The sequence below is a fragment of the Bacteroides sp. 14(A) genome, from assembly GCF_000526555.1.
Classification (GTDB): Bacteria; Bacteroidota; Bacteroidia; order Bacteroidales; family Bacteroidaceae; genus Bacteroides; species Bacteroides cellulosilyticus.
Map to the genome: position 1 here is coordinate 1211103 of NZ_JAGH01000001.1, position 57671 is coordinate 1268773.

The following is a 57671-nucleotide window of genomic DNA, read 5'->3' on the forward strand; positions in this document are numbered from 1 at the left end:
CCGATTCCTGGTAGGGAGTTTCCTTATTTGGAAACAGTTCCTGCTCATAGACCTCACGCACATAGTGGTTGCTAAGCTGGTTTAGGTCGTTTTTGATGTGTGTAGGTGTCAATGAAGAGTTACGGCGGGTGAAAAGTCCGTCAATATGGTACCACGCCAGCAGTGCCCGGTTCTTTCCGTAACTGATATCATTGCTGCAGGTTGCTTCGGGAAAGAGGGGTGAGGGGGTGCTTGCCAACATCCAGTATGAGGGCTGACGAAGGTCAATGCCATTTTGTGTACTTTCGAAATCGTCGATGTACGAAGCATTTTGTTGTAGTCCTTTGGCATGTCCCGGAATGAGATGGGCGAATTCCACACCGAGATTGATGCTGCTGGGGGCGGTTGCGGTGACAAACGGTAGTTTGTCCAGCATGTTTGTCAGCCACTGGCTTTCTTTTTTCCATGAAGCATTCACTCCCCACAACGTGTTGGAGAGTGGTTCGTCACCCATTGCAACTTTGCTTGTCAGTGGTTTCTCGCTGAGGTGCATGATGCTTCCTCCGAAAGAGAAGTTCTGTGAGAAATCGTAGGTGAAGTTTAGTCCCATCATCGTTTTGCGTTGCATGCTGTAGAGCGTATTGCTCTCCAGATTTACGCTGATGGCTGTACCGGCATCAATGATGCTTTGGTTGAGAATGGTAACTACTCCCAATGTGTAATCTACTGTATAGTCAGAGTTTTCTACCAGTGTCATACCGCCCGCCGTCACACGTACTGAACCTTGTGGAATATTCATAGCCCCTAACCGTATTTCATTGGCATTGGAGGCACGGTATTCACCTGTTAGTCGGAATTTATTCTTTTCTGCTGTTTGTTGCGCTACGGTGCGAGTGGAGTCGTACAGTTCTTGAAACACATATTTGTCTGCCAGCGCATCGTTTCCGATGGCTTTGCGCAGGTGGCTGCCGAAAGGTTCTACTACGGGAAAATAGATACGTCCGTCCGAAGCTGTCACCGTATAGCCTTCGACAAAGTCGAAGAAACCGTCCGCACCTGTTTGGTTCTGGCTATTAAGGCGGTCGAGGTTCATGACACGCAACAGGGGTGTTTTGGCAATCTTTCCTTCTGGAATGTAGCGTAGATATACACCTGTTGTATCGCTTTGGTAAGTGATGTTCAACTGGAATTTTTCTTTTTGCACAGAGTAGGCATTGAGACTGTAGACATTCTTCATCATTAGACCCCAGCAGGCTGCGTCCGGGGAATTTGCCGTATTCTTCAATAATTTTACGAACAAACTTTGCCCGGTTTCCTTGATGTCTGAAGAAAACTCACCTACTTGATAACTTCGTCCACCGAGTGTGTACTCAAAAGCGACTGCCAGTACTTCGTCCGGTTGAAGGGTTTGCTTCAGTGAGATATAACCGAGTTTGCTGTTTAGTGTGTATTCTGAGGAAGTGAGCAGACGGGCACTTTCTATTTTTTCGTAATCCATGCCGGGTTCGGATCCGGGGATTGTACTCATGATATTACTTACCTGGCTGATATCGCGTGCGGCTGCATAGCGGCTGAGCATTTCCGCATAGAGGTTATTGGCACTATTGGCGGGAGCGTTGACGTTTGAACTGGGGTTGGTCGGGTTTCCCACTCCGCTCCAGGCGGTAGTGTTGCCTATGTGAAAGGCCTCTCCAAGATCAGTTAGTGCTACGATGTTTCGCGGATTATCATAGTTATTTCGTTTGTTGGTTACCCATACTTCGATCCGGTTAATTGTGATTCCTGAAAGGATATTCGGAAGCTGTGCCAGATTTTTATCATAGACATCCCGAAAATAATGGGCAAGGAAGAAGTGGCGGTTTCCTTCGTAATTATCTGCGGAGAAGTCGAACGTAGTGGTTTGTGCACCACCGCGGCTTGTCACTGTTTTTGCTTCACTCTCTTGCTGACTGATAACAGCTTGTAGCTTTAGTTTGCCGAATTGCAGGTCTGTGCGAATACCGAACAGTGCGGATGCTCCGCGTATTAGTGAGTTATTGGTGGACATGCTCACATTACCAGCTTCAATCAGTTTGATGATTTCATCTTCTTTTCCCTCATATTTCAGTTTCAGCCGTTTGGTGTCAAAATCAAAGGTAGCATCGGTGTTGTAGTTCATATTCATATTCACCTTGTCACCTACTTTTCCATTGACGTTGATATTAATTTTCTCGTCAAAGTCAAAACCGAGTGTTTTGCGTTGACTTTCCGGAAGTGAGGGGTTCTTCACATTTTTGTACGTCATGCCGAAGCTGAGTTCTGCATTACCTTGTGTACGTATCTGTACCCCACCGGGACCAAACAACTTCTCTGCCGGACCAAGGTTGAACTTCATATCCATAAAGTCGAAAGCCTCTTTTCCTTTGCCGATTTGTTCTCCGTTCTTTTGGCGGTAATAAGATTGCATGGATTGTTTCAACGTCCAATCCAGATATTCTTCGGGGGGCAGTACCATCGGTACACCGATTTCGGTATTCCCTAATTTTGTGCGTATGTAGTATTTGTCTGTTTTTGCATCATATTCTGCCTCGGTTCGCAGGTTCATGGGCGATTGCAGGTCGGCAGGGTGGGGAGAAAGGTCTTTTAGTGTGCCCGGCACGGTCTTGCGAACGGAATATCGCGGAGCTATTGTATCCTGTACATTTTCTGCTTCTTGTGCACTCTTCCCATTTACATTCTGTCCCATAACGACAAAGCTGCCAGGCATGAGCCATAGCAGCAATAACCAGATGATATGTCGTATACGGGGAGACTTCATATGTGTTTAATTAATTTATGAATGATAATTCATCGTATATTTCATCGGTTAGTAATTATACTTACAAAAAATGCGTAAATTTCTTCCTTTCCCGTAGCTACTCCTCCGACTCGTTGAGTGAACCTGATTCAGTCAGGGACTGAATGCTTTTCACTCCCTGACTGAATGCCTTTCAGTTCCTGACTCATTGTATCCCCATTCAGAAGGTATCTGAGAGGGGGTGGGGAAAGTGACAAGACAAGAAAGAAAGGAAGTAAAAATTACATATAAAAAATATAGGTTATTCTCCCCTAAATCATCATTTACTAAAGTCTTTTCAGCGCCAACTTAATAACCTGCTCCACCGGTGCATCCGGTTCTTCTTTCAATATTGCCAAAACTACCTTTTGTGATGGTGCTTGTGCAAATCCCAACATTGTCAATGCAGCAATGGCTTCTTCCTGCACCTGTGCATTAGCAGCAGATAACATTCCGCCGAGACTTCCTATCGTACTTCCTGCGCTTGCAGCACCTGTCTTGATTTTATCTTTCAAATCCACAATCACCCGTTGGGCTGTTTTTAATCCGATACCTTTCACTGTCTTCAGTAAATTGGCATTTTCAGTACTGATAACATTCACCAGTTCTGCCGGTGAAAGTGCTGAAAGTATCATTCGTGCAGTATTACCGCCAATGCCCGAAACGGAAATCAGCAACAAGAATAATTCACGCTCTTGTTTATCTACAAAGCCGTAGAGTACATATGCATCCTCACGTATAGCCTCATAGATATACAGTTTACACTCTTTTTTGCCTTGGATGGCAGCATACGTATTTAATGAAATATTAACGGCATATCCCAATCCGTTACAGTCGATAACTGCGGTTGCCGGGCTGAGCTCGGCAAGTCCGCCTCTGATGTATTCTATCATAATACTTACTATAACGCGCGCGAGCGAGGAATATTGTGTTTCTTCATTACAGACTCAGAAGAGTTTCAGGGAACTTTTTCCTTTGGAAATTGTTTTAGAGTGATAAGTCATTGAAGGTACATAAGTTTGAAAGAAGTCTTAATAAAGAAAAAACTCTGTGGAACACTGAATCGTTTTGTGGTTAAATTGAATGAAAATGATTACTTTTGTGCCGATAAAATAGAAAACTGATAAATAAATTCAATAAAAGAATGAAAAAAGTAAGAGCAGCCATTGTTGGCTATGGCAATATCGGGCAATACGTGCTCGAAGCGTTGCAAGCGGCTCCCGACTTTGAAATTGTCGGTGTAGTACGCCGAGCTGGAGCTGAAAACCGTCCCGCAGAACTGAGTGAATACCCTGTTGTAAAGAATATCAAGGAATTGGAAGGCGTTGATGTTGCAATTCTTTGTACACCGACCCGCAGTGTAGAGACTTATGCCAAAGAAATCCTTGCACTTGGCATCAATACGGTTGACAGCTTCGATATTCATACCGGTATTGTAGATTTGCGTCGCACACTGTCTGCTTCTGCAAAAGAACATAATGCAGTTTCTATTATTTCTGCAGGTTGGGATCCAGGAAGCGATTCTATCGTACGTACCCTGTTGGAAGCTATTGCTCCGAAAGGAATTACTTATACAAACTTTGGTCCTGGAATGAGTATGGGACATACAGTAGCTGTAAAAGCTATTGATGGTGTAAAGGCTGCTCTTTCCATGACTATTCCTACCGGAACAGGTATTCACCGCCGTATGGTTTATATCGAATTGAAAGACGGTTATGAGTTTGATAAAGTATCTGCTGCCATCAAGGCAGATCCATACTTTGTAAATGACGAGACACATGTGAAATTAGTTCCCAGCGTAGATACTTTGCTTGATATGGGACATGGTGTAAACCTCACTCGTAAAGGTGTTTCCGGTAAAACTCAGAATCAATTGTTTGAGTTCAATATGCGCATTAATAATCCTGCACTTACTGCTCAGGTATTGGTTTGTGTAGCTCGCGCTTCCATGCGTCAACAACCAGGTTGTTACACCATGGTAGAGGTTCCGGTTATTGATCTTTTGCCGGGAGATCGTGAAGAGTGGATCGGACACTTAGTGTAAGAAAATACGATAGATATTTCATATGATAAATAGACCATCTACTCACTTCGAATAGATGGTCTATTTGTTTTTATAAAGTAGAACCTGCGTTAGAACAGGAACCGCAGAATATCATTAAAGTTTGCCCAAAGCAGCAATCCAAATAACAGGAACATACCCACCATTTGCGCACGTTCCATAAACTTATCACTTGGTTTGCGACGAGCCACAATCTCATAAATAAGGAATAGTACATGCCCGCCATCCAGTGCCGGAATAGGCAGAATATTCATGAAGGCGAGGATAATAGAAAGGAATGCTGTCATGTACCAGAACTGATGCCAATCCCATGTAGCAGGGAAGATGCTTCCGATAGTTCCGAAGCCACCCAATTGCTTGGCGCCTTCTTTAGAGAAGAGATATTTCATCTGTCCTACATAGCCTTTCAGAGTTTGTACTCCCAATGCTGCACCAGCGGGGAAAGAGGCCAGAAAACTATATTCTTTCTTTACAACCGGCAGTAACTGATTGGTTGCCGTACGTACTACTACACCTATCTCATAGATTGAATCTGTAGCAAAAGTTATAGTATCTATCACTCCGGCACGTGCATAAGTCAATGTGATATAATGAGAAGCTGAATCCGCTTTCTGACGGCGTAACATCTCTTCTTTAAAATCGAAATAAGCAATGTTCTTTCCGTCCAATTGCATAATACTGTCACCCGCTTGCAGGCCGGCAAGGGCAGCAGGACGGTTGGCACAAATACTATCAATAACATACGGATAGCGGAATGAGGCAAAACGTACGCTATCTGCCAGCAGACGCTCCATAAAATTCTCAGGAATATAAACGGATACATCTTCTCCATCGCGGCGTACTGTTACCTGGCGGGCATCGACAACGCTTGTCAGCATGTCACCACCGTAACGTTCAAAGGGTACACCATCAGCAGATATCAGTACGTCACCGTCACGGAAACCGATAGCTTTTGCCGTTTCGTTGAATTCCATACCCAACGGGGCTTTTTGTACCGGTACGTATTCATCTCCCCAAGTAAAAAGTATCATAGAATAGATGAATAATGCCAATATGAAATTGAACAATACACCACCTACCATGATTAACAACCGTTGCCATGCCGGTTTGGCCCGGAACTCCCACGGTTGCATTGGCTGTTGCATCTGTTCGGTATCCATAGACTCATCTATCATACCTGCTATCTTTACATAACCACCTAACGGCAGCCAACCAATACCATATTCCGTATCACTATTTTTCGGCTTGAACTTGAACAGGGTAAACCAAGGGTCGAAGAACAAACAAAACTTTTCTACCCGTGTCTTGAAAAGACGGGCGAAGAGGAAGTGCCCTCCCTCATGAACGATAACGAGCAACGAAAGGCTCATAATGAGTTGCAGGGCACGAATCAAAAATGTTTCCATCTAATAATTTTTCTATTTTACTATTAACTACTATTTACTATTCTTATTCTCCTCCGAGGAAGAAGGGAGTTGAGATACTCTAATACCTGTACTATTTTTATTTTATCAACTCTTGTGCAATACGGCGTGTCATCGCATCCGTAGCTGCATAGTCTTCATATTCCGGTTTTGCCACAAACGATACGATAGACATTGCTTTCTCTATCACATCACTCATGCCGAGGAATGAAATCTCATCCCGTAGGAAAGCGGCAACTACCACTTCATTGGCTGCATTCACGATACAAGGCATATTTCCACCTTTATGCAAAGCTTCGTAAGCCAAAGCCAGATTACGGAAACGGGTAGTATCCGGTTGTTCGAATGTCAGGTTTGTGCACATTTTGAAATCCAACCGGGGAAATGAAGCCTTCAGGCGTTGCGGATAAGAGAATGCATACTGAATAGGCAGACGCATATCCGGCATACCCAATTGTGCCTTAACTGCACCGTCTTCAAACTGCACCATCGAATGTATAATAGATTGCGGATGTACTACCACTTCAATCTGATCCGGACGTACACCGAATAACCATTTTGCTTCTATTACCTCGAACCCTTTGTTCATCATTGAAGCGGAATCAATCGTGATCTTCGCCCCCATATCCCAATTAGGATGTTTCAGGGCTTGGGCTTTGGTTACCGTAGCCAGTTGTTCCATTGTGCAATTGCGGAACGGACCACCGGATGCCGTAAGGATCACCTTCTCTATCGGATTGCCGAGTTCCCCCGCTAAACATTGGAAAACGGCTGAATGTTCGGAATCTACCGGTAATATAGGTGTACCGGATAGGCGTGCCATATCGTTAATCAGCTCACCTGCCACAACAAGCGTCTCCTTGTTGGCAAGAGCGATGGGTTTACGGGCACGAATAGCATTCATGGTTGGTTTCAGTCCGGCATAACCTACCATCGCAGTCAGTACGATGTCAATTTCCGAGTCTTCCACAATCTGGCAGATAGCATCCGTTCCTGCATATACTTTGATAGGCAGGTCGGCGAGGGCTTCTTTCAGTTGGGCATATTTCGTTTCATTGGCTATAACTACCGCTTCAGGCTTGAATTTCCGAGCCTGGGCAATGAGTTCTTCTACACGGTTGTTGGCGGTCAGCACATACGCTTCGTACTGGTCGGATTGTTCTTCAATCACCTGTAATGCCTGCGTACCTATGGAGCCGGTAGAACCGAGTATAGCAATTTGTTTTTTCATTTATCTATCACTTAAAATACAATATATTGTTCCGGATTCACCGCCCGTCCTTTGTGCCATAACTCAAAGTGCAGGTGAGGACCGGTTGTCAGTTGTCCGCTGTTTCCTACCAAAGCAATAGCCTCTCCGGCCTGTACAGTGTCTCCTTCACGTTTCAATAAGGAACTGCAATGCTTATATACGGATATAAAGTCTTGATTATGTTGTACTTCTATCACATATCCTGTTTCGGCCGTATAAGTACTCAAGATAACTGTACCATCCAGCGTAGCAAGTACGCTCTCTCCGGGATTGGCGGCGATATCCGTACCGTAATGTTTTCTGTCAGCATCAAATTTTTCTGTAATCATGCCTCGCGTGGGACGATAAAATATCAATCCTTCTATGTCCGGGCGGGCTGTAATGCTTGTCAGATTATATTTTTCTGTTTCTTCATATTGTTTCCGGAACTCCGCTTCCCGCTGTGTGCGTTCCATCAACGAATCTTCGCGTACAGTAGTCAGTGAGTCCATATTGTGCACAGTATCTACACGTATGGTTCCACTGAAAATATCCTGTATATTCATGATATACAAATTCTGGCGATCTACCAACTGTTGAAGTGAATCTACTCGTAAAGCATTCTCTACCACTTGGGCACGGATCTCACTGTTCATATATCCCGGCAAGTAGTTACGCAACGGAGTGAAAGCAATGATAACTGAGGCAACCAGAAACAAAACAGTCAGCACAGAAAGTAATACCGAGATGCCGTTTAACTTGGATACACGGAGACCGACTACTTCTTCGAGTGTATTCTCGTTGATGATAGTCAGCTTATATTTGAATTTGATATTACTCCAGAATGCTTTATGTCGTTTCTTTTTCACCATACGCGCTAATCACTTATCACTCTATCACTAATCACTTGTTTACACTTCCTCTGTTTCATCCAAAGCCAGCAATCCTTCGGGTAAATCCATAGTAATTACTTTGTGCTTTTGGTCAATGTTCTGGATGAATTCTTCTTGTGCAGGAATCAGTAACTCTTCTCCCTGATGATCAACTACAAACAAGGTGTTGATGGTTGTAGTATCCACCTCTGTCACTTCTCCCAAGTCTCCGTGGTTAACTTCTTCCACGCGGAAACCTACGAAGAAATCCCAGGTCAGTTCTCCCGGTCCGGCATCTTCGGCATGTTTGGCGGGAAAATAAACTTCCACGTTGGTGAACATCCGCGCACGTTCTGCCGTGTCTACCCCTTCCAGCTTTACTAATGCAGTGGAGTCGGAACGGAAACGGTATTCTTCCAGGAAGAAAGGTACGAAAATACCATCCAACAGGCAGATTAGGTATTCAGCTTCCACCCGGTCAAAAATGTCATCGGTAAATGTGAATGACAACTCGCCGTGAATGCCGTGCGGTTTGTTGAATACTCCTATCTTATATACATCTTCTCTTTTTATCATCTTATCATCCTACCATTCTTAATCATCTTCCACCATCCCATATCATATTCTCGTAATTCTTGCTCCGATAGCATTCAGGCGTCTTTCAATATCCTGATACCCCCGGTCGATTTGTTCAATGTTGTGGATACGACTGCTTCCTTCCGCACTCATGGCGGCAATCAGCAATGCAATACCGGCACGAATATCAGGTGAAGTCATATTTCCGCCTCGCAGACGCATGGCATGGTTATGACCAATGACAACGGCACGGTGAGGGTCACAAAGAATAATCTGTGCTCCCATATCTATCAGTTTGTCCACGAAGAACAGGCGGCTCTCGAACATCTTCTGATGGATAAGCACGCTGCCTTTTGCCTGAGTGGCAACTACGAGCATTACACTCAGCAAGTCCGGCGTCAGTCCCGGCCAGGGAGCATCGGCAATAGTCATGATAGAACCATCTATGAACGACTCTATCTGATATGTTTCCTGTGCAGGAACATAGATATCATCTCCCCGTTGTTCCAGTTTGATGCCCAGACGGCGGAAACTTTCAGGGATGATGCCCAGGTTTTCATAAGAAACATTCTTGATGGTGAGCTCACTTTGCGTCATGGCTGCCATACCGATAAAACTGCCGACTTCGATCATATCGGGAAGTATCGTATGTTCGGTACCGTGCAGTTCGTCCACTCCTTCAATGGTCAGCAGATTGGAGGCAATGCCTTGTATCTTGGCGCCCATACGGTTCAGCATCTTGCAAAGTTGTTGCAGATACGGTTCGCAGGCAGCATTGTAAATAGTGGTTGTTCCTTTGGCCAGTACCGCCGCCATCACGATGTTGGCAGTTCCGGTTACTGAAGCTTCGTCCAGCAACATGTAGGTGCCTTTCAGTTCGCAAGCTGAAATCTCATACGCTTCGCGTTCTGCGTTGTACGAAAAATCTGCACCCAGATTCTGTATACCGATAAAGTGAGTATCCAGACGTCTGCGTCCTATCTTGTCACCACCCGGTTTTGATATCATCGCTTTATGAAAGCGTGCCACCATCGGGCCGATTAACATAACCGAACCTCGCAGACTGGAACATTTCTTCAGGAATTCATCACTTTCCAGATAACTCAAATCCAGCTTTTCAGCTTTGAAACAATACGTATCAAGCCCTTTTCTGGATACCGTAACGCCCATATCACGCATCAGTTGAATGAGATTGTTGACGTCCAGTATGTCCGGAATATTATGTACGGTCACCTCTTCGGCTGTCAGCAGCGTGGCGCAGATAATCTGCAATACCTCGTTTTTTGCGCCTTGCGGATGGATCTCGCCGGATAATCTGTGTCCTCCTTCAATTACGAATGATGCCATAAATTGGGATTTATGACTTATGATTTATAATTTATGATTTATGAACGGATCTGCCGCTTATAAATCATAAATCTGAAATCATAAATCTATTAGTACTTTCTCTTATTATTCCGGTTATCTCTCCGGTTATTCTGATTGTTTACTTTCGGACGGTAGTTCTGATTGATACGTTCAGCCATCAGTTTGATGATGTCATCCGTCATCTGCAATTTGCCACCCGAATATTCATTAAGATCTTCTGCAATTTTGCGGTCGTCTACCGTATCCTTGTTCCAGGTCATGTAGTCTTTCTTCATGTGGTTGCAGATCAGGGCTATCAGGTTTTGCTTTTCATCTCCTTCGGGGAAGTCAATTGCTTTCTTTATCAATACTTCCAGTGTACGGCCGTAGTGGCGGTAACGAATTTTTGTACTGGGATAGGGGATCACTTCCGGACGGGTATTCAAATTATCTTTGCGGATAATTTCATAAGGATAATCAATGTCCAGTTTGAAGTCAGACATGATAGCCAGATGATCCCATAATTTATGTTTAAAATCGGGTACATCACGCAGATGTGGGAACATATTACCCATGATGTTGATAATGGTGTTTGCGCAACGTTGGCGTTCAGCGCGGTCTTCGATTGTCAACGCGTGGTCAACCATGTTTTGGATGCTGCGTCCGTATTCCGGCAAAGGCATCCGTTTTTGTTGAGTGTTATATTGCATATATTATAAAAGTTTTTTCGGTTGGGAAGCTACAAACTCTTTCAGGTAGAATGGTTCAAAATAAGCTACATCCTTAAAGTCGTTTTCGGCTATTGCTTTTTCAGCAAGTGGGAACATCATTTTTGCCAATGGACGAATATCGTCAATGAAGTGCGCATTGGGATGAGTTATTTTATCTTTGCACTTGGCTGCCCCGTCTCCAAAGAAATAAACGGGATGTTGATCCAGAAATTCCGTATAAGAGTTTTCGTCTACAATGTCAGCGGCTATGTCGCGCACAGGTTTCAGGGCGCGGTCGTAGATGGCAGCATATACCTCCATGCGGCGTGCATCGATCATTGGGCATAGCAATGCGTCTTCGGGCAATTCATCATGATAAAGCAATACCGGCACGCATTGTACCTTCAATGTCGGAAGACCGATCAGCGGAATATTACGTCCGTAGCAAACTCCTTTCGCCATAGATACACCGATACGTAGCCCTGTGTAAGAACCCGGTCCACAACTCACTGCTACTGCATCAATCGGCATGGCATGACTGTCGGCAAACGACAGAGCTTCGTCTATAAATACTCCTAGCAGAGCGGCATGAGACGGGCCGTTCAGATCTTCTTTGTTAAATACATTTTGTCCATCTTCACTCACAGCAACGGAGCATGCCGAGGTGGACGTTTCAATATGCAAGATACACGACATAGTCTTTTGTTAGTTTAATTGTGGCAAATTTACAGGTTTATTTTCAGATACACAAGCGAATCCCAAAAGGGTTCGGTATCTTTCTTACGGCATTATTGGCAGGTTTTTAGATTATTTCTATCTTTGCTATCTGATTTTAGGAATAAATACTGAATTCGTTAACATAAAATAACCGGCACAAGGAGGTCGTTGTATCTGTAATTATGATCGTAGCTATTATTATTGTACTTTTTATTTTGGTGGTGATTTCGATGTACAACTCATTGGTGAGAAAGAGAAATCAGATAGAAAATGCTTTTTCCACTATCGATGTCATGTTGAAACGCCGCTTCGATTTGATCCCCAATCTGGTTGCAACCGTTCAGCAATATGCCAAGCATGAAGCTGATACATTTGCTGCAATAACGGAAATGCGCAACAAGACTTATGCTTCTCTTAATGACAGCGAAAAGGCGGACTTTGACAAAATGTTTTCTAAAGTGCGTACTCAATTCTTTGCAGTGGCGGAGAACTATCCCGAACTAAAAGCTTCTGAAAATTTCCTGCAATTGCAGCGTTCGCTCAATGAAACGGAAGAACAGTTGGCTGCTGCCCGCCGCACTTACAATGCCTCTGTAACCGATTACAATAATGCCGTCCAGACTTTCCCTACAAACCTGTTGGCTGGTATGTTTGGCTTTACAAGAAAAGCGGTACTGACAATTCCGGAAGCAGAACGTGCAACTCCGGATGTAAAGAACTTATTCAATTCATAAAATAGCTGGCAATGGATTATGTAGATTTTGACTCTCTGGCGCAGAAGCTGGCCCCCACATTGCAAGTTCTGGAAAATAAACGTAAGGAACTTCTGAGGAAAGGGCGTTCGGAGGGTTTGATTTATGCTGCTATTTTTCTGGTAGTAGGAGTGATCGCTTTGTTAATACTTAAATTGGAAGGGATCTTTGGTCCGATTGTTATTGTTGTTATTTCTGTAATCATTTTTATTACTTGTATCAATAATAAATCGAAAATATTCTCCTCTTTTTATAAAGAAGAAGTGGTAGATGAAATAATCCATGCCTTTTGTCCGAATGCGACCTATTCTCCGAATGACGGAGTGAGTGAGGATCTTTTTAGAAATAGCGGACTGTTTACTTCTCCCGACCGTTATCATGCCGAAGATTTGATAGAAGGATGTCTGGATAAAACCAGCTTTATCTGTTCCGAGGTACATGCTGAAGAGCGCAGAGCTCGTTCTACCAAGAATGGAGTGCAGTATTATTGGGAAGATATTTTCAAAGGATTTCTTTTCATTGCTGACTTTCATAAAGAATTTCAGGGAGAAACGACCGTTTTGCGGGACAGCTTTTTCAAAATTAAGATGGGAGCTTCAAGAGTGAAAATGGAAAATCCCGATTTTGAAAAAGTCTTTGATGTCTTTTCCACGAACCAGATTGAAGCCCGCTATCTGATTACCCCTTCCATGATGGAAAGAATGTTGAAGTTGGACAGCAATTTTAAGAAAGGAATTACCATCAGTTTCCGGAATTCTACGATTCTGGTCGCCATTCCGGATTCAAAGAACCGGTTTGAAGCAGATGTGTGGAGTTCTTTGAACGATATGAGCATCCTTAGATCGGACTTTGCAGTGCTTCAATCCTTGCTGGAAATTGTAGATGAACTAAACTTGAACACACGTATTTGGAGTAAAGAGTAAGCGATAAACACATCACTTATTTCTTGAATAATTTTCACTAATGAAAATATTCATGTAATTTTGCGGAAAACTAAAGAATCTTATGATACAATCCATGACCGGATACGGTAAAGCGACCGCTGAACTGTCCGATAAGAAAATCAATGTAGAAATCAAATCGCTCAATAGTAAAGCGATGGATCTGTCAACCCGCATCGCTCCCCTCTACCGGGAAAAAGAAATAGAAATCCGTAACGAAATTGCTAAGGCACTGGAACGTGGTAAAGTGGATTTCAGTCTGTGGATTGATAAAAAAGATGCCTGTGAACTTATTACTCCCATTAACCAGGATGTGGTAGTGGCGTATTACGAACGGATTCGCACCATCTCCGAAACTACCGGTATCCCTGCACCCGAAGACTGGTTCTCTACTTTGCTCCGCATGCCGGACGTGATGACCAAGAACGATATTCAGGAACTGAGCGAGGAAGAATGGAAAGCTGTTCATGCCACTGTGCTTCAGGCTATCCAAAATCTGGTTGATTTCCGTATCCAGGAAGGCGCGGCTTTAGAGAAGAAGTTCCGCGAAAAGATTTCTAATATTGCCAAGTTGCTGACTTCTGTTGATCCGTACGAAAAAGAGCGTGTAGAGAAAATCAAAGAACGCATCACGGATGCTTTGGAAAAGACCATCAGTGTGGACTATGACAAGAACCGTCTGGAGCAGGAACTCATCTATTACATTGAGAAACTGGATATCAACGAAGAAAAACAACGTCTGAGCAACCACTTGAAATACTTCATCAATACTATGGAGGATGGAAGCGGACAAGGTAAGAAGTTGGGTTTCATTGCCCAAGAAATGGGACGTGAAATCAATACGTTGGGAAGCAAGTCCAATCATGCTGAGATGCAGAAGATTGTAGTGCAGATGAAGGATGAGCTGGAACAAATCAAAGAACAGGTATTGAACGTGATGTAATTACTATTTCAATATGGCTAAACTTATTATATTCTCAGCCCCTTCAGGGGCAGGGAAATCAACCATTATCAACTATTTGCTGGAGCAGAACCTGAATCTGGCTTTTTCTTGTTCTGCTACCAGTCGTCCGCCACGCGGAACAGAACAACATGGAGTGGAGTACTTCTTTCTTTCTCCCGAAGAATTCCGTACCCGCATTGCCAATGACGAGTTTCTGGAATATGAAGAAGTGTACAAAGACCGTTACTATGGTACATTGAAGTCTCAGGTAGAAGCTCAGTTGGCTGCCGGACAAAATGTGGTTTTTGATGTGGACGTTGTAGGTGGTTGCAATATAAAGAAGTTTTATGGCGATCGTGCTCTGTCTGTGTTCATTCAGCCTCCTTCGGTAGAGGAACTTCGTAAACGTCTGGTAGGACGTGGAACGGATGCCTTCGAAGTGATAGAAGCCCGCGTTGCCAAGGCGGAATACGAACTGACGTTTGCCCCTAAGTTCGACAAAGTCATTGTAAATGATGATTTGGAGAAGGCAAAGGCAGAAGCTTTGCAGGTAATTACAGAGTTTTTATCTAAATAATAAGGTCTGTCATGTATCAGCCGAAACCTGTTTCTCCTAAACAGAACAAGTCATTGTTGATTCTCAACACACTCCTGGCACTTATATCTTTAGTGTCAGGTCTGATGGCGTTGTATTATAGCCAATGGACAATCGTTCTTGGTATGACATTGGTGGTACTTTCAAGTTGCATCAATGTTTATACTTGCTGGAAACGTATAAAAACAAAAGAATGAAAACGGGTATCTTCAGCGGCTCCTTCAATCCGGTTCACATCGGACATCTTGCCCTTGCCAATTATCTTTGCGAATATGAAGGGCTGGATGAAGTGTGGTTTCTCGTAACCCCTCATAATCCGTTGAAGGAAGAAGATGAATTGATGGATGATACCTTCCGTTTGAAGTTGGTTCAACTTGCCATTGCGGGGTATCCCAAGTTTAAAGCTTCTGATATTGAGTTTAATCTGTCCCGTCCGTCCTATACCATCCATACATTGGATAAACTGAAAGAAACCTATCCTGACCGGGAATTTCATTTGATTATCGGTTCAGACAACTGGACGCTTTTTCCCCGCTGGTATCAGTCGGAACGTATTCTTGCCGAAAACCATATTCTTGTATATCCCCGTCCCGGTTATCCGGTTTCTTTCGATTCCCTTTCGGAGAATGTAAAAGTAGCTTCTTCTCCTACTTTTGAAATCAGTTCTACCTTTATTCGCCGGGCGATGGAGGAAGGGAAAGATGTTCGTTACTTCCTCCATTCGGCGGTCTACGAGGCACTTTCATCCAAGTTTCCTCGCTAAGCAATGCTACTGTTTGGCATGGAATAGTCCTTTGGAATCGATATCCACATCCAACATGTATGAACAGGTTGCCTCTTCTTTTGGCATAATCCGTTTTATTCTGTCCAAATCCTCTTTCGTTAGTTTCACATTCAATGCTTGAATCGTGTCTTTGATTTGTGAGGCTGTTCTTGAACCTACCAGTGCTATGATATCTTCACCTTGCGCCAACACCCAGGCTATGGCAAGTTGTGCCAGGGTAGCTCCTTTTTCAACTGCAATCTGTTTCAGCGCATCGGTGCGGGCAAGATTTGCTTTCATCGTTGCCAATGCTTCCGGAGAAATTCTCTGACCGATAGATTTTAATTTTTCTTCTTGTGAACTTCCGCCAATCAGTCCCGAAAGGAGTACGCCGAAGGCTACAATGCCGACACCTAATTCTCTTGCTGTCGGTAAAAGGTCATCTTCTATATGCCGGTCTGCCAACGAATATCTTACTTCGACCAGACTGATCGGGTGTACTGCATTTGCTCTGCGAAGTATCTCTCCATTCACTTCGGAGATTCCTATATTTTTCACATATCCTTTTGTTGCCAGATCGGATATAGCGCCGATGGTGTCTTCTACGGGTATATGTGGATTGATGCGGGCGGGTTGGTATAAATCCACATAGTCAGTACCTAAACGGCTTAGTGTATAACGCAGGTAGTTTTCCACAGCTTCCGGGCGGGCATCCATTCCGTACATTCTGCCATCCACACCCTGCATGGCTCCAAACTTTACAGAGATAAAGACATCTTCCCGCTTGCGGGTCTTCAATGCCTTTTTTATCAGCATTTCACTTTGTCCGTTTCCGTAGAAGTCTGCGGTATTCAGGAAATTAACTCCTCCGTCCAAAGCTGTATGTATCGTGTTGATACCTTCACTTACGTCTCCCATTCTCATACTTCCCAAGCCTATGCGCGAAAGCATGAAGTTGCTTGTTTTCTCTTTCGATAAGTTTAAATATTCCATATTCCTTAAATATTAAGTTTTTTCTGTGATGCAAAGGTCGGACAGAATAGATGAATTGACAAGGTCATTTTACTACTATAATTAGTCATAATCCGAAACGTATCTGTTTGTAATAAGAATAATTATTAAATTTGCATTTTAAAATTAGTCATTTATCAGAATTGTGATGAAAGATACAGTACTTGATTTAAGTTTTCAGGATTATCTTGAAAGAATGAATCCTCAATCCTCCTTTCAGGAGCAGTTGGTGGTTATCTATTTGGACGATTCGGTGACAAAAAAAGATAAGGTTGGGAGGTATCCCATGCAGCTTGAAGCCTCCTCATTAATATTGGTCGTGTCAGGTGAAATGCAAATTGAAGTGGATTATCTGCCTTATACTCTTAAAAGAAGTACCGTGATGCAGCTACTGGCTGATAATATAATAGGAAATGTATCGCATACTCCCGGTTTCAGAGGATACTTGCTTTTGTTTTCACCGGAACTGAAGCAGGAAATCATGTCATTAACTTCCAGCATACGTTTGCCGGAAGCAGGAAACTTGAAACGTCTATATCCTGAACAGAGTTTGACCGATGATGAATGTGCAATTGTGCTGAATCGGATAGAACGTATAAAGAAGTACATAGCGGACTCGGATCATCTGTATCGGGCCACTGTTATTAAAAATGAGGTGATAAATCTATTGCTCGATATAACCAATAGCCGTTGGAAGAAATATGGAGAAAGAGAAATCTCATTTTCGCGTAATGAAATAATTCGGCAGCGTTTCCACGAATTGCTTTTGGGAAATTGCCGTAAACATCGTGATGTCGGATTTTATGCGCAGGAATTGTGTGTTACTCCGGATTATCTATCGAAGATAATACGGGAGTGTGACGGGCAATCGGCACTGAAATGGATCACAAATGCCGTGGTGACAGAAGCAAAACTCCTGCTGCGCCGACCGAATATGAATGTCAGTCAGGTAGCGATTGAACTGAATTTTCCGGATCAATCTACATTTGGGAAGTTTTTTAAAAGAAATACAGGTATGGCACCTGCCCGATACAGAGCAGATGCCTTACGAAAAGCGATACACTATACCTGATGTTTTATATAAACCACTGAACGCCCTCCACCTCGCTTGCGGATAACACCTTCTGTCAGAAATTCCTGTAAATCAGAGCTGGCGCATCTGTCCGTTACGCGCGTGAGTCGGGCATATTCGGCGCGTGTGATGCAGACATTTGCTTCCAGAAAGGTCAGCATCATCTGTCTTCTATCTTTTTTGGCAACTGCCGGTTTCTTTGCCGAGGCTTTTTTGTTTATTCTCTCCAGCTCCATTTGATGTCTCACGTACTTTTTGAAGGCTTTGCTGGGGCGGAATTTTACCGTTTCAAAGCGTACGGATTCAGCACGTATGTCCTTTTTCTGTATGGCAGGACGCGTACATTTCAGTGTAGTACTGAAAAATCCCAGTTCATCCAGTTCTACATTGTAACCTTCGGCGAGCCAGTCGCCCAGTGCATTGCTGATGGCTTGCATAATTCCCACGACCATGGCGTGTGGCATGTGCTGTTCTTTCATTAACCGCTCCTGAAACTCCTTTGCAGTGATAGTGCCTTTGGAGCGGACGCGTGCATGGAGTGGTTTCTTCTTACCTTCGCCACTGGGGTCCGGTGTTTCGTAAAGGTCATAATAAGTACTCATATATACATTGTTTTTAAGAGGTTTATGTTTTCGTAGAAACAAATTGGTACTGGAACTGCGAGAGGTTAATGTCGGATGTGTTACAGACTAATATCGTTTATACTAAAAAGTATTCTTACTACAAATATAGAAGTTTCTTACAACAGTTATGTTATTTTCTTACTATAGTTATATATTTTTCTTACAATAATTGTTGTAAGAATAGTTTTTAGGTAATGAAAGATTAATTTCTTGCGATGCCGGGATTAGTTCTTAGACTCTTTGATTTTAGTTTTATATAGGTTGTGGTTTTTTGTTATTGCTGGCCACTTTCCTTCGTTTTCTGTTCTATTCTGTTTACCTTTGCAGGAAGATTAAGCCGGAACACGCTAAAGACAACATTTACTATAATTTATCAAATTGAGGATGGCGGAAAGGTAATAAACCAAGTGAGTATATGAAACCCAAAAAGAACAGAATATTTTGCCGCGATTGCAATAAATATAAAACGCTATTTGAGTCAGAGTCAAAAGCAGATAATTTTATTAAATTCAATCATGAAGAGATAGAAGCGTGTAGTGGTCATGCCCCTAACCGGAGTTATTATTGTCGTTCGTGTGTTGGTTGGCATGTTACCAGTAAGAAGGAATATGATGATAGGCTACCTTCTTTAACTGATAAAGTTCTTGACGCTTATAAGGCAACTCTTCCAATGAAGTTGCTCTCCGGTGATAGAGCGTTACTGAGACGGGCTGATGAAATAATGGCTGATATTGCAAAGTTGATAAAAGAGAAAAATCCCGAGCAATGCGTTTCTCTTTTCCAAGAAGTATATAGCATATTTCAGCGTATTCCTGATACGGATGATATCATTAAATATAAGCAAAGTCTATTTTTACGTTATAGAAAGCTGATAACTAAAATAGATCGTGGAATGTTGGATACATTTATTATTCCAGTAAGCGCAATGCAAAGTTTAGCTGCAGAATCTAACTTGAAAGGGCTTAAGATGCAATATGATATGGGAAACTATGAGGTTGCTAATGAACTTTTGCAAGATGTTCGGAATGCTGTGGCTAATGTTGTTGATGAACAGTATAAGAAAGAATTGAATAAACGTATCAAGATAATCGGAACAAAGAATAATCTTAGGATGGGCATTGAGGCTATAGAGCAGATGCAAAATCCGGACAAAAACATTTTGTTTGAAGAAATTGAAGAAAATTTCATTAAAATAGACTTGTCGTATGTGTATGGAGAGTATCATGAATGTGTGAAATTGATACAATATGTAAAAAGGATATATGATGTGGTATTGACTATAGAAGGTTCTGAAGCAAGAAAGAAAAAGATAGAGGACCGGTTACATAAATTCGTAGAATCAGTATCTATTGCATTGAAAGCTCTTTGAATGGGAGATCTCTCTTGCATGACCTTTTTCCTGTTTGCGGCTTTATATAAAGCGTGTTTCCAACATCTGAATTATAAAGAAAAATCCCCTCCACACCATACAGTGCAAAGGGGATTCCCATATATAACAACTATAGCTTTCTTTACACAATACCTTGTGCCATCATAGCTTTTGCTACCTTCATGAATCCGGCAACGTTAGCACCCTTCACGTAGTTTACATAACCATCAGCTTCAGTACCATACTGTACGCAAGCTTCGTGAATGTTCTTCATGATACTCTTCAGTTTCTCGTCTACTTCTTCTGCGCTCCAGCTCAGTTTGATAGAGTTTTGAGTCATTTCCAGACCGGATACTGATACACCACCTGCATTGGCTGCCTTACCCGGAGCATACAGAATCTTAGCATCCTGGAATACTTTGATAGCTTCCGGAGTAGAAGGCATGTTAGCACCTTCGGATACTGCCATTACACCGTTGGCAACTAATTGGCGAGCATGGTCACCGTTCAGTTCATTCTGAGTTGCAGAAGGTAGAGCGATGTCAGCTTTTTCACCCCAAGGCTTAGCACCTTCTACATATTTCACACCCGGATATTGTTCTGCATACTCGCGGATACGTCCACGGTAGAGATTCTTCAGTTCCATGATGTAGTCCAGTTTTTCGCGGTCGATACCTGCCGGGTCGTAAACATAACCGTCAGAGTCAGACATGGTGAGTACTTTACCACCCAGTTCCAATACTTTTTCAGCAGTATATTGAGCTACGTTACCAGAACCGGAGATCAGGCAAGTCTTGCCTTTCAGGTCAGTACCTTTAGATTTCAGCATTTCCATCAGGAAGTAGATGTTACCGTAACCTGTAGCCTCAGGACGAATCAGTGAACCACCGAATTCGCGACCTTTGCCAGTGAATGTACCTGTGAATTCATGAGTCAGCTTCTTGTACATACCGAACATGAAACCTACTTCACGACCACCTACACCGATGTCACCGGCAGGAACGTCAGTCTCAGGACCAATATGACGCCACAGTTCCAGCATGAATGCTTGTACGAAACGCATTACTTCAGCATTAGACTTGCCACGCGGAGAGAAGTCGGAACCACCTTTACCACCACCCATAGGCAGAGTAGTCAGAGAGTTTTTGAAGGTTTGTTCGAATGCGAGGAACTTCAGGATTGAGAGGTTCACAGATGCGTGGAAACGGATACCACCTTTGTACGGACCGATAGCGTTGTTGTGTTGAACGCGATAACCCATGTTTGTCTGGATGTTACCCTTATCGTCCATCCAAGTCACGCGGAATTGATAAACACGATCGGGGATGCAAAGACGCTCAATTAGATTGACTTTGTCAAATTCCGGGTGTTTGTTGTACTCTTCTTCAATTGTAGAAAGTACTTCTTCCACTGCTTGATGATACTCTGGTTCGTTGGGGAACCGTCTTTTCAAATCTTCTAATACCTTAGCTGCATTCATAATCTATTTCTTTTATTGGTTGCTACTAAATATAATTGTCTTAACAAAGTATTCTTTAGATTGTTTTTTCTCTGTTGCGGTTGCAAAAGTACACATAAAAATGAGACAAACAAACAATTTATAAAGAAAATGCGGGATAAAACAACAAAAATATTGTTTTATCCCGCAAAAAGGAATAAAAAGATATTATTTATCCTCTCTTTAATGATTTTATTACCGGAATGAATACTAACGCTGCCGAAATGACAAGTGTCATAATGACTGGACCGTCAATTCGTTCGGCAGTTGTTAGAACTATGTAGCAAAGTGCTGCCCAAAGCAGTACAATGCAAACACTTTGTGATTTCGATAACGGGCGTCTCATTTACCAGCTTTCTTTTTATCCACGATGGCGTCGATGACTGCTACTGCGGTGATGTTCACAATGTCGCGTACGGAGCTTTCGAAGTCGGTGAAGTGGATAGGCTTGTTCAGTCCCATTTGTATCGGGCCGATTAGCTCCATTTCCGTATTCATAGCTTGCAACAGTTTGTATGCAGAGTTGGCAGAGCTGAGGTTCGGGAATACAAGGGTATTCACATCTTTACCTTTCAGACGGGTGAATGGATACTTGGCGTCACGCATCTTGCGGTCCATGGCAAAGTTCACCTGCATTTCACCGTCAATGGCAAGATCAGGATAGTTCTGCTGCATATATTCCACGGCTTCGTGTACACTTACCGGACTACCTTCGGTGTCTGCACCGAAGTTGGAGTAACTTAACATGGCCATTACCGGAGTATGATTGAAGAAACGTACGGTATGCTCTGACAGTTTGGCTATGTCAATCAATGTTTCGGCATTGGGATGACGGTTGATTAGTGTATCAGCCAGGAAGTAGGTACCTTTCTTGGAGTTCAGGATGTGCATCGTACCGAAATGCTTGTATTGCGGTTGTATGCCGATAACTTCTTTGGCAACTTTGATCGTATTGCTGTATTTGGTATAAAGACCGGTGATGAATGCATCTGCATCGCCTGTTTCCACCATCATCATACCGAAGTAATTGCGTTCGAACATCTTATCGTTGGCTTCCTCATAGGTAGCACCTTGACGGGCACGCTTTTCGGAAAGAATGCGGGCGTAGCGTTCACGGCGTGAGGCTTCGTTCGGATGGCGCAGGTTGACGATTTCGATGCCTTCCAGGCTGAGGTCGAGTTCTTTTGCCAGTTTTTCGATGGTTTCATCGTTACCTAATACAATTGGATGACAGATACCTTCGGCTTTGGCTTCTACAGCGGCTTTCAGCATATTGGGGTGAGAACCTTCGGCAAATACCACGCGTTGCGGATTGCGACGGGCGGTGTCGTAAAGCTGGCGGGTCAGTTTGCTTTCGTAACCCATCAGTTCGCGGAGCTGTACGCAGTAAGCATCCCAGTCCTCGATATTTTTACGGGCTACACCGCTTTCCATAGCAGCCTTGGCTACGGCGCAGGAAACTTCAGTGATAAGACGCGGGTCAACCGGTTTCGGGATGAAGTATTCCGGACCGAAACTAAAGTTGTTAACATGATAAGCCTCGTTCACAACATCGGGTACAGGCTGTTTTGCCAGGTTGGCAATGGCATGTACAGCAGCAATCTTCATTTCTTCGTTGATGGCTTTAGCCTGAGTATCCAGGGCACCACGGAAGATATAGGGGAAACCGATTACATTATTAATCTGGTTCGGATAGTCCGACCGTCCGGTTGCCATTAGTACGTCAGGACGTGCTGACATGGCATCTTCGTAAGAGATTTCCGGTGTAGGATTGGCCAATGCGAAAACGATAGGAGACGGAGCCATGCTGCGTACCATGTCCTGTGACAGAACATTACCTTTGGATAATCCCAGGAATACATCGGCACCTTTGATGGCTTCTTCCAGCGTGTGGATATCTGTGCGGTCGGTAGCGAAGTAACGTTTCTGTTCGTTGAGGTCGGTACGTGCTTTGCTGATTACACCTTTACTATCCAGCATCACAATATTTTCCAGGCGGGCACCCAGTGAAACATACAGTTTTGTACAAGATACGGCAGATGCACCGGCACCATTCACAACGATTTTTACATCTTCAATTTTCTTGCCTGCTACCTGCAAAGCGTTCACAAGTCCGGCACTGGAGATGATGGCCGTACCATGCTGGTCATCGTGCATCACAGGGATATCGAGCTCTTCTTTCAGGCGACGCTCTATTTCGAAGCACTCAGGTGCTTTGATATCTTCCAGGTTGATACCACCGAAGGTAGGAGCAATGGCCTTTACAGCTTCGATGAATTTTTCGGGATCTTTTTCGTTTACTTCAATATCGAATACGTCGATGCCGGCATAAATCTTGAACAGAAGTCCTTTACCTTCCATTACGGGCTTACCGCTCAACGCACCTATGTCGCCAAGACCGAGTACGGCAGTACCGTTGGAGATTACAGCAACCAAGTTTCCTTTCGCTGTATATTTATAAGCATCCTGCGGATTCTTTTCTATTTCGAGGCACGGCTCCGCCACACCGGGAGAGTAAGCAAGTGAAAGATCGGTTTGGGTACTGTAGGGCTTGGTAGGCACTACTTCTATCTTACCTGGTTTGCCTTGTGAGTGATACAGCAAGGCAGCTTCTTTAGTTATCTTAGCCATGGTAGTTGATTATGAGTTGTTAGTTAAAAGTTATAATTTTGCCGCAAAGGTAGGAATAAATGTGATAAAGTGTAAGTCTGTGTGCAATAAAAACTATTAAATAGTACTTAATCTGTCGGAAGTCAAAGCAAGGATGAGGGTGGAAACAAACAATAAGGCGAAGGACTGGAAAGTCTCTCGCCTTATTGTTTATAAAATAGTCTGAGTATAGACTGCTTTAAATGCCTCTACCTGTGAAAATACAGCAGTAGATGGTTTTTCTTTTATTCCGTAGCCGCTTCTCCTTCAGCTTCCGGAGCCTTATCTATCAACTCCAGGAACTGGTCGAGTCGAGGTGTAACAATGATTTGTGTACGGCGGTTGCGCTGTTTACCCAGTTCAGAATCATTGTCTGTGATAGGATTGTACTCACCACGTCCGGCAGCAGAAAGCCGTTTAGGGTCAACACCATATTTATTCTGCAATTCTTGTACTACAGATGAGGCACGCAGGGCACTCAAATCCCAGTTATTGCGGATATTGGTACGTGAGATGGGTACGTTGTCCGTATTACCCTCTACCAGTACTTCGTAATCTTTGTAGTCGGTGATAATCTTGGCAATCTTGCTTAACGTTTCGCCGGCGCGTTCGTTGATTTCGTAACTGCCGCTCTTGTAGAGCATATTGTCTGCTAAAGAGATGTAAACCACACCTTTCAGTACTTTCACATCTACTTCTTTCAATTCCTCGCGGCTCAGGGAGCGGGTCAGATTGTTGGTTAGCATAACGTTCAGTGAGTCTGATTTACTCTTGGCATCCACTAATTGCTTGATGTAGCGGTTGGAGGCATTGATTTCATCTACGAGTTTGGAGATGTTGATATTCCCTTGCGAGTTCTGCTGGAGGCTCTTGTCGAGCGATCCTTGCAGGGTAGCGTAACTGTTACGCAATTCCTGATTATTTTTTCGGGCTTCGCTTAGGCGATCCTCCAAACTTTTAGATTGTGTGCGGTATTCGGCAAGCTGGATTTGTGCGTCCTGATATGACTTGTCGAGAGCAGACTTTTCGTCTTTCAGTTTGTTATAATCTGTTTGAAGATTCACAAATTCCTTCTTGGTCACACATCCCGTCAGGAATAGAGTTGCGACCAACAGAAAGGATGCAGCTAATTTTGTACGTTTCATAAATCTTTCTTTATTAAATGTTTACTGGGCGCAAAGATAAGAAAATCCCCGTACTCCGGTTGCGGAGACGGGGATATATTATTTGTTTTATAGGTACTTTATGAAATTATGCGTTCAGAGCCTGCTCAATATCTGCGATGATATCGTCTGCATTCTCAATGCCTACAGAGAAACGAATCAAGTCGGGACGTACTCCGGCTTCCAGTAATTGTTCGTCCGACAATTGGCGGTGTGTATGGCTGGCCGGATGCAGCACGCAGGTACGAGCATCGGCAACGTGGGTCACGATGGCAGCCAACTTTAGTGAGTCCATGAACTTGATAGAAATCTCGCGCCCCCCTTTCAATCCGAAGGAGATAACACCGCAAGAACCGTTCGGCATATACTTTTGTGCCAACTCATAGTATTTATTGTCGGGAAGACCGCAATAGTTCACCCAAGCTACTTTGTCATTTTTAGAAAGATATTCGGCAACCGCCTGTGCATTTTTACAGTGTTGCGGCATACGCAGGTGCAGAGTTTCCAGACCGAGATTCAGCAGGAAAGAGTTCTGCGGAGACTGGATGCTGCCGAGGTCACGCATCAACTGGGCAGTAGCCTTAGTGATATAAGCCATCTTACCGAAAGCTTTTGTATAAGTCAGTCCGTGGTATGACTCATCCGGTGTGCACAATCCGGGGAATTTGTCAGCGTGTGCATCCCAGTCGAACTTGCCGCTGTCTACAATACAACCACCTACGCTGGTGGCATGACCATCCATATATTTGGTCGTAGAGTGTACTACGATATCAGCACCCCATTCAAACGGGCGGCAGTTGATAGGAGTCGGGAACGTGTTGTCTACAATCAAAGGTACACCATGGCTGTGGGCAATGCGGGCAAATTTTTCAATATCCAATACTTCCAGTGACGGGTTGGAAATGGTTTCACCGAACAATGCTTTCGTATTCGGGCGGAAAGCTGCGGAGATTTCTTCTTCGCTGGCATCCGGACTAACGAAAGTAACTTCGATACCCAATTTCTTCATAGTAACCCCGAAGAGATTGAATGTACCACCATAGATAGCGGACGAACAAACGAAGTGATCGCCTGCCTGGCAGATATTAAATATAGCATAGAAATTGGCAGCTTGTCCGCTGGACGTTAGCATACCGGCAACACCGCCTTCAAGAGCAGCTATCTTGGCGGCAACAGCGTCGTTGGTAGGGTTTTGCAAGCGAGTATAGAAATAACCGCTCTCTTCAAGATCGAAAAGGCGTGCCATTTGCTCGCTGGTTTCATATTTGAAAGTGGTGCTTTGATAAATGGGGAGTACACGGGGCTCGCCCTTCTTAGGAGTCCATCCTGCCTGTACGCAGAGGGTTTCCGGTTTAAATTGCTTTGCCATAATGCTATTTGTTTTTATAGTTTTTTATCAATTAACGCATTTGTGGACGCAAAAGTAGGGAAAATAATTGTATTTTTGTCCGCAAGATGAATAAATGGAAAATGAAACAGTTATTTTGCTTTCTTATTTTGCTTTTTTGCATGTCATTCTCTTACGAAGCGTTGGCCCAGGAAGAGCGGGCTACGCCGAAAAGCGGTGAGGGGATATCTGGTTTTCTACAGCGTAACGGGCGTACCGGAAAAGCGTACTATCAGGAGTTCCTGGAACTGAATAAGAAACAATTGCGAGGTAAAGAGGAGTTGCGGCTGGGGGTGAAATATTTGCTTCCACCTCTGAAAAAGGGGAGTGGCAATACGGCTGCTTCATCCAATTCATCTGCTTCAAACTCTTCTGCTTCAAACTCTTCTGCCCGTTCCGGCAACAAAACAATTCGTGAACCTCTTTTCGGAAAAAGCCTTGCTGAAGTTAAAGTGACGGGAAACCGCCTCAAAGGTGCGTGTTTCTACGTGGTGAGTGGGCATGGTGGCCCTGATCCCGGTGCTATTGGCAGGATAGGAAGCGTGGAACTGCATGAGGATGAATATGCCTATGATGTCGCTCTTCGTCTTGCCCGGAATCTGATGGAGGAAGGCGCTAAGGTTTATATTATTATTCAGGATGCCAAAGACGGTATCCGTGACGATCAATACCTTAATAATAGTAAACGCGAAACTTGTATGGGTGATCCTATTCCTCTGAACCAGGTTGCCCGCCTTCGCCAGCGTTGTGAGAAAATAAATGCGCTCTATCAGAAAGACCGCAAGAGTTATACGTATTGCCGTTCCATCTTCTTGCATGTAGATAGCCGTAGTAAAAGTCACCAGACGGATGTATTCTTCTATCATGCTCCCAAAAGTGTGAATGGTAAACGGTTGGCAACTACAATGAAGAATACTTTCGAATCTAAATACGACCGCCACCAACCTAACCGTGGCTTTTCGGGAACTGTCAGCCCACGCAATTTGTATGTGCTGGCCAATTCCAGTCCTGCTGGAGTGTTTGTGGAGTTGGGTAATATTCAGAATACTTTCGACCAGCGCCGGTTTGTTATGAGTTCCAATCGTCAGGCGTTAGCGAAGTGGATGATGGAAGGTTTCATTACTGATTATAAGAAGAGCAAATAATCCTTATTTTCTTTCTGTTTTCTTTTCATGCCACACCACTACCGTCACTGCTGACAGTATCAGTAGAATGCCTAAAGCACTGTGCACCGTGAAATTTTCTTTGAATACCCAGCATCCGATGGCTACGGCAGTAAGTGGTTCCAAGGCTCCGAAGATGGAGGTTAGAGTGGGTCCGATGTGTTTAATAGCCTTTACCAAAGTTATATTTGAAATGGCTGTTGCGGGCAGTGCCAATCCGAGAATATTCAGCCATGCATATCCGTCTGTGGTCAGGCGGATGCCGCTCGTCAGACATCCTCCTATAATAAAGAATAAGGCTCCCAGCCCCATAACATAGGCAGTCAGTGCTGTAGATGGAATGTTTACAGCACGGCTTTTGCGTACTCCGATAATGTATCCGCCGTAAAAGAAAACGGAGCATATAGCAGCGGTCAATCCTATGGTTGTATTGCCTCCTTTAAAGTCAATCTCTCCCGATGATAGCAATGCTGCTCCTATCAGCGAAATCACTACAGCAAATAGAATTGAGAATGACTTTTTTTCCCGGAAGAAGAACATCATGGCGAGGGCAACAGCCAATGGATACATGAAGTGGATGGTTGATGCTACTCCGCTGGCTATGTGCTGGTATGCGATGACCAGGCTCAATGAGGTTGCGGCACGGAAAAGACTCAATATGAACACTGTTCCGAAATCCTTCCGGTTGATACAGAATGTTTCACCTAAAAAGATGCCGAATATGATTAGTGTAAATGATGCGACTCCCCACCGATAGGCTAATACTTCGAAAGAAGAAAAACCTGAGGATAGCAGGGATATGGTGAAAAAAGGTGCCAATCCAAATGTTGAAGAAGAAGCTGCCGCGTATATATAACCTTTTATGTTGTCCATAGTTCTGATTGAAATTATAGATCGAATTTGAAATCCGGTGCAAAAGTACAAATTGCAAAGGTGAAAAAAACTATAATTGAGAGCAAAATCGCTTTTATATTGTTATTAGCACAATGCCGGTTAAATCTGGTTGGTGTTTACTTTAAAATAAAAATCTTATGGGAAAGAATTTATTAGTCTTAAGTGTATGGGTAAGCGTCCTGATGCTTGCCTCATGTGTAGGTAGCAAGAAAGAAACGGTGACTTATACTCCTGAAGAAATAGCAGATGCGGGGCAGGTGATGAAATACTACGACGCCTCATTGGCTCTGTTGAAAAATATGGTAAAGGAGAGGGATGTAAATGCAGTATTGGGTTATATGGAACAAAAGACGGAAGTACCCATGTTTTCATATATCATGTCTCCCGTCATTTCGAAAAAAGATTCTGCGGAGGTGATGTTACCGGGTGAATGCTTCGGTGCAGATGTCAGACAGAACCTGATACAGAATTATGCGGAGCTTTTTCAGTCGAGAAACCAGTTCTATGCTAATTTCAATAAATACTTGTCTCTCTTGAAAGAAAAAAAGACCGAAGGGATGGCTGATTTGCTGAATGATAACTATGAATTGAGCGTGGTAATGTCTGAATGTAAGCAGAATATATTTGATATATTGAGCCCGATTGCTTCAAATGCCCAGCGGGTTCTTCTGGCAGAAAATCCTGTGAAAGAGCAGATCATTGCGATGAAAAGCATGAGTACGACTATGCAGAGCATCATCAATTTGTATGCCCGTAAGCATGTTGAAGATAAATCCCGCCTGGATTTAAAGATTATGGAACTGCGACTTCAACTGGATGCGGCAGAGAAACTACTGGTAGTAAAAGGACACGAGGAAGAATCAGAGAAATTCAAGGATTTCCTGTCTAAAACAGAAGGATTTCTGAAAATAGTACAAGATGCCCGTCAGAAGAACTCATATGCTGATGAGGACTTTGAGGAAATCAGTAGCTATGGATTGGGTATTATATAAGTTCTTTCGCTACACGTGGCACAATCATTTTATGGAAAGGCTTAATAAAGAAGAAATAAGCCTTTCCTAATGCATTGTGATATTGAACCACGGTTGTTATATCTATCAGGTCGTTTCCTATCTTGGCAATGGAGACATAAAACAATAAGTGCTTATCATCTTTCCTCATGATAGCCTCATTTTCCGTATCTTCTATTATACAATCTTCTGTTTTCAACACTTTTCCGGTTTCAAGCCCCAAAGGTTTTACCAGAATATTCCTGACCTTCATTAAAAAATTGAGCCACGCCGGGGAGTGATTGAATATTTTTTTGATTAGTTCTTTGGGAATTATCTGTTCTGCAGGCTTTCTGGATTTCAAAACGAATGTATCATGATAATCTGCCGGAAGATATTTGTCGATAAGTCTTTCCATATCTTTGAATAAAGTTGGGTTAGTTAAATGTCCTGTACAAAGATAGTGTTTCCGGATGGAATAATGGGAATGTCTTAATCATCATTTCCAGAAATTTGATATCTTTGTTGCGAACAGTAACTTAACTATTATGAATACTTTGAGTTTAACCCCAGGGATAAGCGTTCGAAGATTAGACTTATCTGAATATAAAGAGGCCGCATCTCTTTCTTTGGAAATATATCTTCAGACGGGTGAAGAGGATTTTGATGAACAAGGATTGGAAACTTTCAAAAGCTTCGTCAATGATGAGGCGATGATAAACAGCTTGGTCATTTATGGTGCATTTGCTGAGGCAAGACTTGTGGGTGTGATGGCAGTCAAAGCTGAAGGGAAACATATTTCCCTGTTTTTCATACGGGAGGCATATCACCGGAAAGGTATAGGCAGAAGATTATTCGATGTTTTTATCGAAGAGACTTCTGTGCCGGAAATGACTGTAAATTCCTCTACGTATGCAGTGCCTTTCTACAAAAGTCTGGGATTTGAGCAGGTACAGGAACCGCAGATTACGAATGGACTGAAGTATGTGCCGATGAAAAGAGAGATAAAGTAATAGTTATATATTGCGGACAAAGACTATTTGCCCGCAATATATAAGATGATTATTCTACCGGAATGAAGATTTCTGTCAACAAATCCTCCGGTTTCGTATTGCATGGATCATTCAGATAACGTTCGGCACTCGACTCGTCTCTCATCGTACATTCCATCTCGGGAATGAACTTTCCGTAAATCGTGTCGTATACACTTTGCAGATACTCATAAGATCCTTTGTAGGTAAACACTGCATAACGTCCGGCAGGCAATTGCTTGAAGCCGACATCCCCTTTGGGAGTTACGGTTACAGGCATCACCATGCAAACATCGGTACGCAACTTGTCGGCAGGCGTCACTTTGGGATCATCGTGGTACATACAATAAGGGGCCATGTCACCCATCGGCAGTTTTTCTTCTTTGATGAATTGGAACAAACGCATCCATGTGCCTCCGTAATCATTCATTTTATAGTCTCCGAACAGGCGGATATAAATTACATTTCTGGCAGGCACTTCTCTTATTTCTTTCTTTAACTCTAAATCGGGTCTGATAATTGCTGGTTTCATAATTACAAAGTTTTTATTGTTACGATACTCATTAGGTGAAATTCCATAGAACTGCTTGAATACTTTCGACAGTGACGATGGTGAGGAATAGCCGATGCGATAAGCGATATCTGCAATAGGCAAATCCGAGTAACGCAACAGGCGGGCGGCAGATTCTGTTCGTGTCCGGACTATGAACGTCCCGATCGGCTCGCCCAGAAATGCTTTCATGATGCGATGGAAGTAGAATGGAGAGAAATGAGAAATCTTGGCCAACGATTTCAGATCAATCTCTTCTCCAAGATGGAGGTTGATGTAATCTACTACTGCATTTACGCATTTCTGATACTCTTCACGCGTGGTCTTCTTGCTATGTTCCATAAGTTCTTCTTTGAATTTCACGATGCAAAAATAAGGGTAAATAGAATAGGGGACTTGTCCAAAGTTGCTATAAATTCAATATCTTTGTACCCCCCATGATTTTAAAGAAATGACCAAAGATATAAAAAAGAAACTACAGGAGTGGGCAAAGACCTATCATTGTGCGGATTTTATTCAAAATGATCCGGTACAATTCCCGCATCGTTACCGGCAGAAACAGGATATAGAAATCAGTGGTCTGCTGACTGCTATTATGAGTTTTGGCAATCGTAAGCAGATTCTGAAGAAGGCTGATGAATTACACGATTGTATGGGGACGTCTCCTTATCAATATGTACTTTCCCGTCGTTGGGAGAAGGATTTTCCTGCTGAGGAAAAACGTAGCTTCTACCGCATGCTTTCGCATGCCGATTTTTATTCTTACTTTGAACGCTTGTATGCTGCTTATTCCCGTTTTGAAAGTTTGGAAGAGGCGCTCCAAGTGTATTCCGGACTACCAATAGAGAAACTCTGTGCTTTTCTGGAAGTATCTTCCCGCAGTCCTCAGAAGAAGCTGAATATGTTTCTCCGCTGGATGATACGTAAAGGACCGGAAGTTGACTTCGGGATTTGGGAAAGTTTTGATTGCAGGGATTTAATCATTCCTTTGGATACGCATGTCTGTCGTGTAGCCCGATTGTTGGAACTTACCGAGACGGAAACTTTTTCCTTGAAAAATGCACAAAGGATAACTGCCGCATTAGCGGAAGTCTTTCCGGATGATCCCTGTTACGGTGATTTTGCTTTGTTTGGCTATGGGGTGAATAATAAATAGGGAATGTCCCTTTTTTACTATTTCTCCCCATTCCTTTTGTTTACTTTTGCGGCAATTCATGAGATATATCATATATTTGTCGTATGCAAACTTTTCGTATCGTAAAACCTGCTCCTGCATTGGCTCTTTATATCCGTTATTATTGGATATTACGGGATGATGCTCTTACTCCTGTGTCGGAACGGACATTGCCTGTTGGCTGTATGCAACTGGTATTTCATAAGGGTAGGCAATTATTATCATTGCAAAATTCACAATTACAACCACAATCTTTTATTTGCGGTCAGTCTTTCGGCTTTTCCGACGTTATGTCGACGGGAATGATTGAAATGATAACAGTGGTTTTCCAGCCCTATGCGGCAAAGACTTTCCTGCGAATCCCGCTGCATCTTTTCTTCGGACAGAATATCTCTACGGATGAAGTGGAAGATACGGAACTCTCTGATTTATCCCGGAGAATCGTGGATACTCCGGATAATGACCAATGTATCCACTTGATTGAAGACTTTTTCTTCCATCGTTTGGTTTCCTGTTCCGAATACAATCTGAAAAGACTTTCTACGGTTTTGAGTGAAATAAACCTCCATCCACAGGTCAGCACATTAGAGCTTTCTGATGTGGCCTGCCTCAGTTCCAAGCAGTTTGGCCGTATATTTGCTGATTATATAGGTACTACTCCTAAAGAATTCCTTCGTATTGTGCGCATGCAGCGTGCTCTTTATACTTTGCAACAAGATCCGACGTTGCCTTTTGCCCAGGTAGCTTATGAGTGTGGCTTTTCCGACCAATCTCACATGATTAAGGAGTTTAAACTCTTCTCCGGCTATACCCCTGCCGAATACCTATCTGTCTGTGCTCCTGTCTCCGATTATTTTTCTACTCTTTAAAGATGTCTTTTTTCTTCTATTGAGGGTTACAGGCTTGCCCTATTTTTGCATTGTCTTTGCAAAGGCATAGTAAAAACCATAAAAAGAAAACAAAATGAAAAAACTAATTGCATTTTTTGAAATTCCAGCTGCTGATTTCCACCGGGCAATCGATTTTTATGAAACCGTGTTGAATATGAAACTTCCGACTTGCGAATGTGAGGAAGAGAAGATGGCATTTTTCACTGAAGGGGATGAATTTGTCGGAGCAGTTTCTTGTGCTTCTGATTTCCTTCCTTCTGAAAAAGGGGTGCTCATTCATTTCAATGTAGATGAGATTGAGCCTACTCTTGAAACAATTTTGAAAAAAGGCGGGAAAGTCGTTATTCCCAGAACAAAGATTGAGGCAGAGGGTAGGGGATATTTCGCTGTATTTGTTGATACGGAGGGAAATCGCGTCGGTATTTATGCAGATAAATAATCAGCATTTCTGATTTTTCTGTTTACATTTGCAGCACATTTCTAAATTGTACAAATATGATTAGACTGAATGTTTTTATTCAAGTAAGTGAAAGTAACCGTGCTGCGGTGTTGGAAGCTGCAAAAGAGTTGGTAGCATCTTCTTTGAAAGATAAAGGTTGTATTGCCTATGATGTTTTCGAAAGCGCTACCCGTAATGATGTCCTGATGATTTGCGAAACCTGGGAAGATGCGGAATCGCTGTCTGTTCATGAGAAAGCAGAACATTTTGTTACATTGGTTCCCAAAATACAGGGACTGGCTTCCATGAAGTTGGAGAAGTTTGACTTCTGACATAAGTAGAGAAGGTATGTCAAAATGAAGTTTAGAACACAAATTACGCAAATTGCACAAATAATATAAGATTCATGTTATTGAAAATCAATGATTAATGAACTACTTATTTGCGTGATTCGCGTAATTTACGTTCACTTTTCCTATTTTGGCACACCTTTTTGTCTTGTCATATTATTCACCTGAATGACAGAGCATAATTGGTGGTAATCGACTTTATCTATGAATTTCAGTTATAAGCAAATTTGGCTAATAGCGTATCCTATTCTTATCAGTTTACTGATGGAGCACATGATAAATGTTACGGATACAGCTTTTTTAGGTCACGTAGGTGAAGTGGAGTTGGGAGCATCCGCGTTGGCGGGAGTGTTGTATATGGCTATTTATATGCTCGGTTTTGGATTCAGCATCGGTGTTCAAATTCTGATTGCGCGTAAAAATGGCGAGCGGAAGTATGGCGAAATAGGTGGAATATTCATGCAAGGTGCCTTTTTTTTGCTGGCATTGGCAGCCGTCATGTTTTTCTTGTGTGACTCTATTACAACACATATTCTCAGCCGTCTGATATCTTCCGATCAGGTTTATGCCGCTGCTTCTTCTTATTTGGAGTGGAGGAGGTACGGGCTTTTCTTTTCCTTTATTGCAATTCTGTTCCGGGCTTTCTACATTGGTATCACTGAGACGCGCACTCTTACGCTTAACTCTATAGTAATGGTGCTCAGTAATATTGTTTTCAATTATATTTTGATATTTGGAAAATTCGGTTTCCCGGCTTTGGGTATTGCAGGTGCGGCAATAGGTTCTTCGCTGGCAGAGTTGGTATCGTTACTGTTTTATGTGGCATACACCAGGCTGAAAGTGGATAAGAAAAAATATGCTTTATTTCAACAGTTTAGTTTCAAACTGTCCGAATTTAAACGCATTTGGAATATCTCATGTTGGACCATGCTTCAGTCCATATTGTTTCCTTCACAATGGTTCTTGTTTTTCATTGCTATCGAACATTTGGGAGAGTGTCCTTTGGCGATAGCCAATATCATGAGGAGTATCAATACTTGCTTCTTTATGGCTATTTTTGCTTTTTCCGATACTACCAGTTCTATGGTAAGTAATCTATTAGGGAGTGGAAAAGAGAAGAGCGAAATCTGGCTTACCTGTAAACGTGCCATACGATTAACTTATATGATAGGTATACCGTTCCTATTGCTGTCCGCTTTGTTCCCTACCGTGTTATTGCAGATATATACCAATAGTCAGGAGTTGGTACAGGCAGCATTACCTACTATGTACATCATGTTATTAGGATATCTCCTTTCAGCTCCCGGACTGGTGCTGTTTAATGCTGTTTCCGGCACAGGAAATACAAGCCGGTCTATGAAAATCATGTTGATAACCATTTCCATTTATGTTGTTTATGTGGTTGTTATGGTTATGTACCTGCAAGTGGATGTCGCTATAGCGTGGACAAGTGAATATATTTACGGGGGTATGTTGCTGTTGCTTTCCTATCTGTATCTGAAAAGCGGGAATTGGAATAAACGCATTTAATTACGATCCTGGTATAAGAATCTTTTAATTTTCTTGCGGGTGAGGAGGAGGTTGGGAGGCTTCTATTTTATTTCATTCTATCTTTTCTTCTGTTTGCAATAAATACAATAATCGTAGTGTACAGTTCTTGGCTTATTACATTCAGGACAGGCATATTTTTTATTCTGATTTGCTAAGAAAGTTTTTTCTCCATTGTTTTGAATATAATGGAGATTATCAAGCATGCTCATTCCATATCTCATTCTGTATTAATTTTCATCTTTTATTCCCAAAGTACTGCGATATTCCTGTTGTTTCTTTTTAGGTAATTTCTTGATTACCTCTTCTATTGAATGATTGATTAATTCCTTTATAAGGCTATCCGGCACATCACTTTCCAGATATATGGTAATCCAGTGTTTCTTGTCGGAAAACGGGCCGAATGCAATGCCATTATATAGCTCCATCAGTTCTGTCGACTTGGTGGAGTCACATTTTGTGTCTGCCCAAAATCGTCCATCTTTAGGATTTAATGGAGCAAAAGTGAACATCTTGTCCATGATTTTATAGACAAGGGTATTTTCGCCAAAGGGGAAACTTTCTGTTGCTCCTTTGATGCTTAAACAATATTCCCGATATTCTTCAATATTCATGGCTTTATTCTTTTTGCATTGTTTCCTTCCTCAATCAGGCTTCAAAAATACGATTTCTTTTCATGAAGCATACAAAAATTCCATTAAAAGAACGGATTACCCAAAATGCACGCTGCATGAGTTAAAATATCAGCATTAATATATGGGTGGTGTTAGATATATAGATGCTGCGCGTCCGATGTATAGATACAACATGTCCGATAAATTAATCTAATTGTCTGGAAGGGGTGAACTCAAAAAGCTCAATTATACAAAAGAGTTTTTTGCCAGCACTCCTGCACAGGTGTACCTCAAACCCTTTATTGATCGGCATTTGAAGGTGTGCTGGCAACCTGAAAATTAGTGCTGGTAAACTGTTTGCCAGCACTAATTTTGCAGTGAATGTTTACAATATTTTCATCTATCTGATTGATTTATAGTGAGTAGCCCGATAATTACCGAATTGAGCTTTTCTACACGAATCTATGCGAAAAATGTGCTGTTTTAACTCTTTTTTACTCTAAATGCGGATAATTTCCCGTAGACTTCGCAAAGATCTCCGCGCACACTGTCTTCCGTTTCAGCAGGTGACACCGACTGTTTCAATAGGGGAAACACTTTGTTTCATTGCTTGAAACACTCTGTTTCACACCGAGAAACAAAGTGTTTTTTAAAGATGCGTAAAGATAATGCAACCATGCTAAAAATCAAATAGTTATAAAACATATTTTTTAGCGAGGTCGGAAAAGAAAGCAAAGGAAAGCATATTTGGAAGGGAGTTACGTTACCAAATCGTAACTCACCTCCAAAATCCTCCAAAAAGAATATAATAGATTAATTTTCAATCAGTTGCTCGCTTTTGCATAACTTCAAATAACTCAACAGTAATTAAATTTGTAACTAAAAAAAGTTGAGTTATGAGAAGTACATTCAAAGTGTTATTTTACACAAAAAAGCAGTCAGTAAAAAACGGTAAGGCACCTATTATGGGGCGTATCACCATCAATGGAACCCAGGCAGGTTTCAGTTGTAAGAAAGAAGTATCCCTTACGTTGTGGGACGTCAAAGCCAACCGGGCAAAAGGTAAATCCGAAGAAGCCCGTACTCTCAATCAGGAACTTGATTATATCAGGGCTCAGATTACCAAGCATTATCAATACATTTGCGACCATGACAGTTTTGTCACGGCTAAGAAGGTCTATAACCGTTACGTCGGTTTTGGTGAGGACTATCACACGCTTATGGCACTTTTCAAAGAGCAACTTGAATCGTATAAGGAAAAGATAGGTAAAGGAAAGGCGGAAAGCACTTACCGTGGACTGGTTGCCGATTATAAAAGCCTTCTGCTTTTCATGAAAACCAAAAAGGATATCGAAGATATAGCTATTGATGAACTTGAAAAACCGTTCATTGAAGATTATTACACATGGATGCTCGGAACGGCTGGAAATGCAAACGCTACAGCATTTAACCGTGTCAACACCCTGAAATGGTTATTGTACATCGCACAGGAAAGAGGCTGGATAAGAGTCCATCCGTTTGTATCCTTCGAATGTGTGCCCGAATACAAAAGACGTTCCTTTCTTTCCGAAGAGGAACTGCAAAGAATAATTCATGTGGAACTCAAATACAAGCGTCAGCGTGCCATGCGTGATATGTTCCTATTCATGTGCTTCACCGGTCTTGCCTATGCCGACCTGAAAGCCATAACCTATGACAATATCCATACCGATTCCGACGGCGGCACATGGCTGATGGGAAACCGAATAAAGACAGGAGTTGCATACGTCGTAAAATTATTACCGATTGCTATCGAACTGATTGAAAAATACAGAGGTGTGGATGAAAAGAAAGATTCCCCCGATTGTGTTTTCCCTGTAGGTGAATATAATACTATGTTCCTCAGTCTCAAAATCATAGGCAAGAAATGCGATTGCCGAACTGAAGTCACCCCACATATCGGACGCCACACGTTTGCTGTTTTGGCCATCCTCAAAGGGATGCCGCTGGAAACCCTGCAAAAGGTTTTAGGGCATAATTCCATTCTCTCCACCCAGATATATGCCGAACTTATTAACCCGAAAGTCGGTGAGGATACAGACAAACTGTGCGAGAGAATCGGCCACATTTACAAACTTGCCATGTAGCATGACAATAAAGAGGAACGTCCCCCAAGCCATAGCCCGGAGGACGTTTCTTTTCTCTCTTTATTTATTTATTTCCTGAATCGTCTGAAATCCCTGTAGTTCTTTCTCAGCACTTCATACAATCCACTTTCCGGATAAAGCAGTTTCCCACCGATAGTGGTATAGGGTACCGCCTTTTCATCTCTCAGCGTCTGCAACGTGCGCCGTGAGATATGCAGCATGGCGCATACATCGTCCCCGGTCAGGTAATGTTCATCCGCAATCGTCGGGCGTATCCGTGCCGTGGCATCCTCCACCGCTTTTCCTGTTCTCCTGATCCATCCGGTCAATTCCTTAAACTCTTCCGAATCTTTTGTGATAATCTCCGCCATACCTTTATTTTCTTTTGGTTAGTCCGCTTTCCAGAATCTCCTGAATATCCACTTCCCGGTAGAAGAACTTTCCTCCTATACTCGAGTAAGGGATAAGTCCGTTGTCCCGATAGTTTTGCAGGCATCTTTTCGATATGCCCAGTGCCAGACATACATCCTGCGCATCCATTCATTTGTCCGGTGCGGGCGGGGCAATCCTTTTCTGAAAGTCACCCATTTGTACGGCCAGCGTACTGACCAGCTTCCTCAACTCTTGATACGCACTTGTTTCAATAATCGTCAGTTCCATACTAAAATCACTTTTAAGTTTTTGAATATACGGCAAAATAAGGCACATCTTACATACCTTCCAAACCTCTTAAATCAAAGTCACCCGTTGGCGTGCATTGGCCTGATAAAACAAAAGCCCGTTGCTGCATCCACGCAGCAACGGGCCTTCCATTCTTTTACTTGTCTTTTGTTATTCTACATCTTTCTGCCTTTACTCTTTTTCGGTATTTCTTTTTCAACCTTCATTTTCGGAATGGCATCTTCTTTCTGCCGTGTATCGGGAAAATGCTCATACAACAGTTTTCCGGCCAGTTTCTTCGCCTTCTCCTGCATCTCGTCATACACATCCCATCTGTCCCGACTCAGCAGCTTGTTTTCAATTCTTTCAAATTTCTCATGAAAACTGAAATTGTCCGGATACTCGTCTATCAGTCCATCCCTCGGATAACCCTTGTCCATGATATACAGCAATGTCATCCGGTCATAGTTATCCATGCTCCGAGCTAAACCAAGCCCCTTCTCATTATCCGTCAGCCGGGCATAATTCTCCCATGTGGGTGAAAGGTCATACTCCTCCTTGTCCGTAACACTTTTCAAAGCCGATTTATCCAGAAAGGCATCTGCCGGAATCTTCTCCATTGGTAGCAGACTGTCATAATTATCATAACAGCGGTTTATTTTCCCCGCCATCAGCGAAGGCCATCCCCGAAGCTCATATACCGTCAGCGACTTGCCTTCAAAGTCCGGCTCAAAGAAACGCCTCTCGATATTCGCCTCCATAAAAGCTCCATATTGGTGGTTTCCCTTATAATCCCGGCTGAAAAGCAATACCCCCTTGTCTGTTTCAACACCCGTATAAAATTTGTTCCCGTGTTCCAAGTCATCCAACATATCCGCCACCGCTACGGGTGACGACTTTATTTCTTTCCACATTTTCGGCGTGAGCCAGCGGGTATAAGTCTCATCCTTCGAAAACGGGTCTATTTCATTTCACAGGCAATACACTACTTCCGACAGACGTTGGTATCTCTGTAAAATGATCCCATGTTCGTCCATCGCCTTTTCCAGCCTTTTCAGGTAATCCTCATTGTTTCCTTCCTGCAAGGGAGGTACGATACCCATATCGGGCACATTATAATACATCAGGCCCATAGCCGGCATTTCCTCGCTTTTCAATGCCTTTTCCACATCCTTCTGCATGAACTCTTGAAAACCTTCCTCACCCGTACCTTTCATGCTGATATGTACGGGATTGAAAAATTTGTCCACAGTTATATATACGCTGCCGCTTTTTATCGTTCCGTTCTGTTCATTTTCCATATATTAAAGAATTAAATGTTTATACCCTGTCCTTTCTTTTTAAACGGTATCCTTGTTTTCACTTCCGTCTCCGGAAACCTTGCATTATCCGGTCGTGTAACCAGCAGCGAGACAATCCGTTCCTGTTCCTTTGAGAGTGGCTCACGCATCAGTTGCAAGTTTCTCAGCCGGTTAAAATTTCTTAGTGTAGGTGCCATGTCGCACCGCTTCGTGCAAATCCCGTATCGGAGTATATCCGGTGAAGCAGTCTTGCAATCCCCGATTTCCGTCCGAAATTCTGCATCCAACGGTGCCACCTCATGGAATCTCAATTCCTCCGGCTTTCGTTTCCCGTTGAAGAAGTGTCCGGTCAAATCGTTTAGAAACTCTTCCAATGCCTTGTCCCCTTTGTCCGTTTTTCCCAGTAGCAACACCTTCTGTCCGTATTCCACTGCCGTACAAGTAGGAAAAACGGCCAGTCCGTTTCTTATCACGTCCCCGTTCATTCCGAAACGGTGCCCCAACCGCTTGTAGTTATCATTCTCCAATAAGACCGTATGTTCCGCCGATGACGACAGTTGTACGATACCCCTTTCCTCACAGAATGCCGCGTCCCGCAGTCTTACCACACCCGAAGGATGAATCCTTTCCCGTTCCAATACCGGCGTGAGCCGTTCCAAATAATTCGCATTATCCGTTCCGAGTATGGGGGGAATCAGACTTTTGTCTCTGAAGTCGAAACGGAACATTCAGTGGTCGGGTACAAATTCCCTGCTTGCAGTATGAAACCGTACGTTGTTGCTGATATATCGGGAGAATCCTTCTTCTCCCTGTCCCCGCATACTTAAATAAACGGGGCGGTAAAAAGCATCCAGCGTCATATACAGACTGCCGCTTTCCACCGCTTGCATTTTCTTTTCTTCCATAAATTCTATATGATTAGTTGTTTCTTTTCCTTTTTATCCGGAGTAATGGAGGCCACATGCTTTGCCTGCCGTTGACCGTTACCCCGTTTCTGCGCAGGAACTTCCCGTATGGGGGCTGTATCGAATGATTTACCTGTCTTTTGTTCTTTAGAACGCTGATAAGAAGCAGTTTGCATTCTTTCTGTTTTTTCCATTCGGTTGATACTTCCGCCCAACTTAAATTCCCCGTCCGTTATATGGAACTCCGATTGCAGAATATCCCTTGCCATTACCTTCGCTTCCGTCTGCAAGGCCGCATAGCCGAAATCATGTGACGACATTGGCGCCGATTGCCGTGCCTTGATGCTGTCACCCAACTTTTCAGCCAAATCTCGGAACTCATACTCATAACTGAACGGATGAAAATAGTCTGCCGCCACATGACCGGCATATCCGTTTTCCGAAATATAAAGCAGAGAGGCCACGTCATAATTACATGGCGAAATACCCAGATTGAAGTCCTTCGTCAACCGGTCAAAGTTACTGTAATCCGGTCTTAAATCGTATTTGTCCGTACAGACGGCACCTTCCAGCATTTCTTTTCCTGCCAGTTTCTCAGAAGTAAAGCTGAACTCCGATTTACGCAGTTGCATATCGGCACTACGCAAATCGCTTTTCGCCAGTTTGTCGATGCAGTTGTCCGCCAGTTCCGCCACTTGTCGGGAAGGTGTCTCTATCTCATACAGTCTCAATGTTTCCACCCCTTTGGTCATATTGAAAAATCCATCCGCCAGATATTGCAGATAGCTGTTGCGAGCTTTCATACCCTTTTCGTTGTCCGAGAAGAACAATACGCCCTCATCCGTCGCCACGGCATACACTCGCCACTTTTCGCCCGACAGTTTTTCATTGTTCCAGCCTTCCGCCTCGTTATGCCGGATAAACTCTTTATATTGCTTGTCTTTTTGCAGTGCTGTGGATGATGCCCGGCGGCTGAACAGTTTCAACCCCGTTTTCAGCGTATAGGCCGCATCCCTCAAAGGAATCCGCCTTCCCGTCACTGCCTTGTGTCTATGGATAGCCGGAACCAGAGTATGAAAATACCAGTTCGCCAGTTCTCCCCGTCGGGAAGGTATCTTCCCTTTATCTGCGAAATCCGCTTTTAGAATCGTTCAGCCGGGTAGGTAGCCCCGTTTGTCGAAGCTCTTCACCATCTTCCCGATATAATCCTCATACGCTTTCGGTGTGGCATCACCCGTGTGTACATCCACCGGGGTATTTTTTTCGTCCAGCGTGATGAACACGCTCCCTGGCCCTTCCGCTGTCCGCCCCGATAAACGGGTTATCCAGCGGGTCGTCCAATCTTTCAGTAATCCCATAATCTTGATTTGTTTACAGAAGTTTTATAGATGCAAAGAAAGCGCTTTGACCGTCAATCTGCAACACGGCGGACACACAAGTCACCTTTTGGCGGCTGTTGGCGTGCAAACTTTACGCCAGCCGTTCGTCCAACATCTTGATATAGCTTTTGCGAATAGAGTCAATAAAAGGAGTGGAAACCGTACAGCGATCAAACACCTTTCCCCGCTTGGTGTATAAGGCATTTATTTTCAGGTTAAAAGCATCCTCGAATACTCTGATGACATCTACAACAGTAAGTTTCTTCCCTTCCGCGCAGTCCACAACCCCGGCAGCCATCAATGCGGCCACTAATTCTATCAGGTCATTATCCGTACCGTTCCAGCGAAGTGTTGATTTCCGTTTATTACCCTGCCGGTGAATTTCCATTTTCATACTGGTGTCACCTGCATGATAACGGAAATAATCTTTCGTTATTTCTATCTCCGTTTCCAATAATGAAAGAGTCTTGCTGATAAACACATCGTAGAGTATATGTCGTCCTCCTTCCATGACGTTACAAGTCTGTTGCATAAAAGAAAGTTCTATTTTTGTGTAGTTCAACCGTCTTAGTAGCTTCATTCTATCCTCATCTTGCGACAGTTCGGCAAGCTGATTTGCGAAATCGTCATAGGCGGCAGGTAAATCTTCCGACATAAGTTCAGAGCCTGTCATGTAAGAGGTGAACATATTGAATAGAAGAGTATTTGTCAATGTTCTCATGGCATTAAAATTTAAAGTTTAAAACTGTCCGGTTTTCACCATCACTTGTCATAACCATAAAGGACAAGTGATATGCCACAGAAAAGCTAATACATTAATATATTGATAACTAATATATTAAAATTTGCTATCTCCAAAACGTGTCTGCATTTATTATCCCCATCAGACACAATGTGTTCAGAATTATGGACACATTCAGTTTAAACCGTATTTTTTCAGTTTCAAATAAAGCGTGCTCCGGGATATACCCAACAGCCGGGCGGCAGCTTTCCGATCATTACCCGTAGTTTCCAATGCTTTCACTATCGCTTCCAATTCCGTACGCTCCATATCCAGCCGGTAATCATCCGATGGTTTTATCTCTACCGGAAGGTTGATGTCTTTAAGTGTAATCCATTCATCCTGCGCCAATACACACGCACGCCTCACCACACTTTTTAACTCACGGATATTGCCCGGCCATGAATAAGCCCTAAAAGCCTTCCTTACGTCCATGTCAAATTCCTTCACATTCTTTCCTAATTCCTCGTTCGCATAGGAAAGAAAGAATCCGGCCAACGGAATAATATCCTCCGGACACTCTTTCAATGACGGAACATGAAGTGGAAACTCGTTCAACCGATGGAACAAGTCTTCCCTGAACCGCCCCTCACTTATAGCCCGTTCCAAATCCTCATTGGTGGCTGTAAGCAGCCGTATGTCCGTTTGTATTTCTTCCTTTCCACCAAGAGGTCTATAACGTTTCTCCTGCAAGGCACGTAATAGTAATACCTGAGTTTCCATGTTCAGATTACCAATCTCATCCAGAAACAATGTCCCATGATTGGCGGCAGCAAACATGCCGGTTTTATCTTCAGTTGCTCCCGTAAAAGTTCCTTTTTTATGTCCGAACAATTCCGATGCGGCCAGTTCCCGTGGTAATGCCCCGCAATCCACCGCTACAAAAGGAGCGTCCGAACGTCTGCCGAGTGCGTGTATCTGACATGCCACCCATTCCTTACCCGTACCCGATGCACCCCGTATCAACACGGACAAACTGTCTGCAGGAGCTACCAAACGTACCATCTCCTGAAGTTTTACTGCCAGCGGACTTTTGCAGACATAAAAAGCCTGCTCCGGATTTCTCCTTTTCTCCCTGCGTTCCAACAATTCACGGATGACGTCAAGTACTTTTTCTGTTTGTACGGGTTTGGGGAGATAATTGTCGGCCCCTTTCTTTACAGCTTCGACAGCACCAGGTATATCTCCATATCCTGTCATGATTAGAAAAGGCATACGATACCTATGTACCCTCATCCATTCAAGCAGTTCCACACCATTACAGTCACCAAGGCGGAAATCTGACAAGACCAGATCTACTTCGTGACCGCTTAGAAATTCTTTTGCGGAATTTACTGACAGCACGTAACGGGCATCCATCCCGTTTTTTACCAGCCAGTTAGCGGTAGTACGTGCATATATTCGATCATCTTCTACTACCAATATGGTTTTCATCCGGTTCATACTTTAATTCTTTCGCTTTTTTTACGGCCTGTTCCACTGCTCCCATCAGTCTTTTAATACGGGCATCCAATTCCTTACACCATTTTTCAGAGGATAGTGAAGCCATCTCTTCCAGTTCATTCAAGGGTACATTGATACGAATCATCCCCCATAATGGAGCAGCTTTGTGTATGATATGCCTCAATTGCATATAATTTGCCGTTTCCAAAGCGTCCTGCATTTCAGAGAGTTCCTTTTCCGTGTCCTCTATGAACATATCCAACAGTTCCATCGCATTTTCTTCCCCTTCCATGATAGTTGTAAAATTCGTCCTGTCTATACATGAAGTAACCGAAACTAATTCTCTTTGCGAGAAAGGCTTATATAGGCAGTTCACAAAACCTGCATTTATAAAATACTCCGGATTTTTGTCCGCTTGTGCGGTTACCGCCAATACGGGAAGTGTCTTTGCTTGTCCGAGGTTGCTACCCCGAAGCAAGGTCAGTACCCCGTAACCGTCCATTTCCGACATTCTCATATCCGTCAACACCAGGTCATAACGATTGCGGCGTAATGCCTCAATCAGTTCACTTACATTCAGGCAACAATCACATTTCACCCCATGACGTACATACATTTTTTGGATTACTTCAAGTTGCATCCGGTCATCATCTATTGCCAGTACTCTCATTCCTGAAAGAACGCCACATGCCAAAGAAACCTTTGTAGTCTTTCCATTTGTCTCACGCAAAGGCAGACATACCTCGAATGTGCTTCCATGTCCCGGCGTGCTTTGGACATGGATAGTTCCCTTCAGCAATGTCACCAATTTATATGTTATTGCCAATCCCAGTCCGAAGCCTTCTTCCGCATTTGGCGCTTTACCTCGTTCAAAAGCGGTGAATATCTGTTCCTGACTTTCCTTATCAATACCTATACCCGTATCTCTAATGAAGAAGGATAGCTTTCCGACCCGGTATTGTGCACCTACTTGTATATATCCGGCACTGGTAAACTTTACTGCATTTGAGATCAGATTATTGAGTATTTGCACCAACCGTCCACAATCCCCCTCGACAAGCACGTCAGAATCTATTACTTTTATTACCAAGTCCAACCCTTTCTTTTCCGCTATCGGTAGGAATGAGTGGGCAGTATCTTCAATTATTCGCCCCAAATGAAAGATTTCTTTTTCCGGCTGTTCCTTTTCCGCTTCCAGCCTGTAATAATACAGCAGGTTATTTGCCAACCCAATGACATGGCGCGAGGCATGCAGGATATTCATTGCATACCCTTTGCTCTGTTCCGGACTTTTTTCATCTTGTAATAATTCTGCATATTCGCTGATAGTACCGAGCGGTACACGGAGGTCATGGCTTACTGTCAATATGAGGTTACGGCGCGCGGCCAGCAGTTCACGATTCCGGCAGTCTGACGCTTCCAGTTTCAGCCGGTACTCCTGCCTCTTTCTTATGTCCTGGTGGATAAAAAAGTAAAATAACACTATTAGCATGATGGCGATAACAGTTATAAACAGAATGATACGAAATGATTGCTCCCTTAATGCGGTAATTTCTTCTATTTCTTTTTCTGCTTGCTTGATAACTACTTGTTCAAACTCACCAATAAGTGTGTTTATTTGTGAGTTCAGTTCTGTGTTACGGCATTGCAAACTGTCGGAGTAAGTGGTCAGCTTATTCCAGTAGTCGGTATATTGTATAGACATTTCTTTTTGTAGGGAATAAAGTTCCCTGGGTATTTGCTGGGATGCGGACGGCTGTTTCGTTTTTTCCTTTTGGTATGCATAGGCCGATTTTTCTTCTTTCTTTTTAAACAAACCAAGGAAACCGCTCCGTTTTTTCTTCTCCTTTTCTGATTTGCCCGGTAACAATGGAATATGCATTTGTAAAGCGACAGCAGGTATTCTCCGTTGGAACAGACTGTCAGAGCGCAGTAAATCCGAAAGTGTATTCATCACTCCGAGCAACAGTGCCTCTTTTTCTTGTAAGAGCGAAGATATTGTGTCGATTTGTGCATGTTGTATGTCGGATGGATAGTATCGTTTCAGTTCGTTCAAAGTGGTGGTAGCCATTTCACGCTTCATCCGGTATTCATTGAATTTGTCCCTGTCACGTAATAGCAGGAAATCATCAGAAAAGGAGAAGTCAAGCAGTTTTTCAAAAGTTCGGTTCACGGCTTCTCTTTTTTGCCTGATAAGTAATTCGCCACTGTTCAACATTTCCATCTTCTGATGTTCCAGCCACACAAGAGAAACAATGATAGTAAGGAATATGAGTAACAATACATATCCGGTAATAATTTTCAATCGGAGAGATACCAACGAGTTATTTGTTTGCATTTGTTCTGTTTTCATTATAAATTGTACTCGTTTCGTTTTTAGGGGTATGCTTTATTTCTCCAGCTCCACACCTTCAGCAACAATGGTATCGGTCTTGAGATACAATTGTTATAGGTCAATCTCAAAATGCTGGTAATCCTTCAATGAGATCCAGTCTCCTCCCCATTCGAATCCTGCTTCCGTAAAGAGACGGTATGCAAGGTCGTTGTGATCTATCTTGTAGGGTATATCCGTCTTGTTCTCACGGTCGAAAGCGTATGGTTCGCCCGTAGCGGGTTCTATGTGCCAGGATTCGTCATCCTTTTGCTTGACATATGGATTGTAAAGCGTATTGATGTCAATGGCAAGACCAAGTCCGTGCTTGGAAATTTTGGTAGTAGAACCGGTCATGAAGCGGAAGTTGAACGATGAGGAGTTGTTAGCACGCATAGAGCTTTCGTCGTCGGCATCGTAGTTGTCAATGAGCACCATCCGCTCAATGCGGTAGTCTGCCTGATAGAGCCGGCGAAATACATCGATCACTTTATCGGCAATGGCAGCGTTCACCACCATCTCACCCCGTTGTGGGTTACCGTCAGCGTTACGATGCAACACTTTTAAATAACGTAGTTCGGATCGCTTCAAAGGACAGTCCTCTTTCCATGACTTGAGCCACATGCGGCTGAATATTTGGTCGCTGATAGTTTCCGAACGAAACCAGGCATCCACACCGGAGCGTTCTACGTCAGCTTGGGACACCAAAGTTTCGGCTGTCCACTCATCGTCAGGACTTTGATGTCCAAGGTCGTTGTCACATCCAACCAAGAGTATGGTAAAAGACACGACAAAGAGTAGCAGGTATTTTTTTCTTATCATATTTGTTAATGTATTTATTATTTGTCTTTACTTTTCAATCTTCCACTTAGGCAGTTCGCTGCGACGAGTAGTGGAGATGCAGTAGAAGGTAGTGTCGCGGTAAGTGCGAGTGTAGTCTATGGTCACAGTGCTGTCTGTGAAGTTCTTTACATGTACGGTTTGCACCGGTTTATTGGGGTGTGACATATAGAGGGTGTCGTTGTGGAAAGCATATCGAAACCGCAGCTTTTTCATCAGCGTGTCATTTTGGATGACGTAGAAGGTCATCACGCTGTCCGGAGTATAGACTTCGTAGAATTGCTGTTCTTGCGGGTTGTTGATGTAGTCGTAAAGCAGGGTGTCGGAGGCGGTGCCCAGCACGGTTTGAGTCATGGTTTCATAGTACCATGTGCCGATGAAGTTCGGAATGCCAGGTTCTGTGGGATTTGTTTTGCTTGTTCCCTTGCACGATATAAATGCTATTGCTGCCATCAAGGCGATACTGATGATATAAAGTATTTGCTTCATAATGAAAATGATGATTTATTGTTTTACTTATTTATGTTTTTGCTATCCGGAACCCTACTCAGATGTCGGCAGGAGCTATTGTTGTGTATTCTATGAGATCTTCAGCCTGTTAGCTGGTCGAAGCGGCAGGCGTGGTATCGTTCTCTGTTTTTACTATCATTGACTGAAATATTAACATAGACGTTGTAGATGTAGTTGTGCCGCCCATCGGTCTGGCGGTGGGCGACGAGGATATGCGACAATACTTCGTCCAGCCGGTTGATATAGGAATCAAGGCGCATGTTACCGCTGTAAATGCAGGCGTAACGTAGATTGTTTCATTTTGATTATTTTTTGAAGTTTATAAATTCTGACATATCAGCCGAATAAAGGTTGCCGTAGTTTTCAGCGTTATAGACCATCACATGGCTACCGACCGTATTGATGAACAATCGGTAATATAGGTCGCGTAGGGCAATGTTCTTGTTTTCGGTGATCTGCTCAATAAAGGTGGAGGTAAAGCGGTTGCTCATCCATACCTTCATCTCGCCGTTGAACACGTCTGCCTTGGAGGTCTCGTCACCATTGGCAGCCGTGACGAACAACATTCCCGGAATATTCCGGCATTGCTCCATCACACCGCCCGAAAAACAAGCCTCGACCATCATCAGGAGTTTACGATAGCTTCTCTTTTCCCTCATCCGATGGAAAGTCTCGTCAAGTTGGTCACCCATAATGCCATAGGCATCATCGTTCCAGCATAAGGCACCGGGTACTCCGTGTCCGCTCCAGAAGACAAATACATTGTCGTTTGCGGTAGATTCGATTACGATGGGCAGTCTTTCGCTTTTTTCTCCGCTCAGTATGGCAAGTATGTCTTTTGCCTGCAACTCCGACATGCGATAGTCTATCTCTACCTGCTCGTACACGTTGTTTCCTCCGATGGTCACCTGCACAACTCCTTTGTTGGGATTCGACACATTGTCGGCTATATCGTCCTCGGCAATGAGAATGATACGGTCGTCGGTATATCCGGCCTGTTTGAGCTGCTGGTAGATGGCGAGCACATCTGCCTGATGGCGATAGTTGGCCCATTCCTTGGAGGAAGCAACCAGAAGTGCCCAGTTACCGGTATGTACAGGGTAATCGAATTCTCCGGAATTGTTGAAATTCTGCATCTGCGAAGCCTTCCAGTTCCAACCGGCAAGTGTTGCATCCGTGCGGTTTCCTCCATCGCTGGTGTTATAGTCGAGGATGATATACTGCCCGTTGTAAACCTTAAAGTTATAGTAAGTCGTGGCAAGCACATTGGTAAAGACTTTTGCATCAAACCTCAGATGGCCTGAAGCCCCACGGACGTATGGCGACTTGCCGGCAGCAAGCGCATCTACCACAAGCCCCATATCCTCACCCGTCCAGCTGCCCATGTTCAAGTCTTCACCTGAAACAACAGCCCTGAGTGATTTTTGTAACGACAGCTCCGGATTGAACTGCTGATGCCATGCAGCATAGCCGATGAGCATGGCGGCATCGTGGAGCTGTGATTCCCCCAGAGTGGGCGTGGCATTGAAAAAGGTCCGATAACTCACGTCGAACCCCGATTCAGGATCGGCACCAAACGCGACTCCCTCTATCCCTTCGGCTGCATCACCGTGAATCTTGAGCACATCCGCGCCGTAGGCTGTATCCGAAAACAACATCCTCGGTACACTCTGCCCGTTCAGGCTTTGTGTTTTATGCGCTTCAAGCATCGGTCCCATCTCTTCAATCTCAGAGGGGATACATATCACATACTCTGCACCCGACTGCATGGCTTGGCAAGACACATCCGCTATATTATCGGGAGTGTAAGCATAGCTACCCATATTCTTCAACCCGAGTTCGCGTGCCTGAAATGCGAACCAATCAATGAACGTCTGCCCGTAATTGTCATTATCCTTGGCCAAAAGTGCTACACTTTTACCTCCATAGTTAATCACCTTGGAGAGAAGTACCTCACATTGCGTAATGTCGGTTTCGGTCATCGCCCAAAGATAGCCTGTTGATGCGTATGCTCGAACCAGTTGTTCTGTGGTGGCGAGTGTGAAGAATGTCTTGCCCACAAGGGTCAATTCAGCCGCGAGGATTGCAGCGTTGGATGAATACAATCCGCCGATGACGGCATATACCTCATCGTTGAAAGCCAGCGATCGGGCAAGTTCCTGCATATCGGCATTTGCCTCGTCGTAGTATTCAAACTTCAATCTGATACCTGTCTCGTGGTTTTTGAATGCACGTTCAAAGTTGGTTGCAAACATACCCAACGTTCTTTCCCAATGCACAGCAAGTCCTTTCTCCATCGGGAGCACCACGGCGACGGTCTTCTCTGTCCATTGTTTATCGCCATAAGACATGGAAGATTCATCGTCCGAACAGCTCCACAGACCGATCAGGCAGAGGAGCGGTGCAATAAGTTTAATAACTATTCGTTTCATAATACTCTTTCTCGAAAATAACAGCTTGTTGGCGCATGTCATTGACTAAACTGTTGAAATCATTCGCGTATCGGGGCGCGACCAGCCAGTCGGCATACCCGCTTTCAAGACCGTAAAGTTGGTTCTCCGGCATAATTCCCGTGGTGACCCATTCCGTCAGATACCTGTAAATCAATTGGTCGATATGCTTGATGACCGAGCCTGTAATCCAATTGGAGAGACTTGACTGATCAATGTCCATACCTGCAAGGTACGGTGAATCTTCAAATTCCCGGGAGTAGCGGTAGATACCGGCATTGGAGCCACCTGCCACAGGAAAGATGAAGTCGTAATCAACCGCCCAGGTACTCATTTTCTGATAGGCGAGCGAAGCCGACACATATCCCGTCCAATCATCCGCCAGATACTCCACATCGCAGTCGCTGCCGTAACCGGCAACAAAACCGTCTTTGGCTATATTGATGGGACTGTCCGAGTGGTTGGCAAGTAAGACAAGCGGTTTCCTGTCTCCCGTACATTGCCTTGCCACTGCTCCGGCAAGATACGAGGCTCCGAACATAGAAATTTGGAAAGTGTGTATCTGCTTGTCATCATATTGTTTCCGGCTTTCAAACAGCAAAAGGCTCTTGTTGGGAGTCAGGTCGTGTTGAATAAGATGCTTTTCTACCATAGGCTCATAGTCGCTGCTACCCAGAACAAACAACACCGGAATGTCGCTTTCCGGCCGTTTGAGCCAGTCGGAAAAGATTTTCTCAGCTTCTGGCAATGATTCGGGCGAATAGATATAGATGTCAATCTCTTTATGTTCCATCTTGAACCGCTGCACCCCTTCGAGGATGCAATCGTTATAGCTCATGTCGCCCAGCCCGCTTGGAGAGAAGAGAAAAACAATCTGTGGAACCGGAGAAACCGACTCCAACTCATCGGCATGATTGCAGGATGACAACGCTCCTGTTACCAAGAACGTTGTCATTGCCAAAAAGATACGGAAAGGATTATACATGCTAATCAAATACATGATAACATTCCCATAATGTTTCATTTTATAAATATTGTGATCTGTCTCATTTATTATTTAAAATTCTCACCTCCGCATCTATTGCATTTCTTTGGTCTGTAGAGCTTAAATGTCTCCAATCCGCAATCGGAACATACCCACCCTGATACAGGGAATCGTTCCCAAGGAAAATTCTCTCCCTCCAGATATGCTTCGGGAACGATGCGAATAAACAAATCACCGAAATTATCAAGTGCTTTGAGCGTAACGGTGTAAAAGACGCTTTCTTCCGTACCGGGAGCAAGAGAAATAACCCCTTTGTTGTCTGAGAGTTTTATCGTGCGTTGTTTACCATCCCACTGGTCGAGGATAAGACGCTCGCACAGCGTATGGGCGGCCTCCTTCGAGTCGGCAATTATCACCAAAGTACTTCCATCCTCACCTCTTTGATAGAGTTTTTCTGCTTTAGCCTGCTCAACAATCACCTTGTTGATGTTTAGCAGTATCTCTTCGCTTGATACAGCTTTGGGCTCATCATTGTTATCACTACATGAAGAGAATGCAACCATTGTCAGCATAGTTGCAAACAGAATAGTAAAAATCTTCTTTTCCATAATGTTTTACTTTAAATTAAATTAATTGTTTATTTGTCAGTTGTTCTTTTTAACTCTGTCGGCAGCTTGCTTTATCGGAACATTCAGTATCGCTTCGTACAGGTCGCTCCAGCCAGTCAGTCGATCAAAACGGCAAGTCTGGTAACGTTTCATCCCTTCCGGTTTCTCCAACGAAGGGCCGGCACATACGTTGTAAACGAAGTCATGCCGACCATTGGTTTGCAAATGGATGGCCAGAATATCTTCCAACACCTCATACAAGCGATTCACATAGGGAGCGAGCTGCATATTTCCGCTATACACGTAAGCACAGCGTAAGAAATCGGGTAAATCTATAGCATTGTTTGCTCGCACGTTTTCAAAGAAGTTATCCTTGTCATGTTCATACTTCGCTTGAAGTGCTCTTTGGTAACCGGCTCCGTAGGTGTCACCAAGCACTGCAGGTTTATCGGTGGTGAAGTTGATTTCATTCATGGAGCCACGCATGGCGGCAAAGGTTTCGTGTAGCACGTCCCACAGTCGTGTAAGTTCGCGCAGTCGTGTCACCTCTACAACCAAGCCGTAGTTGCCACTGTCGTGAAACACTTGCCAGATATTCATGGCACGCTTCGCCATACGCACTAATGCGTCTTCCATTGAGTGACCTTCGTGCAAATCGGTCAGCAAAGTGGCATAGTCATAGGCATAATCGGGAATCGAAAAGGGCGATCCGAGCAGATAGTCTGCCAGTCCTTCCCATTCAGCCAGCATCTCAACGCTTCCTTGCTGACAGGAATGTGCCAACATAGCTTCGAGCGGGACACCGGCTTCCCGGATACCTTGTGCCAGTTTATAGGAAGACATCATCTCTTTTCCATCGGAAATGGTAGCGCGGGTTTCAGATGGGGGTAAATCAAGATTGGGAGTGAAGGAAAGGCCGTGTCCGGCAAAGGCTAAAAGATACTTGTTGCCGGGACATTGCTCTGCCGACCAACGAATGAAGTCGGTGAGATATGCCGGGTCGGTGATTTGGAAATCCTCGCCTGCCACAAAACCGGGGTCTTGCGTCAGCACTCCATTCTCACCGATGTAGCGGTACACTCCGTTGTGTGCTTCCCCTTCTTTTTTTCCGGATGCCTTAAACAGTACGGTCACGGCAATGTTTTGCTTGCCGGCTATAGCCTCTACCGCCTGCCTTATGGAAAACATCTCACTAAGGTCGTGCTCCGGGTCTCCTCCCGAGACATAGAACATCAGGCAGTAACCGTTGCCGGTAGGCTCAGGAATCGGGTCATTGTTATCTGAACACGACAACAATCCAACGAACTGCATTATAAAAGCTGCGTAAAAAATTAAGAATCGATTCATCTTGTTTCTAAGTTTAATACAAATTCTTACCTCCGCATTTCCTACATTTATCAGGAGGATAGGTGAAGCTTATTTAAATGTAATGATGTATCTCGGTTGGCCCTTCTCCTTCCGAAACCATATATCCAGTTTGGAAAAACCGTTCTTGACATCACTCCTTTTATAACTCATTATCAGGTACTCTGAAGAGATGGAGCATAACCCTCTAAACCTCTTTTGTGCCATAATATCGTCTCTGTCAATTTGGTTATACATGAAAGCAAAGCACTCTCCCTCATTTTTGAAATCAGTGCATGTCAACCCCCCGGATTGTACAGCGGGGAAGTCGGGGTATATCTTCTTGACAAAATTGGTAAAGTTCTTTGCTGTATTCTCTTTCGCAACTTGTGAGGAACCACCGAAGATGTTTTCGTTGTCGGCATTGAATACAGCCATGCACACCACCTCCTCGGTGAGGGTGTTTGTCACTTCTAAGAGGTAATCGCCTTGCCACACTTCGCCCTTGAGCGAATTGCAGGCTTTCTCGCAGGCTGCGTAAACTTGTTTGTCGCACTCTTCCACCGTACCCCGCTTCGTGAAGTTGCTTCCGGTAGCACCGAGGGAAGACTTGAAGGCGTTCTCTATCTTCCCCTTCTCTTCGAGAAAGTCGGGGTGTGATGCCGAAATTTCGGTGAAAACGTAGGTGTAAGTCACTTCATTATCAATATCTTCATCATCGCTACAAGCTGTGAAGGTGAACGTGAGGATGGCTGCTGCCATCAGTGCCAGCCATGCCGGCATTCTGTTCATTGTACTTTTCATATTGATCAATTGCTTTTAGAGTTTGTCGAGTCAGCGTCCTCCCCAACTCGTTGTTACATTCAGTTTGCTACCACACTTGTCACATTTGTAGCCTGAGGGCATATAACCCACACCGGCAGCATTCTTTGTATAGACATACTTGCATTTCGGGTTTGTGCATGTTCCTATTACAGATATATTGACAAACTGGTCTATCCCATAATTATCATTTTTGATAAACTCCGGATCGGCCAAGTGTAATGTCATATCGTCCAGATGGCGCACGGCACGGAAGATGACCGTGCCATACAGCCCTTTTACCGAACCTGCTTTCAGCATAACTGTGCCATACGCATCAGCCAATGTCACAGTGCGGTTCTTGCCGTCCCACTTCTCGCCGGTCAGCGACTCACAGAACCTGTATGCCTCATCCTTCGAGCTGACAGGCAAGTAGAACTCGCCGTTCTTTTCATCCACACACATTTGGGCGATATTTAGAATCAGCTGGTCTATCAGTTGATCCACTTGTTCTTCGCCGGTCTGCGTGTCGTTCTTTGTCTCATCGTCGTTGCCGCAAGCGGTAAATGTGACCATTGCCATCACTGCGGCAAATACAATCGTTAAAAACTTCTTTTCCATAATGTTTTATTGTTAATCATTCATTTGTCATTATCGGCTGATGACCACCAACGTCTTTTCCTGGTCCAAGGCCGTCTTTACTTCTTTCTCACCCCGTGTCACCTTGCAGAGGCTCAAGTCATCGCCCATTACTTCCTCCACCTTCAGGCGACCTATCTCCTGGCGGGCTTCCCGTCCGGCAATGCTTTTTAGGACATAGATGTTGAACTGTTGTCCTTTTTCAACCCGACTGTTGTTTCCCAAGTCAATGTACACCGTCCGTTGCTTGTCCTTCTTTTCTTCACCACGTTCCACGATACTGCCATGAAGGGGGTAGCGGTGGTTGTAGTATTCGGATATGCGGGAAGCCAGGCGGTCGATGGCATCGTTCAACGCCTTGTCGGCCGTGGTCATCCAGGAGATGTCACTGTCGGTCATGCTGAATATATGGCTATCCATCGCTTCGTCCGTACGGGCATCTTTCAAGTTGAGAGTGACGTTGATAAGCACTTTGTAAGCTTGTTCGGCCGGCTTGTCTTTGACTGTGGAGGGGGTGACTTGCGAAGTGCCGGTGATGCTGTTGATGGTACCGTCCACATAAAGGGCTTCTTCGTTGCCCGCCAGTTCATCAAGGTGGAAACCTCCGTCGATGACCCGGAATCGTGTAACGTCGCTTAATGCTTTCACGATAGCCTCACGCACCGAAGGGGCATATTCATCGTGCTGGGTAGTACTCTTGCCGGTGACGGCGGTGGTAGCCAGATCGGTCAGGATGCTGCCTACGGTCTGCTTCTTGCTGTGTGCCTTGTCGACATAGCGAATGTCTCCCACGGATACCTTGGGGAAACTGTTGCGCGAGCTTTGCGCCCGCAGGGCTGCTGCTTCCGGAAACAGTGCCGGAAGCAGCAGGACGAGGACTATGAATGTTCTTAGTTTCATTTTTCAAAATTTAAATTATCGTCAATGCTCCATACAGGGTTTTCAACAATCTGCAGTGCATCCTCTTCGACTGCTGCTGCGCGGGTATGTAAATAGTTGCCACCGATGTTGAACGAAGGCAACCATTGGCGCAGGCGGTAAACATCGATGGTGGAGTAGTTCACCGGATCGTCCTTGCGTCCCTGTTGATAGGTGTTGATTTCATCTTGCTGGCTGCGTGTCATGAAGATGTTGTAGAACCTATCTACGTTCGCAAAGTCTGTGGCTCCGAGCGAGTCGGAGAGGATGGGGAATTGGGCCATACTGCTTGCCAGCATAGTCAGATCCACGGGATATGCTTTGCCCTCTTTGTCATACAGGCGGTTGACGGCATGTCCGGGTACGAATTCAACGGTGCATTTCACACCTTGGTTGATGCACCATGACGCGAAAGCGGCCGATAGTTCCATACAGTAGCCTTGCTGATTGTGGAAAATATCGTCGATGGTACGTATATATTGCACATCGGCCGTGTAATTCGGACTTTGCAGCTGGCCGCCATCAGAGACTGTATAGAAGATGCGATGTTTCATCATCAGGTAGGTGAAGGCACGTGCCGTACTGTTCAACAATTGTTCGCTATTGGGGCTTGCCATACCACTGATTGTAGGCAGGTAACCGTCGTTCAGGATCTCCTTTTTCAATTGCTCCACCAAAGCCGAGTGTTCATCGATGTAGCCCATGAGGAACGCACCGGTCTGTGGACATAGCACTTCATCGTTTTCCCGAACGGGGTAACTACCGAAATCAGATTGCTTGATGAGGTTGATTTTCTGCTGATTCTCCTTTTGGAGCAAGACCGGGTCGGGAATGTAGCAATGCAGGCTGCGACAGTTGAACTGCTGCGTGAAGTGGTCTACGGTATCACCTTCCAGGAGCAGGGTCCAGGCCAATTTCACCGGCTTGTCTGTATGCCAATGCAACAAGGCATCGATATTCCACTTCACGGGATAGGTCAGGTGGATTAACTCGTCTGTCAGCCCTTCGGGCACGGTGGCGCTGAACACCGCAGCATGGCATACGGGGCTTTCGTCCATCCGCAACGTGAAGCGGGTGCCTGCACCGGGGTTGCGCATGCTGATGCCCATATCGTCGGTGATAAACTTTTGGGCGAACTCGCTGTCGCTATAGGCACGTTTCACCCCGTCGGCTTGCAGTAGCCAACCGGGATAGAGCGAACTTCCGTCATCAAGCAGACCGTAGTAGCACAGTGAGTGTACCTCTGCCAGCCACTCACCCGGCTCAAAGCCAGGTGTTTGTGGGGTTTCGGGGGCTTCGGTGTAATAGTTATTGGTCACCTTGTCGCATGCAAGCATGAGCAGCAGGATGAGGACAAGAGGAATGTATGTCTTCTGTTTCATCATTTTTAATACTTGTTTATTCCTTTATTACTGATACGCAGGTTGCGACCGATTTGTTTGCCTTTGTTGTCCTTTAACCGGAAGGTG

59 protein-coding genes (2 of these 59 cut by a window edge) are annotated in these 57671 nt (G+C 44.0%); 18 read left to right on the top strand and 41 right to left on the bottom strand.

Features of this window, described 5'->3' with window-relative positions; genetic code table 11:
* Both sprA and ruvA read right to left on the bottom strand, forming a co-directional pair.
* Positions 1-2776, bottom strand: the start of a protein-coding gene (gene sprA, locus K429_RS0104335; protein WP_025726153.1) for a cell surface protein SprA. It extends 4691 nt beyond the left edge of the window; only the first 2776 of its 7467 coding nucleotides appear in the window; its start codon is at positions 2774-2776; its stop codon lies off the left edge, out of view.
* Between the two features lie 305 nt (positions 2777-3081).
* Positions 3082-3687, bottom strand: coding sequence for a Holliday junction branch migration protein RuvA (gene ruvA / locus K429_RS0104340; RefSeq protein WP_025726154.1), 606 nt, complete (start codon positions 3685-3687; stop codon positions 3082-3084).
* Between the two features lie 251 nt (positions 3688-3938).
* On the opposite strand from ruvA, the gene K429_RS0104345 reads away from it, so the two are divergent.
* Positions 3939-4838: a diaminopimelate dehydrogenase gene (locus K429_RS0104345; RefSeq protein WP_025726155.1), complete on the top strand. Its 900-nt coding sequence runs from the start codon at positions 3939-3941 to the stop codon at positions 4836-4838.
* Between the two features lie 89 nt (positions 4839-4927).
* Here K429_RS0104345 and rseP read toward each other — a convergent pair whose 3' ends face one another.
* The 7 genes from rseP to tsaB all read right to left on the bottom strand — a co-directional run bounded on the left by rseP (position 4928) and on the right by tsaB (position 11712).
* Complete coding sequence (gene rseP, locus K429_RS0104350; protein WP_025726156.1) at positions 4928-6262, bottom strand: RIP metalloprotease RseP; 1335 nt, start codon at positions 6260-6262, stop codon at positions 4928-4930.
* A gap of 97 nt (positions 6263-6359) precedes the next feature.
* Entirely contained in the window at positions 6360-7511 is a 1152-nt protein-coding gene (locus K429_RS0104355; RefSeq protein WP_025726157.1) for a 1-deoxy-D-xylulose-5-phosphate reductoisomerase, read from the bottom strand.
* Positions 7512-7522: 11 nt separating this feature from the next.
* On the bottom strand, positions 7523-8383 hold the full coding sequence (locus K429_RS0104360) for a M23 family metallopeptidase (protein WP_007667822.1): 861 nt from the start codon (positions 8381-8383) through the stop codon (positions 7523-7525).
* Between the two features lie 39 nt (positions 8384-8422).
* Complete coding sequence (rimM, locus tag K429_RS0104365; RefSeq protein ID WP_025726158.1) at positions 8423-8959, bottom strand: ribosome maturation factor RimM; 537 nt, start codon at positions 8957-8959, stop codon at positions 8423-8425.
* Between the two features lie 42 nt (positions 8960-9001).
* Complete coding sequence (gene murA / locus K429_RS0104370; protein WP_007214903.1) at positions 9002-10306, bottom strand: UDP-N-acetylglucosamine 1-carboxyvinyltransferase; 1305 nt, start codon at positions 10304-10306, stop codon at positions 9002-9004.
* 89 nt (positions 10307-10395) lie between these two features.
* Positions 10396-11016, bottom strand: a complete 621-nt coding sequence (locus K429_RS0104375; protein WP_007214902.1) for a DUF4290 domain-containing protein — start codon at positions 11014-11016, stop codon at positions 10396-10398.
* Positions 11017-11019: 3 nt separating this feature from the next.
* Entirely contained in the window at positions 11020-11712 is a 693-nt protein-coding gene (gene tsaB, locus K429_RS0104380; RefSeq protein ID WP_022210863.1) for a tRNA (adenosine(37)-N6)-threonylcarbamoyltransferase complex dimerization subunit type 1 TsaB, read from the bottom strand.
* 203 nt (positions 11713-11915) lie between these two features.
* Here tsaB and K429_RS0104385 point away from each other — a divergent pair, with 203 nt between their 5' ends.
* The 6 genes from K429_RS0104385 (at position 11916) to nadD (ending at position 15727) form a co-directional block, all read left to right on the top strand.
* Complete coding sequence (locus tag K429_RS0104385; RefSeq protein ID WP_025726159.1) at positions 11916-12467, top strand: LemA family protein; 552 nt, start codon at positions 11916-11918, stop codon at positions 12465-12467.
* An 11-nt stretch (positions 12468-12478) separates the two neighbouring features.
* A complete protein-coding gene (locus K429_RS0104390) occupies positions 12479-13408 on the top strand; it encodes a DUF3137 domain-containing protein (RefSeq protein ID WP_025726160.1) in 930 nt (309 codons plus the stop codon).
* 82 nt (positions 13409-13490) lie between these two features.
* Entirely contained in the window at positions 13491-14369 is an 879-nt protein-coding gene (locus K429_RS0104395) for a YicC/YloC family endoribonuclease (protein ID WP_007214898.1), read from the top strand.
* A 13-nt stretch (positions 14370-14382) separates the two neighbouring features.
* Entirely contained in the window at positions 14383-14946 is a 564-nt protein-coding gene (gene gmk / locus K429_RS0104400; protein WP_025726161.1) for a guanylate kinase, read from the top strand.
* 11 nt (positions 14947-14957) lie between these two features.
* Complete coding sequence (locus K429_RS0104405; RefSeq protein WP_025726162.1) at positions 14958-15161, top strand: hypothetical protein; 204 nt, start codon at positions 14958-14960, stop codon at positions 15159-15161.
* A complete protein-coding gene (gene nadD, locus K429_RS0104410; protein WP_007217320.1) occupies positions 15158-15727 on the top strand; it encodes a nicotinate (nicotinamide) nucleotide adenylyltransferase in 570 nt (189 codons plus the stop codon). Before K429_RS0104405 ends, nadD begins: the two co-directional genes overlap by 4 nt.
* A gap of 6 nt (positions 15728-15733) precedes the next feature.
* On the opposite strand, the gene K429_RS0104415 is transcribed toward nadD, so the two are convergent.
* Complete coding sequence (locus K429_RS0104415; protein ID WP_025726163.1) at positions 15734-16720, bottom strand: aldo/keto reductase; 987 nt, start codon at positions 16718-16720, stop codon at positions 15734-15736.
* 166 nt (positions 16721-16886) lie between these two features.
* On the opposite strand from K429_RS0104415, the gene K429_RS0104420 reads away from it, so the two are divergent.
* A complete protein-coding gene (locus K429_RS0104420) occupies positions 16887-17810 on the top strand; it encodes an AraC family transcriptional regulator (protein ID WP_025726164.1) in 924 nt (307 codons plus the stop codon).
* On the opposite strand, the gene K429_RS0104425 is transcribed toward K429_RS0104420, so the two are convergent.
* Positions 17801-18412, bottom strand: a complete 612-nt coding sequence (locus tag K429_RS0104425) for an HU family DNA-binding protein (RefSeq protein ID WP_025726165.1) — start codon at positions 18410-18412, stop codon at positions 17801-17803. The two genes, K429_RS0104420 and K429_RS0104425, sit on opposite strands and share 10 nt — an antisense overlap.
* Before the next feature lie 436 nt (positions 18413-18848).
* Here K429_RS0104425 and K429_RS0104430 point away from each other — a divergent pair, with 436 nt between their 5' ends.
* Positions 18849-19802: a hypothetical protein gene (locus K429_RS0104430; protein ID WP_025726166.1), complete on the top strand. Its 954-nt coding sequence runs from the start codon at positions 18849-18851 to the stop codon at positions 19800-19802.
* A gap of 142 nt (positions 19803-19944) precedes the next feature.
* Here the strand turns inward: K429_RS0104430 and K429_RS0104435 are convergent, their stop codons facing one another.
* The 4 genes from K429_RS0104435 to K429_RS0104450 form a co-directional block, all read right to left on the bottom strand.
* Positions 19945-21282: an NADP-specific glutamate dehydrogenase gene (locus tag K429_RS0104435; protein WP_007214891.1), complete on the bottom strand. Its 1338-nt coding sequence runs from the start codon at positions 21280-21282 to the stop codon at positions 19945-19947.
* Positions 21283-21642: 360 nt separating this feature from the next.
* Complete coding sequence (locus K429_RS0104440) at positions 21643-23931, bottom strand: NADP-dependent malic enzyme (RefSeq protein ID WP_022392686.1); 2289 nt, start codon at positions 23929-23931, stop codon at positions 21643-21645.
* 263 nt (positions 23932-24194) lie between these two features.
* Entirely contained in the window at positions 24195-25094 is a 900-nt protein-coding gene (locus K429_RS0104445; protein WP_007214888.1) for an OmpA family protein, read from the bottom strand.
* A 106-nt stretch (positions 25095-25200) separates the two neighbouring features.
* Complete coding sequence (locus tag K429_RS0104450; RefSeq protein WP_007214887.1) at positions 25201-26481, bottom strand: O-acetylhomoserine aminocarboxypropyltransferase/cysteine synthase family protein; 1281 nt, start codon at positions 26479-26481, stop codon at positions 25201-25203.
* Positions 26482-26582: 101 nt separating this feature from the next.
* On the opposite strand from K429_RS0104450, the gene K429_RS0104455 reads away from it, so the two are divergent.
* On the top strand, positions 26583-27644 hold the full coding sequence (locus K429_RS0104455) for an N-acetylmuramoyl-L-alanine amidase (protein ID WP_007217329.1): 1062 nt from the start codon (positions 26583-26585) through the stop codon (positions 27642-27644).
* Between the two features lie 3 nt (positions 27645-27647).
* Here the strand turns inward: K429_RS0104455 and K429_RS0104460 are convergent, their stop codons facing one another.
* Entirely contained in the window at positions 27648-28535 is an 888-nt protein-coding gene (locus tag K429_RS0104460) for a DMT family transporter (RefSeq protein ID WP_007217330.1), read from the bottom strand.
* A gap of 158 nt (positions 28536-28693) precedes the next feature.
* On the opposite strand from K429_RS0104460, the gene K429_RS0104465 reads away from it, so the two are divergent.
* Positions 28694-29548 (top strand): hypothetical protein, encoded by an 855-nt coding sequence (locus K429_RS0104465; RefSeq protein WP_025726168.1) that lies wholly within the window; start codon positions 28694-28696, stop codon positions 29546-29548.
* On the opposite strand, the gene K429_RS0104470 is transcribed toward K429_RS0104465, so the two are convergent.
* Positions 29541-29963 (bottom strand): DUF2867 domain-containing protein, encoded by a 423-nt coding sequence (locus K429_RS0104470; RefSeq protein WP_022210848.1) that lies wholly within the window; start codon positions 29961-29963, stop codon positions 29541-29543. The genes K429_RS0104465 and K429_RS0104470 overlap by 8 nt on opposite strands.
* 130 nt (positions 29964-30093) lie before the next feature.
* On the opposite strand from K429_RS0104470, the gene K429_RS0104475 reads away from it, so the two are divergent.
* Positions 30094-30558 (top strand): GNAT family N-acetyltransferase, encoded by a 465-nt coding sequence (locus K429_RS0104475; protein WP_081750830.1) that lies wholly within the window; start codon positions 30094-30096, stop codon positions 30556-30558.
* Between the two features lie 49 nt (positions 30559-30607).
* On the opposite strand, the gene K429_RS0104480 is transcribed toward K429_RS0104475, so the two are convergent.
* Positions 30608-31468: a GyrI-like domain-containing protein gene (locus tag K429_RS0104480; protein ID WP_022210846.1), complete on the bottom strand. Its 861-nt coding sequence runs from the start codon at positions 31466-31468 to the stop codon at positions 30608-30610.
* Between the two features lie 109 nt (positions 31469-31577).
* Between K429_RS0104480 and K429_RS0104485 the strand changes: the two genes are divergently transcribed.
* The 5 genes from K429_RS0104485 (at position 31578) to K429_RS0104505 (ending at position 35509) form a co-directional block, all read left to right on the top strand.
* A complete protein-coding gene (locus tag K429_RS0104485) occupies positions 31578-32282 on the top strand; it encodes a TIGR02757 family protein (protein ID WP_007214877.1) in 705 nt (234 codons plus the stop codon).
* An 83-nt stretch (positions 32283-32365) separates the two neighbouring features.
* On the top strand, positions 32366-33169 hold the full coding sequence (locus tag K429_RS0104490) for a helix-turn-helix domain-containing protein (RefSeq protein ID WP_025726170.1): 804 nt from the start codon (positions 32366-32368) through the stop codon (positions 33167-33169).
* Positions 33170-33263: 94 nt separating this feature from the next.
* The gene (locus tag K429_RS0104495; RefSeq protein WP_025726171.1) at positions 33264-33629 is read left to right on the top strand and encodes a VOC family protein; all 366 of its coding nucleotides are present in this window, start codon (positions 33264-33266) and stop codon (positions 33627-33629) included.
* A 56-nt stretch (positions 33630-33685) separates the two neighbouring features.
* The gene (locus K429_RS0104500; protein WP_022210843.1) at positions 33686-33961 is read left to right on the top strand and encodes a putative quinol monooxygenase; all 276 of its coding nucleotides are present in this window, start codon (positions 33686-33688) and stop codon (positions 33959-33961) included.
* A gap of 222 nt (positions 33962-34183) precedes the next feature.
* The gene (locus K429_RS0104505) at positions 34184-35509 is read left to right on the top strand and encodes an MATE family efflux transporter (protein WP_025726172.1); all 1326 of its coding nucleotides are present in this window, start codon (positions 34184-34186) and stop codon (positions 35507-35509) included.
* 248 nt (positions 35510-35757) lie between these two features.
* Here K429_RS0104505 and K429_RS0104510 read toward each other — a convergent pair whose 3' ends face one another.
* Positions 35758-36141: an MmcQ/YjbR family DNA-binding protein gene (locus tag K429_RS0104510; protein WP_022210841.1), complete on the bottom strand. Its 384-nt coding sequence runs from the start codon at positions 36139-36141 to the stop codon at positions 35758-35760.
* Between the two features lie 896 nt (positions 36142-37037).
* Here K429_RS0104510 and K429_RS0104515 point away from each other — a divergent pair.
* On the top strand, positions 37038-38267 hold the full coding sequence (locus K429_RS0104515) for a site-specific integrase (protein ID WP_010801651.1): 1230 nt from the start codon (positions 37038-37040) through the stop codon (positions 38265-38267).
* 68 nt (positions 38268-38335) lie between these two features.
* Here K429_RS0104515 and K429_RS0104520 read toward each other — a convergent pair whose 3' ends face one another.
* The 22 genes from K429_RS0104520 to K429_RS0104630 all read right to left on the bottom strand — a co-directional run.
* Entirely contained in the window at positions 38336-38638 is a 303-nt protein-coding gene (locus K429_RS0104520; protein ID WP_010801650.1) for a helix-turn-helix domain-containing protein, read from the bottom strand.
* A gap of 4 nt (positions 38639-38642) precedes the next feature.
* Complete coding sequence (locus K429_RS0104525) at positions 38643-38807, bottom strand: helix-turn-helix domain-containing protein (RefSeq protein ID WP_025726173.1); 165 nt, start codon at positions 38805-38807, stop codon at positions 38643-38645.
* 296 nt (positions 38808-39103) lie between these two features.
* The gene (locus tag K429_RS0104535; RefSeq protein WP_010801649.1) at positions 39104-39841 is read right to left on the bottom strand and encodes a DUF6047 family protein; all 738 of its coding nucleotides are present in this window, start codon (positions 39839-39841) and stop codon (positions 39104-39106) included.
* A 57-nt stretch (positions 39842-39898) separates the two neighbouring features.
* On the bottom strand, positions 39899-40228 hold the full coding sequence (locus K429_RS0104540) for a hypothetical protein (protein ID WP_007655512.1): 330 nt from the start codon (positions 40226-40228) through the stop codon (positions 39899-39901).
* An 11-nt stretch (positions 40229-40239) separates the two neighbouring features.
* Positions 40240-40956: a DUF6047 family protein gene (locus K429_RS0104545; RefSeq protein ID WP_025726174.1), complete on the bottom strand. Its 717-nt coding sequence runs from the start codon at positions 40954-40956 to the stop codon at positions 40240-40242.
* Positions 40957-41133 (bottom strand): hypothetical protein, encoded by a 177-nt coding sequence (locus K429_RS30585; protein WP_009860284.1) that lies wholly within the window; start codon positions 41131-41133, stop codon positions 40957-40959.
* Between the two features lie 5 nt (positions 41134-41138).
* The gene (locus tag K429_RS0104555) at positions 41139-42173 is read right to left on the bottom strand and encodes a DUF6047 family protein (RefSeq protein ID WP_010801646.1); all 1035 of its coding nucleotides are present in this window, start codon (positions 42171-42173) and stop codon (positions 41139-41141) included.
* A 111-nt stretch (positions 42174-42284) separates the two neighbouring features.
* Positions 42285-42491: a hypothetical protein gene (locus K429_RS0104560; protein ID WP_008156786.1), complete on the bottom strand. Its 207-nt coding sequence runs from the start codon at positions 42489-42491 to the stop codon at positions 42285-42287.
* Between the two features lie 112 nt (positions 42492-42603).
* On the bottom strand, positions 42604-43233 hold the full coding sequence (locus K429_RS0104565) for an RteC domain-containing protein (RefSeq protein WP_010801645.1): 630 nt from the start codon (positions 43231-43233) through the stop codon (positions 42604-42606).
* 195 nt (positions 43234-43428) lie between these two features.
* Positions 43429-44727 (bottom strand): sigma-54 dependent transcriptional regulator, encoded by a 1299-nt coding sequence (locus K429_RS0104570; protein ID WP_010801644.1) that lies wholly within the window; start codon positions 44725-44727, stop codon positions 43429-43431.
* Entirely contained in the window at positions 44699-47074 is a 2376-nt protein-coding gene (locus tag K429_RS0104575; protein ID WP_025726175.1) for a hybrid sensor histidine kinase/response regulator, read from the bottom strand. The genes K429_RS0104570 and K429_RS0104575 overlap by 29 nt, the downstream gene beginning before the upstream one ends.
* A 108-nt stretch (positions 47075-47182) precedes the next feature.
* Positions 47183-47929 carry a M15 family metallopeptidase gene (locus K429_RS0104580; protein WP_025726176.1) on the bottom strand — a complete coding sequence of 249 codons (747 nt, stop codon included), beginning with the start codon at positions 47927-47929 and terminating at the stop codon, positions 47183-47185.
* Positions 47930-47956: 27 nt separating this feature from the next.
* The gene (locus K429_RS0104585; RefSeq protein ID WP_025726177.1) at positions 47957-48436 is read right to left on the bottom strand and encodes a hypothetical protein; all 480 of its coding nucleotides are present in this window, start codon (positions 48434-48436) and stop codon (positions 47957-47959) included.
* Between the two features lie 326 nt (positions 48437-48762).
* Entirely contained in the window at positions 48763-50889 is a 2127-nt protein-coding gene (locus tag K429_RS0104590; protein ID WP_025726178.1) for a C13 family peptidase, read from the bottom strand.
* Positions 50870-51931, bottom strand: a complete 1062-nt coding sequence (locus K429_RS0104595; protein WP_010801639.1) for a BMP family ABC transporter substrate-binding protein — start codon at positions 51929-51931, stop codon at positions 50870-50872. Before K429_RS0104595 ends, K429_RS0104590 begins: the two co-directional genes overlap by 20 nt.
* A gap of 29 nt (positions 51932-51960) precedes the next feature.
* Positions 51961-52500 (bottom strand): hypothetical protein, encoded by a 540-nt coding sequence (locus tag K429_RS0104600; protein WP_010801638.1) that lies wholly within the window; start codon positions 52498-52500, stop codon positions 51961-51963.
* 36 nt (positions 52501-52536) lie between these two features.
* Positions 52537-53847 carry a clostripain-related cysteine peptidase gene (locus K429_RS0104605; protein WP_025726180.1) on the bottom strand — a complete coding sequence of 437 codons (1311 nt, stop codon included), beginning with the start codon at positions 53845-53847 and terminating at the stop codon, positions 52537-52539.
* A 69-nt stretch (positions 53848-53916) separates the two neighbouring features.
* Positions 53917-54648 (bottom strand): hypothetical protein, encoded by a 732-nt coding sequence (locus K429_RS0104610; RefSeq protein ID WP_025726181.1) that lies wholly within the window; start codon positions 54646-54648, stop codon positions 53917-53919.
* Between the two features lie 30 nt (positions 54649-54678).
* Complete coding sequence (locus K429_RS0104615; protein WP_025726182.1) at positions 54679-55266, bottom strand: hypothetical protein; 588 nt, start codon at positions 55264-55266, stop codon at positions 54679-54681.
* Positions 55267-55296: 30 nt separating this feature from the next.
* A complete protein-coding gene (locus K429_RS0104620) occupies positions 55297-56184 on the bottom strand; it encodes a hypothetical protein (RefSeq protein WP_025726183.1) in 888 nt (295 codons plus the stop codon).
* Positions 56181-57260: a hypothetical protein gene (locus tag K429_RS0104625; protein ID WP_231501807.1), complete on the bottom strand. Its 1080-nt coding sequence runs from the start codon at positions 57258-57260 to the stop codon at positions 56181-56183. Before K429_RS0104625 ends, K429_RS0104620 begins: the two co-directional genes overlap by 4 nt.
* A 329-nt stretch (positions 57261-57589) precedes the next feature.
* Positions 57590-57671, bottom strand: partial view of a hypothetical protein gene (locus tag K429_RS0104630; RefSeq protein WP_025726185.1) — the 3' end only. 1784 nt of this gene lie beyond the right edge of the window; only the last 82 of its 1866 coding nucleotides appear in the window; its start codon lies off the right edge, out of view — the gene reads right to left on this strand; the stop codon is at positions 57590-57592.

What these genes read in the sequence shown, in the direction of transcription:
- K429_RS0104445 (WP_007214888.1), bottom strand. Translation starts at nt 25,094, where the DNA reads ATGAAACGTACAAAATTAGCTGCATCCTTTCTGTTGGTCGCAACTCTA.
- K429_RS0104500 (WP_022210843.1), top strand. Translation starts at nt 33,686, where the DNA reads ATGATTAGACTGAATGTTTTTATTCAAGTAAGTGAAAGTAACCGTGCT.
- K429_RS0104415 (WP_025726163.1), bottom strand. Translation starts at nt 16,720, where the DNA reads ATGGAATATTTAAACTTATCGAAAGAGAAAACAAGCAACTTCATGCTT.
- K429_RS0104575 (WP_025726175.1), bottom strand. Translation starts at nt 47,074, where the DNA reads ATGCAAACAAATAACTCGTTGGTATCTCTCCGATTGAAAATTATTACC.
- nadD (WP_007217320.1), top strand. Translation starts at nt 15,158, where the DNA reads ATGAAAACGGGTATCTTCAGCGGCTCCTTCAATCCGGTTCACATCGGA.
- K429_RS0104435 (WP_007214891.1), bottom strand. Translation starts at nt 21,282, where the DNA reads ATGAATGCAGCTAAGGTATTAGAAGATTTGAAAAGACGGTTCCCCAAC.
- rseP (WP_025726156.1), bottom strand. Translation starts at nt 6,262, where the DNA reads ATGGAAACATTTTTGATTCGTGCCCTGCAACTCATTATGAGCCTTTCG.
- murA (WP_007214903.1), bottom strand. Translation starts at nt 10,306, where the DNA reads ATGGCATCATTCGTAATTGAAGGAGGACACAGATTATCCGGCGAGATC.
- K429_RS0104595 (WP_010801639.1), bottom strand. Translation starts at nt 51,931, where the DNA reads ATGAAACATTATGGGAATGTTATCATGTATTTGATTAGCATGTATAAT.
- K429_RS0104610 (WP_025726181.1), bottom strand. Translation starts at nt 54,648, where the DNA reads ATGAAAAGTACAATGAACAGAATGCCGGCATGGCTGGCACTGATGGCA.
- K429_RS0104625 (WP_231501807.1), bottom strand. Translation starts at nt 57,260, where the DNA reads ATGGACGAAAGCCCCGTATGCCATGCTGCGGTGTTCAGCGCCACCGTG.
- K429_RS0104455 (WP_007217329.1), top strand. Translation starts at nt 26,583, where the DNA reads ATGAAACAGTTATTTTGCTTTCTTATTTTGCTTTTTTGCATGTCATTC.
- K429_RS0104505 (WP_025726172.1), top strand. Translation starts at nt 34,184, where the DNA reads ATGAATTTCAGTTATAAGCAAATTTGGCTAATAGCGTATCCTATTCTT.
- K429_RS0104495 (WP_025726171.1), top strand. Translation starts at nt 33,264, where the DNA reads ATGAAAAAACTAATTGCATTTTTTGAAATTCCAGCTGCTGATTTCCAC.
- K429_RS0104605 (WP_025726180.1), bottom strand. Translation starts at nt 53,847, where the DNA reads ATGAATCGATTCTTAATTTTTTACGCAGCTTTTATAATGCAGTTCGTT.
- K429_RS0104460 (WP_007217330.1), bottom strand. Translation starts at nt 28,535, where the DNA reads ATGGACAACATAAAAGGTTATATATACGCGGCAGCTTCTTCTTCAACA.
- K429_RS0104510 (WP_022210841.1), bottom strand. Translation starts at nt 36,141, where the DNA reads ATGAATATTGAAGAATATCGGGAATATTGTTTAAGCATCAAAGGAGCA.
- K429_RS0104580 (WP_025726176.1), bottom strand. Translation starts at nt 47,929, where the DNA reads ATGATAAGAAAAAAATACCTGCTACTCTTTGTCGTGTCTTTTACCATA.
- K429_RS0104615 (WP_025726182.1), bottom strand. Translation starts at nt 55,266, where the DNA reads ATGGAAAAGAAGTTTTTAACGATTGTATTTGCCGCAGTGATGGCAATG.
- K429_RS30585 (WP_009860284.1), bottom strand. Translation starts at nt 41,133, where the DNA reads ATGGAAGAAAAGAAAATGCAAGCGGTGGAAAGCGGCAGTCTGTATATG.
- K429_RS0104395 (WP_007214898.1), top strand. Translation starts at nt 13,491, where the DNA reads ATGATACAATCCATGACCGGATACGGTAAAGCGACCGCTGAACTGTCC.
- K429_RS0104590 (WP_025726178.1), bottom strand. Translation starts at nt 50,889, where the DNA reads ATGAAACGAATAGTTATTAAACTTATTGCACCGCTCCTCTGCCTGATC.
- K429_RS0104440 (WP_022392686.1), bottom strand. Translation starts at nt 23,931, where the DNA reads ATGGCTAAGATAACTAAAGAAGCTGCCTTGCTGTATCACTCACAAGGC.
- K429_RS0104345 (WP_025726155.1), top strand. Translation starts at nt 3,939, where the DNA reads ATGAAAAAAGTAAGAGCAGCCATTGTTGGCTATGGCAATATCGGGCAA.
- K429_RS0104485 (WP_007214877.1), top strand. Translation starts at nt 31,578, where the DNA reads ATGACCAAAGATATAAAAAAGAAACTACAGGAGTGGGCAAAGACCTAT.
- gmk (WP_025726161.1), top strand. Translation starts at nt 14,383, where the DNA reads ATGGCTAAACTTATTATATTCTCAGCCCCTTCAGGGGCAGGGAAATCA.
- K429_RS0104600 (WP_010801638.1), bottom strand. Translation starts at nt 52,500, where the DNA reads ATGGAAAAGAAGATTTTTACTATTCTGTTTGCAACTATGCTGACAATG.
- K429_RS0104565 (WP_010801645.1), bottom strand. Translation starts at nt 43,233, where the DNA reads ATGAGAACATTGACAAATACTCTTCTATTCAATATGTTCACCTCTTAC.
- K429_RS0104490 (WP_025726170.1), top strand. Translation starts at nt 32,366, where the DNA reads ATGCAAACTTTTCGTATCGTAAAACCTGCTCCTGCATTGGCTCTTTAT.
- ruvA (WP_025726154.1), bottom strand. Translation starts at nt 3,687, where the DNA reads ATGATAGAATACATCAGAGGCGGACTTGCCGAGCTCAGCCCGGCAACC.
- K429_RS0104475 (WP_081750830.1), top strand. Translation starts at nt 30,094, where the DNA reads ATGAATACTTTGAGTTTAACCCCAGGGATAAGCGTTCGAAGATTAGAC.
- K429_RS0104480 (WP_022210846.1), bottom strand. Translation starts at nt 31,468, where the DNA reads ATGGAACATAGCAAGAAGACCACGCGTGAAGAGTATCAGAAATGCGTA.
- K429_RS0104420 (WP_025726164.1), top strand. Translation starts at nt 16,887, where the DNA reads ATGAAAGATACAGTACTTGATTTAAGTTTTCAGGATTATCTTGAAAGA.
- K429_RS0104540 (WP_007655512.1), bottom strand. Translation starts at nt 40,228, where the DNA reads ATGGAAAATGAACAGAACGGAACGATAAAAAGCGGCAGCGTATATATA.
- K429_RS0104405 (WP_025726162.1), top strand. Translation starts at nt 14,958, where the DNA reads ATGTATCAGCCGAAACCTGTTTCTCCTAAACAGAACAAGTCATTGTTG.
- K429_RS0104520 (WP_010801650.1), bottom strand. Translation starts at nt 38,638, where the DNA reads ATGGCGGAGATTATCACAAAAGATTCGGAAGAGTTTAAGGAATTGACC.
- K429_RS0104570 (WP_010801644.1), bottom strand. Translation starts at nt 44,727, where the DNA reads ATGAAAACCATATTGGTAGTAGAAGATGATCGAATATATGCACGTACT.
- K429_RS0104545 (WP_025726174.1), bottom strand. Translation starts at nt 40,956, where the DNA reads ATGTTCCGTTTCGACTTCAGAGACAAAAGTCTGATTCCCCCCATACTC.
- K429_RS0104450 (WP_007214887.1), bottom strand. Translation starts at nt 26,481, where the DNA reads ATGGCAAAGCAATTTAAACCGGAAACCCTCTGCGTACAGGCAGGATGG.
- K429_RS0104585 (WP_025726177.1), bottom strand. Translation starts at nt 48,436, where the DNA reads ATGAAGCAAATACTTTATATCATCAGTATCGCCTTGATGGCAGCAATA.
- K429_RS0104560 (WP_008156786.1), bottom strand. Translation starts at nt 42,491, where the DNA reads ATGGGATTACTGAAAGATTGGACGACCCGCTGGATAACCCGTTTATCG.
- K429_RS0104375 (WP_007214902.1), bottom strand. Translation starts at nt 11,016, where the DNA reads ATGCAATATAACACTCAACAAAAACGGATGCCTTTGCCGGAATACGGA.
- rimM (WP_025726158.1), bottom strand. Translation starts at nt 8,959, where the DNA reads ATGATAAAAAGAGAAGATGTATATAAGATAGGAGTATTCAACAAACCG.
- K429_RS0104390 (WP_025726160.1), top strand. Translation starts at nt 12,479, where the DNA reads ATGGATTATGTAGATTTTGACTCTCTGGCGCAGAAGCTGGCCCCCACA.
- K429_RS0104385 (WP_025726159.1), top strand. Translation starts at nt 11,916, where the DNA reads ATGATCGTAGCTATTATTATTGTACTTTTTATTTTGGTGGTGATTTCG.
- K429_RS0104360 (WP_007667822.1), bottom strand. Translation starts at nt 8,383, where the DNA reads ATGGTGAAAAAGAAACGACATAAAGCATTCTGGAGTAATATCAAATTC.
- K429_RS0104430 (WP_025726166.1), top strand. Translation starts at nt 18,849, where the DNA reads ATGAAACCCAAAAAGAACAGAATATTTTGCCGCGATTGCAATAAATAT.
- K429_RS0104515 (WP_010801651.1), top strand. Translation starts at nt 37,038, where the DNA reads ATGAGAAGTACATTCAAAGTGTTATTTTACACAAAAAAGCAGTCAGTA.
- K429_RS0104465 (WP_025726168.1), top strand. Translation starts at nt 28,694, where the DNA reads ATGGGAAAGAATTTATTAGTCTTAAGTGTATGGGTAAGCGTCCTGATG.
- K429_RS0104470 (WP_022210848.1), bottom strand. Translation starts at nt 29,963, where the DNA reads ATGGAAAGACTTATCGACAAATATCTTCCGGCAGATTATCATGATACA.
- K429_RS0104535 (WP_010801649.1), bottom strand. Translation starts at nt 39,841, where the DNA reads ATGTGGAAAGAAATAAAGTCGTCACCCGTAGCGGTGGCGGATATGTTG.
- K429_RS0104525 (WP_025726173.1), bottom strand. Translation starts at nt 38,807, where the DNA reads ATGGATGCGCAGGATGTATGTCTGGCACTGGGCATATCGAAAAGATGC.
- K429_RS0104425 (WP_025726165.1), bottom strand. Translation starts at nt 18,412, where the DNA reads ATGAGTACTTATTATGACCTTTACGAAACACCGGACCCCAGTGGCGAA.
- K429_RS0104620 (WP_025726183.1), bottom strand. Translation starts at nt 56,184, where the DNA reads ATGAAACTAAGAACATTCATAGTCCTCGTCCTGCTGCTTCCGGCACTG.
- K429_RS0104355 (WP_025726157.1), bottom strand. Translation starts at nt 7,511, where the DNA reads ATGAAAAAACAAATTGCTATACTCGGTTCTACCGGCTCCATAGGTACG.
- tsaB (WP_022210863.1), bottom strand. Translation starts at nt 11,712, where the DNA reads ATGTCGTGTATCTTGCATATTGAAACGTCCACCTCGGCATGCTCCGTT.